The following is a 56,611-nucleotide window of genomic DNA, read 5'->3' as shown; positions in this document are numbered from 1 at the left end:
CGACTTGGAAGCGTTCGGCCAGGCCGCGGATATAGTTCTCGATAACGGCTAGGTCTATCGTGTCGCCGGGTGTGGCGGTCAGGTAACGCTGATCTCGCCAGAGCGCATAAGGCACGCCGTCTGTGCGCCTCCGGATGGCGCCATCAGGGCAGAACGTTTGCACATGCAGTGCTATCCGGTCATCGGCGATCGGAATTGCCATAGACACGGCGCAAAGATCGATTCTCTTGGCCAGATCTACCCCTATCCATGCGGGCCGCCCTTCAAGGGCCGCAAGATCGAGATCGCCAGCATTCTCGTCCCAAACGGCCAAATCCCATTCGGGGTTTGCTGTGCCGTCCAGCCAGATATTGAGGTGGAGCTGCCGAAACATCTCGCGGTCGGCCGGCCGGTGCTCCGCCTCGCGAACCATCTGGCGCATGCCATCGATATCTGGATACGGCGGATTGCAGGAAAGGCCGGGATTCACTCGAAGCCAAACGGCCTCGTCGCGCCAGTCTTCGTCTGGTTCGGCTTCGAAAAGAATTGGCAGAAAGGCATCGTCTTCGATCTGACGAGTCGCCACCGCCTTAGCGTATCGGTACATCTCGTAAGCGATGTTCTCATGGCCGATGCCTGCCGTAGTGGTGACGACGAGCAAGCTGCCTGGCGTCTTCACAAGGCCAGTTTTGATGGCGTCCCAGAGATCTCGCTTTTTCCACGCGTGGAGCTCGTCCACCAAAGCGAAGACAGGTGTGCGTCCGTGCGCCGTGGCGGCATCAGCGGACATCGCCCGATAATAGGCGCTGCTCCTTCGGTGAGTGATGCGGTTCTTTGTGTCCTGAACCTGAAACGCTTCATCGAGACGCGGATGGGCGCTGATAACGCCCTTCATCTCTTCGAGAGCAATACGGGCCTGGTCTCGATCCACCGCAGCGGACACGACCTGGCTGCCCGGTATGCGCTCCGGCCCGAGGTGAAGCATGGCCAAAGCCGCGCCGAGGGTGGTCTTTCTATTGCCGCGCGGGATAAGCGCGAAAACGGTCTTGATGCGGCGCGTTCCGTCCGGCTTCGTATCGCCGTAGACCTTGCGGATGATGCGTTCCTGCCAACGGTCTAACTGGAAAGCGCGGCCAGGTGCCGTCGATTTGGGATGCCTCAGGGCCTTGAGGAAGGCTACGGCGCGCTCACCTTTGCCGTGCGGATCCGGAATCGGGGAATTGTCGAATACCCATGCTGGGTAGCTAGATGTCACCGAGGGCGTCGTCATCGTCATTGCCGGCGGCGCCTCCTCTGTTCTTTGTTCTGCTGGCTGGTGTCAAACCAAGCTCCGCGGCGAGCCTGCGAGAGGCTTCGACGGCTTCCTTGACGAGAGTTGTGGCTGGGTGGCGCTTCAATTCACCGGTCGGCGAGACGTATGTCGGGCCATCCTTTGCGACGATAGCCTCGGCCGTCCGCATGTTCGCAACGGCCAGGCAATAGGCTTCAACCGTGCCGAGTTCGTGGGCTGCAATCTTCCGATCGACGACAAGTTGCGGTACGACGCGGCGCCATTCCGCCTTAGCATGGGCGGGTAGCCACTTCGGAGCCGGTGGGGCTGAGGAAAGCGCGCCGTCGAGGGCGGATACTTGGGCCTTACGACCGCGCATGAGACACCTCATTCAAAGGAATACGACCGCCGTTCGCGAACCACGTCCCAAACGGACATCGGCACTTCGAACAGATTGACGCCCGTGGCCTCCCGGTTCTCGTAGAAGTGGGCGACTAGGGCGAGCACGGCCTGCTTTAGGTCAGCCGGCACGGTTTCAAACTCTTCCTCGATCGCAAACCCTAGCAGGCTCTCAATGTGAGCCTGCGCGGCTTCGATCTTGCCCTCGATGAGGTTGTCGTCGTCATCAAAGAAGACGTTCATGTGCGCCTTTGCGGCGACAAGGTCGATGATTGGCATAGGATGAAATTTCCAATTCGAGGTTATACCGAAGAAGCTACCCACGCTGGTCCCGGCGGGTTTGGGGGAAATTGCGAGGGTGGGGGGCTTTGCGGTACGCTGGCGCGACCTTGGAGGTGGAGATGGACGCAAAGACCGCAGCAAACGAGATCCGCTATGTCATCGAGGGCGAACTGGCTGATGCTCGCAGTGCAGCTCGCAACGGGGAGGGTGAACGAGCGCGACGACGGGTAGACGATGCATGTGATCGTCTGAATTACATTGCCGGTCTGTTGGATGCTCTCGCTAACGCCCAAAGCCACCCTCGCTCTTGATGGCTTTCCGTCTGTTGCAGATGTCGTGGTAGGGCTGCCAATTTGACCGGCTCCAGAACAGGCGAGCGTCACCCTTCGGCGCAACGATATGGTCGACCATGTTGGCCTCGCGACCGCATCCGCAGGCGCATAGCGGGCTGCCTAATGCAGCGAGCCAGGCTTTGCTCTCCTTGGCCCACTTACCATCATAGCCACGGCTGGCCGCGCTGCCTCGGCGCTCGTCGTTCGCCTTTTGCGCGGCAACTGCACGGCGCTCTCGGCACTCACATCGCGTACCCTTGGGGACGCTGAAGCCGCATGGGCAAATGACGTTGACCATTATTGCTCCTGATAGGGGTGGGGCGGGTTCAGTAGGCCCGCCCCGTGCGCGGTTACCAGCCGCTAGGTATGCTCACGATGGATGAAGGATAGGTGGCGGGCCATCGCGAGCTTACGGCGCTGCCTGGCACCGTGGAGCACCCCGCCGGATGGTGTTATGCTACAGGCCGGCTTGAGGCGTGGCCCTTGGTGACTAGAACGCTGGCCGCAATGGATGTGCCGGAGTTCAGCGTCAGCACGCTACGGATGTAGCGCTTGTTGCCGATGTATGAGGCCTTGGCAGTGGTGCTTGCCAGCAAAACGGCGGGCAGGGCGCCAGTTAGATCGCCGGCCGCTACATCCGTGAACGTCACGTTGTCGTCGGACTCCTGCACCTTTGGCGTAAAGTTGCCGGAGCCGGCAATGGCGCCCGTGCTGATGACGACTGCAGCGCTGTCGAAGCCAAGCAGGTCAACGCCAGTGCCGGTTGCTGTTGCGGTGAGAACGGCAGGCACTACGGACTGAACGAAGCCGAGGTTATGTGCGAGATCACGCATGGAAAATCCTTATGGAAAGAGAAAGGGGCCGCCCGAAGGCAGCCCCGAATAGATGTTCCGGATGGGAACGGCTTAGGAAGCGGCGCATTTGATCTTGCGTAGCGCTTCGGCCTTGACGAGGCCGCCACCAACGCGACGACGCGCATGGAATCGCACTTTGCCCGTAGTTGCCAGGCTGTAAGGATCGCGGAGTATCGACATGGCAACGCGATCGTAGATGCGATACGCGGCATTGAAGTCGCCAAGGATGATCGGGAAAAGGCCAGCGCCTTCATCAGGCATGTCAGGCGCTTCGATGACAGGGCGGCCAAGGATCGTGCCCGGCTCGCCGGCCTGGATGCCTGGTTGCCACAGATAATTTTTATTTGCGTCCTTCAATTTCCGGACGCTGCCAAGCGTCGTGCCGTTCATCATGAACACTGCCTTGGAGCGGTAGGCAGCAGGCAGATCATAAAGCGCGGTGATCAGCGAATTCGCCTGACCGTCTGCGTCTGCGATCGAACTGGCCGAACCGGATACGACTTCAACAATACCCTGGCCAGCAGTCATGAAGCCTAGAGGCTTCTTGGTGCCATCGCCGGAGATAAAGCTGATGCCCTCAAGCCTGCCGAACTCTTCGCCAAGATCCATGGCGACTTCCGACTCAACGTTGACCGCAGCGTCTTCGAGAAGCTGGACCGATACGTCGACGAAGGCCGCCATTTCGTGGATGCTGATTTCAATCTGGCCGTAGGCAGACTCGGTTCCGGTGCGCGTTTCTGTTTCACCGACCCAATTGGCTGTAGGCGTTCCGGTGCGCTTCGGAAGGATGACAGAGGACGCTGCGGTGGAACCAACGCGAGCCGCCTGGCGAACCGGCGAGAACTCGACGATGTTCTTGATGATCTCGGTGGAGAATTCTGCCGGGGCCAAATATCCGCCGCGCGTGTCATCGGCAACGACGAGCGCCTTGGCTTCATCGGCCGGCATGCGCTGCTCGCCAAACTTCAGGAAGCTGGCGAATGCCTTACGTTCGGGCGTTGGCTCGTTGTCGTTGTCTGCTTTGCCGGTGATGATGTTCGGGCGGGCGAGCTTCGTTTCGAGTTCGGCAATGCGAGCGACAAGCTTATTGTCGTTATCTGCCTTGGCCTTAACCTCGGTCGTCAGCGCGTCTAGCGCGGTTTTGACTTCGACGATCGGATCTTCGGAGTCGGATTTGTATTCGAGTTTCAGAGCAGCGCTCATTTGGATTCCTTGATTTTGCGGGTAGTGTCGTTGATGGCGGCGACGAGCTCTGAAAAGCTGGTGGCCTGTTGCTTGACGGCTGAAATAGTCGCAGCCTCATTCATCGCGAACGTCACGATAGAAACCTCGCGAAGTTCAACTTCGTGCAGGAGGCGAGTACCCTGCTTGCGGTCCAGTTCGTCGCGCACCGTCCGGTAGCCGATTGAAAGCGAGTCATATGCGCCCGCCTTCATCAATTCGTAGGTTTCGCGACCTTTGACCGTCTCGAGGATGAGGCGCCCGGTGGCTTTGAGCCCCTTGGCGTCTTCCTCGAACTTTAGCCAGATGCCGACCGGCTCGCGCGTATCGTGCTGGAGAAGCATCTTGACCTTGCCGGCAGGGTAGGCCGCTAGCGACTTCTTGAAGGCGCCTGGCATGACGACGTCACGACCGCGGTCCTTGACGCCGAAGACGCTCGCGTAGCCGGTGAATGTGCCGTCCTCGGCAATTGCCTTCGTGTCGAATTCAACAAGGTTTCCGGGGCTATTTGCCATTGGCTGCCTCCTTGGATGGTGGGGTGTTGTCGTTGGCCGGTTTGGCTACGTCGATCGCCGGGTTAGCGTATTTGTCGCCGCCATCGTAGGGCGCGTAGCCATCCCATGCCCGCAGCTCGTTCGGGTTGTAGACCCGGCTCGAAATTAGGGATGAATATGCCGTGGCGCGGGATACGAGGTCGGCTTGGCTCGTATCGTCGAGGTCGAATGCGAACCGATGGTCGGCGCGCTCTGCGTCCGTGAGCAGGACACGGTTGAATGCGCCCTCAAGCACCTTCAGCCACGGCAACAAGGTATAAGTAACAAAGTCCTTCGACTGGCTCTCCGCATTATTCCAAGTCGCCCTGGTCAACTCGTACAGCATCGCTGGACTGACCCTGAATGCCCGGGCAATCTCTAGTATTTGGAAGGTCCGGCTCTCATTGAACTGCCCATCAACGGACGTCAAAGCCATTTGCTGGTACGTCGCACCTTCATAGAGGACAGCCGTTTTTCCGGCATTTGCCTTACCGCTGAAAGCCGCTTTCCAGCCGGCCAGCATTGCCTTGACGCCTTCCGTGCCTAGCTTGTTTGGTGTTTGGATCACGCCGCCAGGACGAGCGCCGTTGGTCCATAGGCCGTTGGCATATCCCTCCATTGCCGACGCCGTGGCGATTGCGCTGCGCGCCATACTGAGCGGGCATTTCGTGAACGGACCGCGGACACGCATGACGTTTTTCGAGGACGCGAACTGGCCGCCGACCCGATATTTCGGCTCGCCTGTTTTGTCGTCTTCGTCGACCGTGATAATCGAGTCGCGATAAATGATCAGTTCCCGCGGCTCGTCGTTGACCTTGGTGACGTAGCAGAGAGCACCAGCGTCCTTTGTGAGCGCACCGGCAACGAGATCGCGGATCAACTCGAAACCGCTGGTCCAGCCGTTTGCCTGGCCGGTGAGGAGACGAAGGCCAGAATGGTCCGTAACGTCTTCTTCAGCATCGCCAACACGGCGCTTTAGCTTCAGGTCCAGGCTTGCCGCAGCTTCGCTGATGATACGGACGGCTGCCGACACGGCAGGCACGGCAAGCGCCTCAGCGTTGCTGATCGACGTACCGGCCGGGATGGCACCAAAGAGCTCAAGCAGTTCAGACGTCGGATCTCCGAGGGATTTCTGTTCCACGACGACTGGCGCGGCCTTACTTTGAAAAGGCCACAAAGGCGGTCTCCTTTATTTGTTCGGATACTGAGACGACGTCGGCAGCGATATCGCCGATCGGCAGCACGATCATGGAGCCGCTGCCAGGCAAGGCAGGAAGGCCCGTCATCACGCGCCCCGATGTTGCTGACACCGACAGGACGGGAATGATAAGAAGCGCATCAGCGGGCGGTGGCGTGGCAAGGTGTTCGAACGCTTGCGCTATGGCGGTAGGCCAGCTCAAGCTCGTAGGCAACGCGAAGGACGGTGATGTCTTTGGCGGAGAACCAGCGACGGGAACCGCGGCGTTCTGAGTAGAGCGGCGCGAGCGGTTTGGTGCGGTGAAGCACGACGTCGAGAGTTACGGGATGCAGGCCGCTTAATGAGGCGGCTTCGGCGCGCGTTAAGACGCGATCCTGCCAGGTCATGGCGGACTCCTTCCAGATGAAAGTTTTTCGATTGGGCAAAACAAAAGCCGCTCGCCGTAGAGGACGCTCCGGCGAGCGGCTTGATCAACCAGCCGCAGAGTCACTCATGCAGCCGGGATGGTATCGCCGCCGGTTCATCCGCGGTCGGCAATTAAAAAAGCCGCCCGGTGAGGACGGCTGAAACTTGTGATGTATCTCAACCATTACCAACCTGGAGCGGTTTGGGAGACAGCAAAGGTGCGTTTTATAAACGCCAGTGTGGAAAATATAAGAAAATCAATGAAAGGGGGATTTATGGGCGCAACACACGGTTTCGCACCCTCTACTTATACTGTCCGCGAGATGGCAAAAAACCACACTTTTGGCAAAAAGCATTTATGCCGATCGGAATTGTTCAATGATTTTGATGTGCGTTCAAGTCGCGATCATTGTGACTTGTGTTCCCCTCATAAGAGTACGCAGCAACGACACACGAAAGTCAGATAATCATCGTTTTTTTCTTTCGATCACGCAGCATCCCAATCTACGGATTTCATTCTCGGCTTTCGAAACGGCACGACGATATCCTTGAACTTGGCCGCAGCCCGTGTCTCGGCTCTGGCGTATTCAAGTGCTTTTTCCAACTGCGCAATGCGTGCCGCAGCGGCTCGACGTTCCTCCGCAATCGCACCGGCCGCATGGATGGCGTGACATGCCGCAGCAAGCCTTCCTGCCGCCCACGCACGCTGCTGTGCCGCCGTTCCGTATGGTCCGGCCTCACCAGTCGCTTCAAGCGTCTCGCCATCCACGAGGCAACGTCGGGCGATTTCCAGTAGGTCGAGCGAGGCGAGGAGGGTGGCCAGAGTTTGGCCACCAAATTCCACCCAATCCGCAGCAGCCTGCGTGACCTCCCACTCTCGGCTACCGTGAGCGATGCCGGGGAAGGCTTGCCGGATATTCTTTCGGGCTTGGCTGTTCATGCTGTCCTCCTGTGTGGTCGATTGTCGTTGGAGGCAATAGTGGGCATATTTTTCCCACTATTCGCCAGCCGCTTGAGCTCACCAACAAGATCGCTCTTTTCTTCATGGAAACGATGCGGATCTCGATGCGACGGCGCCAACCGTGCGAGGCGGTCGGCTATCGCGTGCAGTTCGGCGCAGAGGGTCACAGCGGATTACCCGGCTGGCGCCTCTTGATGAATTCCTCGAACGCTAGGGCAGTGAAGCCGTCCTTGACGTACTCGACGACAAACCGAGGCGATAATTCAGAGGCGGTCGACGATATGCCGACGACACGGCAGGGAACCCATTTCCCGGCAACCTGTCTTTCGGCGAAGTATGGTTCAACTGCGAACATTTTTCTCTTTTCTATTCTTAGGGCGTGAAGGGTAACCTGCCCACCAGGGCGGGTGCGAACTCCTTCACACCCTACAGGGGGTTATAGGGGGTGTGTGGACACCGCCAGTATGAAGGGGTCTGAAGGTAGTCTGAACGTCAGGCTGAAGGCTGCTCTTCGACGGCGACGATGTGCCTCGTTCGCCTCGACGGCGGACCTTCCTCGACTATCCGAATGCGGCAAGCATCGAGCAAACGCTGCTGCGCGGCTGCAAGTTCTTTCCTCGAAAGACCGTTCGCGTCCAGATGGTTGGATATGATCTTCGGCGCGTACGTGGCACTTGGACTCGGGCTCAGCTTTTGGCCTTGCTGGAAGAGCTTGATGAGGGTCTCGATGAAAACGCGATCGGCCTTCGCGGCGACGAGCATGGAGCCGACAGCCGGCCTGCCGTCATCCAAGACGAACGCGCCGTCTTTCCAGCGCAATTTGATCTCGTTTCCAGTCGTGCCGTAGTTGGCCTTCATTGTCTTCAGGATGCGAAGATCTGGATCTGAATCCTTGCCATCGGGCCGTGTCAAATATAGGCGCGACCGAACCGAGTTGTTCCACGCCGTGGAGCCCGATGATCCGGTTCCGGTCTGCATGCCCTGAATCGATGGATGCGCCAGAAGTATCACTGCACAATCGAGGGATATCGCTAGCTTACGCAGCATTGCGATGAATTGGCGAACCTGTCCGCGTTTGATTTCGTCGCCACCAAACAGGTCGGCCGCGGTATCAAGCACGATAAGGCGCGGTTTGAATTCGCAGGCAAATTCGATGATCTTGGCGAATAGCGGGGTAGGATGCATGTTACCCGATCTATCAGGAACGGCTAGCAGTGCATCCTGATCGGCAAGGGAGAGAAGCCGGAACATAAATAGGAAGTCCAGATCCTGGCCGTGGGCTTTTGCGATATCAGCGAGGCGCCTGTGAAATTCCTCGGCCTCGTCCTCGGCGCCGATGTAGAGCGTACGGCCGGCCCAAGGTTCCATTTCAAGTGTGTCGAGGCTCATGGCACCAGCCGCCGCAATCTGCAGCGCTAGGAGCGATTTTCCTACGCCGCCGTCACCATTCAGAATCGTGACTTGCCGCAGCGGTATCAAGCCTTCGGAGTACCATTGTCGCGCAGGAATCGGCTCGCCGTGCCAATTGGCGGGGTTGATAAACGTTAAAGGCTCGGCGGGATTATTGTCGTTATCGTGCCGAAGCTTGACGATCGACAGGCCGCTATTTGTGACGATTTGCGTTGTTCCGTCACCCAATCGCATGAGGGACGCGAAAGAGCCAGCCCTGACAATATCGCCGGCTCCAAATGTCTCGTGCAAGACTCGGTCGCCATCTCGAAGCGGCGAATCTTTAGGCTGCGGTGCGGTCACGGGCTTCTCCGTCTAGTGCTACCGAAGCGGCGCGGGCAAGGGCTTCCGCGAAAGCGGGGGCGAAGGTGGCAAGGTTGTTGGTGTTCGAACTTGGCGGGTAGACGCGGGCGCCCCGCGGCGACTGGACGAGCTTCAGGCCGAACATGCGAATGTCGGGGGTTAGTTGGGCGTCAAAGCGCGCGACGACGTTTCCGTGCCCGCTGACGGGCCGGATTGCAATGATGTGCATCGATGTTCCTTGGGTTAGGGGTTAGAGTGACCGGCCAACCGGCCGGGCCGAACTCAACCTTCGGTCCTGTCTTCTTCTTGGGAGGTTCGGCCATCTCAGCCTCGACGGCGGCAATGGCGCCCTGTATCTCCGCAAGCTGACGAACTTGGGTGTCCGTCCAGCCCTGTCCGTTAATCATCAAATCTATCAGGCCGGAACGATTGGTCTTCAAATCTTCGAGTAGGCCGCTGAAATCGTTCATGCCGCAGTCCTCGCTTCTTCCTGCGAGGCAATCCACGCTAGCAGCGTAGACTTGCGGGCAAATAGATTGGAGCCGATGCGGTAGTGCGGCAGGTGGCCAGCAGCGACGGCGGTATAGACTTGCCGAGAGTTGAGTTTCAGGAAAGCTGCCATTTCCGCAGCTCCCTCAAGCACGTCGTCGGCAAGATTATTATCATTCGCAGATTTTTGCATTTTTTCTCCTTCGCAGGGGTTGACACGTTGTAAGTTTACAGTCTAAAAAGAGAATGGATTTTTCCGTCAATTTCATAAAAAGATATGCTGTAAACTTACATTTTTGTCAACGTGGCCCAGTCTATTTTGACGTGTTGCATATATTCCGTTTGTCGCTTAGATAGATGGTATGGCAACAGTTCGAAAACGACTTCTCCCATCTGGTAAAACTGTATGGCAGGCCGACTACCGAGATGGCGCCGGCAAGCGACGATCGAAGCAGTTCGTACTCAAGAAGGAGGCGGACGCATTCCTTGTTGGTGCTCGCGGCGAAGTCGCCAAGGGCGTCCATGTGGCCGAGTCGGCATCGATCACGATTGCCCAGGCTGCGAAGGCGTGGATAAAGCGAGCGGAAGCGGAAGGGCTAGAGCGATCTACCCGCGCCAGCTATGAGCAACATGTGGATATTCACATCGTGCCGCGAATTGGCGCAACAAAGCTTTCCAAGATCACGGTCCCGTTTGTCCAAGAATTCGCGGATGATCTCGGGAAGGACCTTTCCAGGGCGATGGTGAAGAAGGTGATCGGCTCGCTATCTGGCATCTTCACCGAAGCATTGCGTACGGGGAAGGCGGCGCAGAACCCTGTTGCAGCCGTCAAGATCAAAATATCAAAGCGCGATACGGCGAGGGCGGAAATGCCGACGAAGGCCGAACTCCGCGCCATCCTCAATGCCACCCCGGAGAAGAACAAGCCGTTCATATGGACGGCCGCATTCACCGGCTTGCGAGCGTCTGAACTTCGCGGCCTGATCTGGGATGATGTCGACCTTAACGGAAAGCTGCTGCATGTCAGGCGGCGCGCTGATCCATATAATGTCATCGGCAAGCCTAAGTCGGAGGCCGGGACGCGCGACGTGCCGCTTTCTCCATCGGTCGTGATTATCCTTACCGAATGGAAGAAGATGTGTCCGAAGGGCAAGCTTGATCTCGTCTTCCCGAACGGCGCAGGGAACGTCGAAAGTCATGCCAATCTTTTGAACAGGGTGTTCTGGCCGATACAGGTGGCGGCTGGCGTTTCGGTAAAAACAGACGAGCTCGACGACGATGGCAATCCGATCTTCGACGCGAAGTATTCGCTACATGCACTCAGACACGCCGCGGCCGCATTGTGGATCGAGCAGAATGCCACTCCGAAGCGCATTCAGATGCTGATGGGCCACTCATCCATTCAAATGACATATGACACATATGGCTATTTGTTCGACGCCCGTGAGGACGATCAGGCCGCAATTGCCGCCATAGAAGAGCGTCTTCTTGCATCTTAGTTCAACCTAAGTCAAACAAATCCATGCAACATAACTGCAACATAACGCCAAATTGACCAATAAAAACAATGATTGACAGAGGAATAATAATCCTTGTGTCGGTGGTTCAAATCCCTCCTCCGCTACCATTTAAACAGCCAAAAATTCTGGGACGGCTATTCCTGACAATAGCCCATGTAGCTGGACGCGACTTTCCGGAATTTTGACACGGGCTTCCGGAATTTTTGGATTGCGTTAAATGCGCTGTCGAAGGTTACTTACCCAATAGCTCCGCTTCCTTTCTCAAAATGATCTCAGCAGCAGGTTTAAGCCATGCCGCATCGGTGCTTGCTAGGAAAGTTGCGCTATAATGTAGGACCGCTAACGCGATAATGGGCGCGAGGGCTGTAGCAAGTATTATCGACGCTCCATCAAGCGCTCGGTCGAGGGTGGAGACCGCAAAGGAGGCGGCTCGTCTGAAAACAGAGAGAGCCAGGCTCTCTACGGTCCGCACTATGGCTAGCCCTGCCCGCCTCAGTTTCACTGGGCTATCGATGTGCAAATTGGCCAGGGACCGTAGCGTTCGCGGCACCTCTTCGTCTACCGACGCCTGCTTTTCTAGGGCTTCCGCGAGTGCAATCACTCCTGTCGTGAGGCGCACCAAGTCCTCGCGGGTAACCTCCAACTCTGCCGCACTGTCGCTGAATTGCACCCATTCAGGGAATTGAGCGAGATAGTGCCTGACGCCGACTGTATGGCTCCGTAGGATTTCGGCCAAAATCTCGGAAATCTCGGCTTCGGCCCCGCGTATCGCGCCCTCCAAAGTGATGTTCAAAAGACCGAGTTGAACAATATCTTGTCCATCAGACATCTTCTGATGGACCGCCTCAAACGCCTCGAACAGCCGACGATCGCTATTTGATTTCCTTAGATCTTCAATAAACCGCGCGCCTTGCTCCAGGAGGAGTGCTCGGGCGCTCGCGATCGTACCCTCTAGGGCGACACCAGCCGGCTGGTGATTGACGGTAAGGCGGTCGTCGTCAAAAGAATAGTGGAACGGTGCTACCTTTTCGCTAGGCAAGGTCATGGTCGATTCTTCGACCTGAAATTCCTCTTCAATATTCATTTTTACGAATAGCAACGCATCCCGCACTGTCTGCCGCTCCGGTGCGACGACTCCCGTTGGCAGAGAGGTCGTTGCGACCACCCCTCCGCCAAAACCAGGCAGCACAATTTCAATGTCTTTCGCGTAAAAAAAGTTCGGGGATTGCAAGATTTTGTCCAACGCGTGATTCAAGCTTGCCACGGTTAACAGGTCGCTGGATCCTCCTGCGTAATGTATAGCCTCCGCAAAATCCCGCTGAAGCGCAAATTTGACACTAGGCTCCACTTCGGGGGCATCCCCAATTGCGGTGACAGCAGCGTTCAAGACGAGCACTATCACTTCACGTTCTGGAGCGCTGAATACCATTTTTCCCTTCCCGGAGTGACGATTGGGTCGATCACATCTTAGCTCACCGTCTTGTGTCGCGCTCTACCTAAAATGGCAACTGAAATTGGCGTCTAACGGGCCACTCGAAACAGCCTCGGGACCGGCGCTTCTTTGATCAAAGCTTAGCGCGATGCGTCGCTCACACAGCAGTCGTCAGCGCCCGGTGCTGTTGACATGCTGCTAGTTCGCTTTCAGCGGGCCACCTTTACCGTCGGAATCGCGCTGATATATGTCTAACTCGACCTCAGGGTAGGCTTTGGTGAACGCTGCTTTGAGGGCCAAGATAGCTTCGCGGTCTCGATTTGGAAGGATTGAGGCAATTGATATCCCGACGTCCGTTAACGAGAAAATATCAATAGCGGGGAATTCCCCATGCATTTTTAACAATGTGTCACTCAACTGGTTCCCAATGGTAAGGCCGGGGCCGATGACCACGTAGATACCATAGACCGTCCCAAAATCACAAATCCATGACCCGCGACCATCCGCATCAGTCCCTCCCTTTCCGAAAGACCAATGATATCCGATCTCCGTTGTTCGTACGAGGCCAGCTTCTTGCAGTTCCCATATCTCATGGTTGCTTAAACTTGAAAGAATTGAGGGGACCGACGAGCCAAGTTTGGCTTCACAAAGCCGCTCAAAGAGCTGGGCTGTAGTAGGTTCGAGCTCGTCAATAATACGCAACGTTTTGAGAGAGAATGTACCCGGCTTTTTTATCTCCGAAGCGAGAACGCGTCCCCATTTTTCTCTCAAAACTTCGTCGCTCGCCTGTCCAGCGTATGTTCCATAGCGATCAAGAAACTTTTGATCGAGTGTATCCGGCCCTGTATCTGGCACATCCTCGTCAGTCATCGATCGTCTAATTTCTTCAAAGGCGAACGGCAAAGTGCCCTCGATATTTTCGATAGCCGCCGTATGTCGTTCAATCGCCTTCAAAACACGGAGGGCTAACGCAGGATTATCGGAAATCTCTGCGGACAGGGTCTTGGTTGCAGTTTCGAAGATCTTTACAAGACTTCTTGTTCCGGCTTGGTGAAGCTCGACGTGGCGCTCACTTTGGAGATTTTGCTCCTGCAGTTTCGTTGAGCCCCATTGGTCCGCAGAGGATAGCAGCCGACTTTTGATTTTTGCTTTGACACCATTCAAGCTCCAAGAGACGGCCACCCCGACGTCGTTACCGGAACTCTTCTTGTCTGCCATGTCTAATTCTCCCGGAAACACCGATTCAGCTCTGCAGAACGTTAACCGCTCTGGTTAAAGCTGAGAAGATCCTTTCAACTCAGATTAGTATCGGTCTCAAGCGTTGCTTGCTGGCATGGGCGGCGCGCGACCCGACTGGCCAATAGTGTAATTGGCCAGCGTCACCCTGCGACCGAACTCATATTCACAATGTCAAATAGCTCGCGACTCAGTATCGCAAAAGTAGGCCCGTCGTCGTGGTGATCGGTCACCACGACCGCCCGGTCGCGGGCGGCCGATAAACTAGCGGATCAGCTCCGACCGCGTGTTTGAGCCAGAGCGTAAAGGGCATTGTGCGCCTTGATAATCTCTGTCTGATCGAGTGCGCGGTTGTAGATGTCCACTTCTTCAAAAGTGATCCTACCGGCCTTAGTATTCTCGTGAATGCCACCAATCCGAACCGGGAGATTGGGCGAACCGCCGTTGGCGAGCACAGCCGGATTGGCGAGGGTCGGGCCGGCTTTGTCCAGCCTGCCGTCCTTACAGCGACCAATGGTGAACCTGCTCGCTCCGTCATGGCTGATGAACGCAGTGTGATACGCGCCGACCTTGGCGACCCATGGCTTCAGGATTTGATCGCCGGCATTGACCCCCGCGCCCATCTCGAAATGCGAGCCGTAAAACCACGCTGGATCTTCGGGAGGTCAAAGTGGCCCAAATCAACCCGGTCTTGGGCGGCAAGTATGTGCAGTTCCAGTATGGCGCCGACCGCAAGGGCAAGCCGCTGCTGGCGTTATCGCGCTTTGCCACGAAGGACGAGCCCTATTGGCTCGACGGGCAGCGCGGGATGGCGCTGGCGGCGCTGCCGGAAGGGGCGAGCGTGCCGGTACTGCTGGACGCGGAGCTCAAGCGGCTCGATGCCTCGCCGGCGGAGATTGCGACGATTACGGTACAGTTGAAGCGGCTGATGGCGGGGGCTTGAGGAAGACCTCTTCTCGGCTTGCGTCTTTCGGCGGGTGCGGCCGGTGCGCGCAGGCGTAGCAGACAAGCGTCAAGCCTGCGCTTACCAAACAGTCTCACTGCACATAGATGGGTATGACTGCGGAGGTTTCGTTGCGATAGGGCAGGCGGATCTGGAAGCGGTGTTCACCGCTCTGGATGGGCCAGAAGACGGGTTGGTCGGGATCGGTGACCGCGAAGGGCTGACCGTCGACATACCAGACGATTTGCGGAACATGCGGTTCGACATCGGCCTTCAGGGCCAGACGGTTGAATGCGGCCGGCTGTTCGGGATTGCGCCAAATCTGACTATTGCGCGCGGGCGTTGAAATGGCGAGATGGATCTGCGGGCTGGAACCGTCGGCGTTGGTAAGCGGGTAGTTCTCGTTCCTTGCTGCAATAGCATTGATTGGCACGGACCTGGCATTGGCGTTCGGCTGAGGGCCTGACAGAACCACATTCGGCATTTCCTCGGGCTTCACCCATTCCACCAATGTCTGGCTGCAGGTGTTGTCATTGGCCTGCCCGTTGACGACGCAGACCTCCACCGGCTTGCGGTCGGGCGGCGTTGGAAAATGTGCATCAGCGAGGTCTCCAGGCTTGTTGCCATGGACCCGGTCAATGATTGCGTGCACGAGGCGGGCGGCGCTGCCGGCGCCCGTCATCCGGTTCATGGTGCCATCATCGCCGCGCCCGACCCAGACGCCGACGATCACCTTTTCCGAATAGGCCATGGCCCAGGCATCCCGATAGCCCTGGGAGGTGCCGGTCTTGATGGCGACGGGGAAGGGGTATTCCAGCGAGCCATAGCGATGGAAGCTTGGAAGCCGGGCCTGCGGATCGGACAGGAAGGAGGTAATCAGGCGGGCGGTATCCAGCGAAATAACCCGTATGGATTGGTGCTGCGGCTGCTCGCGCGCCCAGCGCAGATCCCGCAACTGGCCGTCATTGGCCAGGGCGCCATAGGCTCGCACCAGACTGTCCAGACGCGTCGGCAATGAGCCGATCGCCATCGATAGGCCGAAATGATCGGCGGGTGTCTCCAGATCGTGCAGGCCGAGATCGCGCAGGAAACGGAACGTCGTCTCAAGGCCGACGCTGCGCAGCAAATTGGTGGCGGGCACATTGCGCGAATTGGCGAGCGCCTGACGCGGCAGCATGGGCCCGAGAAATTCGCGGTCGGCATTGCCGATGCCGGAGGCACCTTCCGGTAGATCCAGCAACATGTCGGTTGGCTTCAGCACGCCGCGCTCGAATGCCAGCGCATAGATGAAGGGTTTCAGGGTCGAGCCGGGCGAGCGCTGTGTCCGCGTGTAGTCATATGCGCCGGCATGGCTGCCGTAATAGCTGCTCGATCCCACCTGGGCGAGAACCTCGCCTGTCTGGCGCGACACGACAATGACGCCGACCTGTTGCGCGCCCGCGGAATGCCAGCCATCGAGATATTGCCGCGCGAGACCGGTGACATCAGCTTGCAAGGCGAGGTCGATGGTCGTGTGGATCAGCGGCGCACTCGCCGAGGTTGGCACTATCTGGCCGGCCCCCATAAGATCATGATAACGCAGTATCAGGTGCAGGGCGTCGGGGCGGCGGGGTAGGTCGGGCATCTGCACGTCATTGAGCTGCCGATGAGCGATCTCGGCTTCGTCAGCGCCGATGATCTTCTGTTTCAATAGAATGTCCAGCATTTGGTGGCCACGCTGAATAGCCCGGCGCAAGCCGTCTGGCCGCAATGGGTTCATTCGGGTTGGCGATTGCGGGATCGCCGACAAAAGGGCGATTTCGGCCCAGGACAGGTCTGCCACTGGCTTGTCGAAGTAAAGCCGCGCTGCGTGGGCGATGCCGTGGCTGCCATTGCCGTAGGGCGCCAGCCGCAAATATTGCGCCAGCACGGCGTCGCGGCCGTAGCGCAGGGTTAATAAGACGCCGGTGCCCGCTTCGAGGATCTTGTGCACGAAGGTGCGCGATTCCGGCTGCTGCATCCGCGCCACCTGCATCGCAATGGTCGAGGCGCCGGAGCGGCGTCTGACGGCGCCGAGATTCTGCCAGGCCGCCCGGCCGACAGCGTAGGGATCGACACCGAGATGTTCGAAGAACCGCCTGTCTTCGAGCGCCAGTGTTGCCTTGACGACGCGTTCAGGCAACTGCTCCAGCGGCCAGTAGCCATAATCGACACGCCCACTGGCGTCATCGCTATGGCCAATCTGGGAGAGAAAAGCACCGCTGCGGTCATAGAGTATCGGTGTCGGTGCAGGGGCGATCAGGAGCGCGCGCTGATTGATGAGGTACGCATAGGCCAGTATGCCGGCTACGAGAACCAGCGAGGAGAAGAGAACAAGCTTTGATCGGCGGTTTCCCAATAGTGTCATTATCCGGCTGGCTGGTTCCTTACGTGACGTCTTTCCTGATTGCGGTGGCTCATTTCGCCACCACGATCTGCACCGCAGCACTCGTTCCCTGCACGCCCTTTTGGTACATGGTCTCGGCGAAGGCCTGCGGCTGCGTATAGGAACCGGGGATCAGCGCGCGCGTCCGGTAGGCAAAGGTGTAGTTGCCCTTCGGCAGCCTGTCAGAGGCACAGAATACCTGATCGTCCCCGTAGGAAGTCCAATCCGCCGGCAACGTTGACGCTATCGCAGGCGTCGCTTCGGCCGGGGCCGTGGCGATATTGGGGTTGAGAGGATCCAGTCCTGCGGCCAACGGCAGGGTGAGGGCGACATGGGTTCGATCCTCGGACACGACCAACTCGACCCTCTCTTCCAGCACATCGCCTACTTTCAGCTGGATGGTACCGTTGCTATCGGGGGTCAGCTTTTCCAACGGCGCGTTGCCGGCGGGAACGCGGTAGAGCGTACGTGTCAGGGCGAAGCCCTGGCTCTGGGCTTGCGCCTTGTAGCCGGGTTCGGCGGACAGATAGCTGGTTTCCACCAGCGCGAGAGCGGAGGTGGTGCCGGTGTTGCGAATGGTAACGGCGCCCGGATCCAATGTGACCTGCCGCAACACGGGCGTATTGGCGTCCAGCGTGAGGTTCTGGACATTACCGTTCTGCGCCAGTGTCAACGGCAAGGGCGTCGTTGGTCTCTGCCACGCGGTTGCAAGCGCTTGGATTGCAGCGGACGTTGCGTTGGTCGAACCCCAGCCGTCGCCCTCACCCAATTGCAGCAAGGCGCTTTTCAGAGCGGGATAGCGCGGATCTGTTTCGGAGGTCAAAGCTGCCGCACGCACCATCTCGGCAAGGCTCCGGGTTTCCGAGGGCAGGATGATGGGGTTGTTGCCTTCATCCTGTGCCTGACCGTTATAGACCAGTTCGCCATTGCGGGAGAGGATGCGGACGCGCGACCACATCGTGTCGACCAAGCCGCCGACCAGGCGTTGGTCCGCATCGGGCGCGGCTGCCGCCGCTGCAGTCATCCGGGCAACGCTGACATTTGGCATCAAGGCCGCTGAACGCGCAAGTTCGGCTGTATAGGCCGGATCGAGCTTGCCGCCTTCGGCGAGGGCCGTCAGCGCCTCGACCCGCTCGCGGATCTCGTTGCCGGTGAGCAGGTGGGGGTAGTCCGAGCGCAGTGACAGTTTCAGCACGCTGGCAAGACGATCCGTCAAAGTCTTGTCGGTGGGCTCGCCTGCTTTGTCCGCAGCGACCAGGAAAGAATAGGCCCAGGCCGTTAGCGTGACATTGCCCTTGCTGTGCGGCCAAAAGCCGACAAGGCCATCGGAATCGACCGCCTGGCTGATTGCAAGCACGGTGTTGTGGACATCGCCGTCTACGCGGCTGTCAAGTTTCGCAGCCGCCAGGATGGGGGTGAAACTCTTGAAGGCGAGGCCGGAGGAGGCCAATGATATTCTTTGTTCAGTCGAACCGTATGGCGACTGGACCAAAGTGTTGAGCCCGGCGACCAGCTTCACCAGCGCCGGATCGGACGTTAGGGTCATCACACGCTGGAACGACCCAGGGCGCACATCTTCCTGCGGCGCGGGCAGTGTTTTCGAGCTGCCCGCAGGGATTTCGACAATCTCGTAATGCTTGATCGGGATGCGGTCTGGCTTCACCGGCAGCGTGATTTCCACGGTATCACGGGCATGGTCGGCCACGCGCTCAACGCCGAAACGCAGCCGCACATCCTCCTTGCCGGGCTTTGGCTCGGGCACCGTGGCGAGAACGCCAATGTGAGCCGGCTTGTTCTGTTCCCAGACAAAGGAGAGGTCTTTGCCGCCTTCCAGCATCAGGCCATCGGAAGCGATGCTGGCAACGCCGCCGCCACCGCCGCCCTCAACCACGCGGGCAATCACGCCAGCCTCAAACCGATCTCCCGAGCGCAGGAAGCGGGGAAGGGCGGGCTGAGCCACGATTTCCTGCCGGATCAGCATTTCGCCGGTGCCGTAGCCGAAGCGGTCGGGGCCACTGACGGCTTTGGCGCGCAGCTTGAATACGGTGAGCGAGTCCGGCAGCTTCACCTTGATCTTGGCGGTACCGTCAGGGCCGATTTTTACGTCGGGAAGGTATATTGGCACCGGCGTAAAATTCTTGCGGACGGAAATATTGTTGTCCGTGCCCCAATCCTCCCGTTCATCGCCGCCCGGCACCTCCTCCAGAGGGATGACGCCGAAGGCCATGTTGCGGGTGTCGCGCAGCGCCATGGTGGATTGACGCTTGACGATAAAGTTCGGCAACGGGTCCAACGGTTGCTCGGTTGCAAGCGATAGCACAGCCTGATCGATCATCCAGAAGGTGGCAGCGCCGGCCAGCGGCTGGCCTAGATCATCCGCCAAATGCAGCGTGACTTCTACCTCGTCACCGGGGCGGGCCTTCTTTGGATAGTCCATGGAGACGGTGACAGTATTCTTCACCGGTTTAACCGTCACGGTCTTGGTCGCGGCGATTGTTACGGGCTTGCCCTGGTCGAAGGGTGCATTCGGCGAGGGAATGCTCGCATCTAGCCGCCCGCGCATGATGAGGAAATGCACGGGAATTTCCGGTGTATACTCCTTGCGGACAGGCACGGCATAATGGCCGTACCCATCGGCGATATCGACCCAATCGTAGCGGAACTTGCCCTCTGGCTCTTCGATAACGGCCAGAGCGCGGGCTGCCTGGAAGGGCGATTGGATCAGAAGGTTGGCGGTTTCGCCGGGGATATAGCTGTCTTTGTCGGTCGTCACAGTCGCCGTGCGCGCGGGCGCCTGTGCCCAGGTAACCGGCGTTGAGCCGCCGACAAAGAAGTCGACGCTCACCTGCTGCCGGCGACCGATGCGATCACTGGCCTCAAGCTGGATGATATAGACACCGGCGTCCGTTGCTTCCAGGGCAAGGGTCTGGATGTCCTTGGTGCTGGTGATCTTGCGCTCCAGCACGGTGTCGTCCATCTCCTGCGTGACATATTTCGCCGAGCCCTGGCTGAAATCGCTGGCCTGCAGGGTCGAAGTCCAGTTGCGATGGATCAGGCGGGCGGTCATCTCCAGCCCCGCAACCGGCTCGCCATTGCCGTCGACAGCCAGGATTTGCGGCTCGATCGCACCGGGTTTTGGCACATAACGCGGCACTTTCAGGCCGAGCACGAAAGGCGGGACTGCATAGACATTGCTGATGCTGCGCACCTGCAGATCGTCGTCGCCCGTGACGGTCGCCTCGATCATGTATCGGCGAGGCTGTGCCGTGGGTTCGATCGTCGTGTCAAAGCTGATGCGCGAGGCGCCGCCGGCATCGGTGCTGCCATCCCTTTCGAGGGTGGGTGAGGATTTGAACTCGTCGCCGCCGGAGTAACGGGAATCCGTCGAGAAAAGGAAGCCGTCGTGGCCAGGCGGTGTCCAGTTGTAGGGATACTGCACGGCTCGCCAGCGGATCGGCCGGTCCGCCAGCAGGCCACCCGCGAAATAGCGTGCGATCAGATCGACGTTGAAGGAGGAATCGAGCGGTACGGTTTGCGGGTTGTTGAGCACGACCTCAAACGTCGGCAGGCGATAAGCTTCCTTCTTGAAGGAGACGCTGCCGCATTGGACGGTATTGTCGGCCGTGTCACTATCGCTGGCGTCAGCGGCTTGGGTGGTATCAGCTTGGGCGTCGTCTGCCTTGCCGTCATCAGTATTGTTGTCGCTCGCCTGGCCGTCGACATTCTCATCGTCGCTACCGGATTTTTGTTCCGGTTGAGTTTCGTCCGTCGCCTTCGCCGGGTCGCCGGGTTCGAAGTGAACCTCATAATCGCCGGTTGCTGGCGTCTCGGCGTCAAATTTGTGATAGAAGCCGCCGAACGCGTCCAGCTGCACCGGTACGCGCCATTCCTGTTTATCGGGGCCGGTAATCACGATCTGGCCGCCCTGCTGGGGAAGCGTCAAGTGACCGCCGAGATAGCTGCGGACATATCCCTTGATATGCACGGGCTCTTCCGGGCGATAGATCGGCCGCTCGGTGAAGACATGGCAAAGGGTGCGGGCAGGCTCTGTGCGATCTTCCTCAGGATTGGTGGTCCAGTTCAGCCAGGACGCCGAGGGTTTGGTCCAGTTGTCTTGGGCATATTGGGCCGGGGCGTGATCGGGGTCGATCACCAGTGTATCCAGCCCCTTCGTCACGATGACACGCCGTATCTTGGCGTCGGCACGTTGATCCAGGTTCCAGGCAAAGAAGCCCTGCGTATCTGTCGTCCCTGTCGCAAGCGTGATGAATTTGCCGTCCCGCAAACCATCCAGTCGAATTTGCGCCCCGTCGATCGGGTTGCCGGTGGCGAGCGAGGTGACGGCAAAGTGCACCCGGTCGCGTTCTTCCACTGCACTCAAGGTGAGGTCGGTGACCTGAACGCGCAGCCAATGGCGCGTTTGATCGTCCACCGCGCGCAAGCCGACGAGATAGGTGCCGGGTTGGCCCTCACCGACAATCTTGGCAAAAAGCGGCTTCAGGTCCAAACCGAACTTGGTGTCGACACCGCCTTTGTGAATCGGCAGATCCACGAACTGGGATATGGCGGGCGAACCGAGAGCCTTTATGCGTGCTTCCACGGCATCGGCCGAGACGTCATCCGCATCGGCCCATTTCTGCGGTTCCTTGCCGGGCAAAGGTGGTGCTTCGTCGTCTTTCGTATCGAGCCCGGCTTGCGGGAAAGGCCAGAAATCGCGTGAGAGCGGGTCAACCGCATGGATACGCAGGTCGGCCCGATCGTAGCCGCGCCCGCGCAACGGCACGAGTTGGGGGCCGAAGCGCTCGACAACGCCCTGCGACGCATCCCAGGCGAGAGAGGTCTGTTCGGGCGCAAAGGCAAATTTCTGGTTGAAACCGGTAGCCAGCGGTCGGCCGCGGTCGTCCTTCAAGGCGCCGGCGGCAACGTTAAGCGTATAGACCTTATCCGTGAGAAAGCGACCATGGACATAGAGCCGCCCGCTGCTGGCTTCCGCCGTCAGGTCGTCGACCGGCGGGGAAATGCGCAAGGCGTCACGCACAGAGAATTGCTCTCCGGCGACGGGATTGCTCGAAAACCGGAAGATCAGACCGCGGCCCTGGCCCGATGGATAGGCCTGGGACCTCGCATCGGCATCATCGACGGGATTGCCGTTGTCATCGACCGCCCCGCTGGAATCGCTGGTTGTCGAACCGGACGTGCAGCGCATGATGCCATCGCTTGTGGCGGCGTCGAAGCCCCGCCCACAATCGGAATTGACCATGGTGAAGGGCACGGCGGTGCGCACTCGCAGTTCGAAGGTCTGGTCGCTGAAGTCGGGCGTATCAGCAAGCTTCAGCCGCATAAGGACGACCCGGCCATCGGGCACGCTGGTGTGCAGCTTCACCACATAGGATTGCTGATCGCCACGGCTGTTGCGCTCGAGCGGCTGAATATCGAAATCCTGCGCACCCAACTTCAGGCCACCTTCGTCGCCAATACCGGGCGCCGGACGCAGCTCGATCGACAGAAGGCGGGTCAGCGCGGCGACATCGACGGGCTCGGCGAACGTCAACGTGATCTGGTCAAGTTCGTTGACGGGATCCCTGCCTGAAGCAGGCAGGGTGGACACCGGCACCGGCAACAACGGTATCAGTTCCGCCTCACTCCCAGCCGCTTCGTCACGACCCAGCATCTTTACCTTGATACGTGCAAGAGGTTGCCATTTGTCGGCGGGGCGGAATTGCAGGGCGCGTGGACCAAGCCATTGCCAGGCACCGGCCATAGCCGGCTCCATTGCAACATAACGCTCGGGCGAGTCTTCCGGACCGCCAGTTGCGGGGCCGGTGTCTGCGGGAAAGAAGATCGTCACCGGATCATAGGCGCGCAAAAATTTCTCGGGCACGATTTTGACGCCATCGGCGCGTTGCAACACATCGAGTGTCGGCGGCGCGGTGACCTGCTGAGCGTGACCACTCGAGATCAGGGTTGAGGAGGCCAGAGCCAGGGCAATGAGAAATACAATCTTTTTCATTGGTCTTTCACTTCGATCCCGCGGGCTTCAAATCGGCATGCTGCAGATAATCATTGATAATTTCGGGCGGTGGGCCTGCGGGTGGCGGGGACAACCCAACCACCGAGGGCCTGACGATGAGCGTCGGTGCGTCTGCCGGCGCACGCGCTTCCAGGAGGTAATAGCCTGGCTCAAGCTGTTTGAGCTGGTTGATACCCTCACCGAGCACCTGGCCCTTCGCATCGAGCAGGCGGGCAATGGCAAGGTCCGGATCGGAGCGCAGGCCGACACCGATATTGCCGATGGTCTTGACTTCGAAACCAAACAACGCCGTCGCACCCGGTGCGAGCACAACCGGGGAACCGATGCCCTCGCTCACCGGGAGGACCGGTGTCGCCATCATGTTCAGGGTGCCGGACAAAGGCCCCTCGTGGGTGGAATAGAGCGTCAGGACTGCCTCGCCCGCTGCGATATAGCGGTGGAATTCAGCTCCCGTCGGAAATAGCTGCAGGTCGCGGCGGCCATTCTGCTCCAGATTAACAATGACGGGCGCGTCAGTGCTGACATTGAGTAGCAGTGGCTGGGTCGGATCGAGACGAAAGGCCATGGCTTGACCTTCAAGCGACATGCTCTGCGGCAGGGTGATCGATTTTGGCTCTGCCTTGGGCCAGGGCGACTGACCGTCGCGTTCCAGCCACAGCGCCACCAACCCGGCACCATGGTCGAGGATCAGCTGGCCGGGGCCTGACACGGAAATAGGGTTGCCTCGCGAAATCCTGCCGTCGGCCCCAACAAAGGTTGCCGTGCCGCCGGAGACGTTCAAGACGTCCCCTCTTATCGCATCCACGGCGACCTCTTCCGATCCGACCGTGCCGAAGAACCGGCGTCGGATCTGATCGCTACCCAGCCCAATGGCCTGTCCCGGCGACATGCTGACGCGCGCAGAGCCGGTATTGTTCGTCAGGTTGACAAGCCAGATCTCGTTGGCCGAGGTGGCGACGTTGCGTGACAGGGGTGCCGCGCCGGACCAGACATTCAGGAGTTGAGGGTCTGAAGGGGCAGAGACGACAACGATCCCGGGTGCCAGGTCGAGCGTCAGGCGCTTCACGCCTGTTGGCAGCGTCAACGGCCGCGCGCTGAAGGCTGGGACCGTCGCGGTATAGGTGCCATCCAGCGCCACGGCCTCGAGTTCGGTGGCATCGACGGGCCTGAGCCGCATCTGCAAGCTTTCATCGCTCCCGGCGTTCCACACACGCAGATCCCGATTGTCGGCGAGGGCGACCGCGCTGTTGACGCTGACGCCCATGCCGCGCCCGGCATTGAGACCGGGTTGTCCGAAGGCCGATTCCGCTTGCCACAGCCTCACTTTACCTGGCAAGGGGGCGGTGGCCGGCACAACCGCCTGATCTCCCGGCGGAAGCGTCAGTGCGATCTCCGCGCTGGGCTGCGCGGGCGCTACCAACACATGACTGTCCTGGCTTGAGACCAGCCACAAACGATCCGACTGTGGTGCAAAAAGTCCAGACCCTGCCGCCGTCAGTGCGCGATCGGCACTTGTTCCCACGAGCAGATCCGTGGTGGTGCCCAGTTCCACGAGGCCTGCCGACGGGGCATGCACCAGCGCGACGTTCAGATTGAGATCAAGGCCATCAATGGCCACGGGTTCCAAGGTGATATCGCCGAGTTCGCGCATATCGCGGGCGATGCTGCGCGCGGCAATTTTTATGGGCGCTGTTCCACCATCAAGGGTCCAGACCGAAGCGCGCCATTGGGTCTTCTGCTCGTCCGAGGCAGGCCAGGCGATAAGGGGTGTGCGGCCATGGGCAAAAGCTTGTGGCTTCCAACTGCCATCGGCGTCTTGCTTTTCGACCGAGAGAACCAGTTCGCTGGTGGACTGCGCCGCCACGAGCGCGAGTTGATCCTTTACGTTGGCTGGCAGAGGGAACGTAAAGACGGAGGCACCGGTGATGTCGGCCGTGGCGTTGGCGGCAAGCGCCGGCTGCGGCAATTCCTGCGGCAAGGCAAACTGAACCTCGATATCCGAGGCATCGGCCTGATCATCGCCGGCAGTCTGCTGGTCGCCATCGCTAGTATCGGGCTCTTGATTGTCCGAACTGTCAGCTTGCTGGCTGCTGGTCGTGTCTGAGGCGGCTGCCGCATCAAGCGCCAGCGTATAGGACCCGGCCGGTAGACGGCTCGAGAGCGCGATGTTCCAATCATCGCTGCGGCCGGCGAGCCGTTCGATCACGGTGCCGTGCCCGTCCTTCAGCACGCCTTTGATTTCGCTGCGGCCGAAAGTGCTGAGGCTGACGACACGGTCATTCGCGACATTGAAGGAAAGCTCGGCCGGCAGGTTGACGAAGCGCGCCTCGCCGGGCTGCAGGGCCTTGGTGTTCAAGGTAATTTGATAGTCCAACCGGTCGTCATGGGCGAGGCTCATGAGATCGATCCGATAGTGCCCGGCCTTCAGCGTTCCTTTAAATTGAGGAGCGGCGACAAATCTGGCGATCTGATCCTTGTCGTCGTGGAACAGGCTGCCGATCATGCCCTCAGTCAGGTCGATGCTGGCATCGGCGTCAGCGGCAAGATCGAAAGTCCAGCTGTCGGGAACGCGTGCATCACCTTTGCTCTGCGGCTCGCGCCATTGAAATGCCTGGGCTTGATTGAAGGCCAGCGGATGCGGCCCGTGGCCCTGCAGTTGCGGCGGGTCGATAATCGGCCTTAGCCGCGCGACGAAGCGCGTGTCGACCTCGCGCGGCAGGATCACGAGGTGGTAGTGCCCCGGCGTAAAATCCTCGCTAAGCGTGGAGAGCGGGCCTGGCGCGGTGAGCGGCCATCCCTCGGAATCCTCCAGGCGGGCGGTGAGATCGCCGCCAAGGGAATAGAGATCAAGTTGATAGGCTCCCGCACTTGTTATCTCGATTGGCACGATGGCGCCGCGTCCGTCCGATAGAGCGCCACGGCTGATGCCATCGGGGACCAAGGTCGCCGCTGTCGCAAGTGACGATGGCACAACGCTGAGGCCGAGATGACCGGACGAATTCTGCGCGGAAACCTCAACCTGATAGGTTCCCGCACGCAGATAGGTCTGCAACAGCGCATTGTGGCCTTCGCCGTTGTCCGATGCTTGTCCCAGTCTCGGCAGGAACGATGTGCCAAGGCTTAGCGATGTCTGCAGGCGGCCAAGGGTCTCGATGCGATAAAGGCCACCTTCCGCTACATCGAGCCGGTAGGATTTCTGCGCATCTTCGGCGAGATCGAGAAATTGGCGTTGGCCGGCAATCAACGGGGATGCGGGGGCAGGCGGCGTGCTTCGCTGCACCGCAGCAGGATCGGGCAGCCAGCTCAGGGCTATAACGCGGGGAGCGGAAGGTGCGGGGAAACGCAGGCTCAGGGTTCGGCCTTTTGCGTCAGCACGCTCATTGCTGATGGCGAAAGCCACGGGCGCATTGTGCATATCAATGGCAGCGATAGTCCCGCCGGGTGGGACATGCACGTCGATATGCAAATCCGCTGATGATGCGGGACGTAAGAGGGCGTCCGCTCCATCGGTGGTCGTGCCCTGGGCTTGCGGCACGGGAGCGGGGGTATCGGACATCGGCTGGCCTTGTCCGGGCTGCGGCTGAGCCGAGGCGTCGGTGGGCTGCCAAAGCGCCAGTGGCCTGACCTTGAGATCGGCGGGCAATGCCACGGCGCGCGGCCCGGTGAGCAGGCCGGGCGCAGCATTGGTGATAATCTCGTAACTGGTGGCCTTTGCAGCTTGCTGGACACCAAACGAAATGGTGGTGCGAGCCGGGGCTGCGGGCTGGACCGGCGGTAGAAGACCCGGCGAGCCGAGGACGACATCGACGATGCCGGCTGCATTGTTGTCGGGCAGAAGGCGCAGCAAATAGTAGCCGGCGTCCAAATCAAAATGACCGGGGTTGCGACCGTCGGTGCGTGGCGCATTGCCAAGCAGAACGGGACTGATCTCGGTGTGCAGGGCAAGGCCCGAGACGCGGACGGCGATCTGTCCCGCTTGCGTCATCTCAAACAACAGCGACGTCGGCCCACGCAAATTGAAGCGCCGTCGCCAAGCTTGGCCAGGGCCCAAATGGGGCATGTCGGACGCGACGATACTGGCTTTGCCACCGCTATCATGGCGTACCAGCAGCGCCGTGGCTGGAGTTTCGTCACCGCCTTCGCCTGCAACGTCGAGGCTGATGAGATTGGGCACCGAACCGTCAAATTGGGTCTGGCTGCTGAAGCGCAGACCTCGGACCTGAAAGCGTTGGCCCTCGTAGCCCGACACTTCGACGATGCTGGACTGACTGCTTGTCGGCAGCGCAATTGTGGCTACCGGTTCACGGCTGGTCTTGCCGATCGCAGCGCTTTGAAAAACGGTTGCCGTGCTGGAAATGCGCCCGGCGCGGAGCATCGTCGGGGCCGATTGCGGTAACTCCAGACGGAATGTGTCGAAATCGGCGGGAGCCTCGAAACGTACGGAACCAAAAGGCCCGATCACGCCTTCAGCAATCCCTGTCGCGAGCGACATCTGCGTGCCGGCGCGGATGCGAAACGGCTCGGCAGCATCCGCATTGGTCCAGACAAGCTTCTCGCCGCCATAGGCTGTGACGAGATAGCGGCCAGGTTCAACCGTTCCCGTCAGCGCCGCCCGTGTCATGGGAAGCCCCGGCTTCAATTCGAAAATGGAGATTTTGGGGGAGAGATCGACAATATCGGTGCCGTCGCGCCACAAGCGTAAATCCTGAAGCGAGCGTCCGACCGCCTCGACCTCGACGTGGCCGGAATCGGGAATATTGATCCAGTAGGATCTTTGCTGGAGATCGCTCAGATCCGCATTGACCGGGGAGCCGGGGGCCAAAACGGCGTCGGGCTGTTCAAGCTCCCGAGAGGCCTGCGCTGTGAGCTTGACCTCGCCGGTTGCTCCCTCGGCTCCGAAAATGCGGATCTTGTAAATACCTTTGTCGAGCAGCGCATCGATCCGGCCGTCGCTTGTGCCAGGCGCGCCCATGCGGTCCCCCGGCCCTGCGATCATATCAACGAGCTGGAGTGCCACACCGGAGCTGCTTTGGGTGCGGATGGTGATATGACCGGGCGCGTCGACGGTCATCAACGTGCTGCCGTCCCGATCGGCAGGCAGTTGGTCCAATGCGAAATGCGGCTGTGGTTCGAGCCGGGGCAAGGGTTTGGCGGAAGCGGGCTCAGCGGTCTCGGCAGCCAATGGCGCTGCTGCATCCTGCGTCACGGTGGCCTGTGTGCCGGCTGCGGTTGCCGCCGCAGGCGCGGCGGCTTGGTCCGGTTCGGCAGCGTTCCGGTTTGTCGAGGAGCTTGCTGCCTCTAGTGTCGCAAGACGCGTCCGGTAGATCGCCGTCAGGCATTTCGACAGGCGGCCCTGGTCGGATTCTGTGCAGGATTTATTGCGGTCTGCCATCCAGCGGCGCTGTTGCTGGCGCAGATCGCTCAGCTTTGCCGGGTCACCACCGAGATCCGCCAGTGCCTGCCGATAGGACGCCGCCAGGGCGGTGTCTTGAGCAATCAAGGCGGGAGAAACACAAATCGCCTTTTCAATAGCGGTCTGCGCCTTGCTGCAATCAAAGGATTGCGCCTGGCAGACCGCTGAAAAAGACCGCAGCCGAGGGCAACAAGCGCAAGCACGCGGGAGGCGAAAGCCATGAGTAACTCGTTTCTTAAATAGCCGGCACGCTAGTCAGTATGAACTATCTTCAACCAAGGCAAGAGCAGCGTAGCGAACGCCGAAATTCGGGAGCCGCCCGCAACCTAAACTTTCTTTGTTCAGATTGCGGGCATAGGCACGCGCGAGGTTAACGAGCCCGGGAGAAAGCAGATTATTCGGCAATGATATCAGTTTAGCCATATGCAATGCCTAGCTTGAGGGCTGCTGCTCCGATACACGGATACCATTCATCCCCGGAAGCTCCGCAGAAAAAACATGTTGAACCGCAATTCGAAACGTCGCTTGATTCTTGGGCTGTTTGCCGTTGTGAACCTGAGTGAGGCCGCATCGGCGAATGAGTGCACACCCGCTGACGCGTCATTGGCAGGGCATTATTATCTCCAAGGTGTCACAGAGGTCGGTTCGGAGCTGTTGCTGCGATCCGACGGCAGTTTTGAGTACGTATTGGCTTATGGCAACACGGATCAAGCTGCGAATGGCTGTTGGAGCCGGAGCGAGGATGGCGTTGTCTTGATCTCATCAAGCTCGTTTTTCAAATCCCAGCCGTTCACGCGGCTGGATCTCAAATTGAACAAGGACCATGGCCTGATCTATAAGATGGGGGATAGCGTTGAAGGCACATACGTCATCCAGTGAGTATGAAGCGCCCACGCAATGCGTGTGTTCATTATGACGGTGCAAAAGCCGTTGGGCCTGGCGTTGCGGCTTTCGTATTTTTCCTGCAGCTTCGTTTTCGCAATCTTGATCACGATCGGGTTGTCGGTTGCATACCTCGGGACGGTGCCTAACCCCGCGCTCAGCAGGATGGATGCTGGCAGCGTTGTCGTTGGAATGTTGTTTTTGAGTGTATCGCTCATTGCAGCATGCTGGTTTGCATATCTTCCACTGCGTCGGCATCCCAGAATCATTCGGGCGGCCACAGCCGCTTTCACTCTTGCTGTCCTCGGAAGCCTCGTTCTTATCGCTTTGATTGACTGGGGTTAAAAATCGAGCTGCGGCGAGAGCAAAAGGGTGCGATATGGCAGGCCTTGAATATGGTGTTAAGTTTCACATCCTTTTGACGGTCTTGATGGTCAAAATCCCGAGCCTTAACTTCTTTTGGTCGATCGGTGCCGCAAAGCTTCTATAAGAACGGCAAATGCCGGTGAGAGCTGCCGGCGGCTTGGATAATAAAGATGATAGCCGGAAAACGGCGGGCACCAATCTGACAGGACGCGTATCAGGCTTCCTTCAGCGATGTCCTGCCGAACATGATCTTCAAAGAGGTAGGCTAATCCAGCGCCGCTGCGCACCGCCATCAACGCCAGTCTGGATCCGTTAAACGCAATAGGTCCATCCACGCGCACCCGTAGCTCGCGCCCGTCTTTTTCGAATTCCCAAGCATGAAAGCCGCCATAAGTCGGCAGGCGAATATTAATGCAGCGATGGGTGGTCAGATCCTGGGGAGTCAATGGTTTTGGGTGTTGGGTAAAGTAGGATGCTGTACCAACGACCGCCATCCGCATCTCGGGACCGATCGACACCGCGATCATGTCCTTGTCGACCTGTTCGCCGAGCCTCACGCCGGCATCGAAGCGTTCAGCCACGATGTCCGTGAAGCCGTGCTCGATGACAATCTCCACCTTGATGTCGGGATAGTCAGGCAGAAGCGCTTCGACGGCAGGCCAGATGACCGCGATAGCAGCGTGTTCACCAGCCGTGATGCGGACGCTGCCCGCTGGCTTATCCCTGAGTTCGGTCAGCGCCGACAGTGCGGCATCGATTCCTTCGAAATGCGGGCCAACTGCCTGAAGCAGGCGCTCGCCTGCGTCTGTCAGTGCGACACTCCTTGTCGTCCGCGTCAAGAGCCGAACGCCGAGTCGTTCTTCCATGTCCCGGATCGTATGGCTAAGGGACGACGGCGATAGGCGGAGTTGGGCCGCCGCTTTCGTGAAACTGCGCTCCCGGGCAACGGCGAGGAACGTCGTCAAGTCGCTAATATTGTCCCGCGCCATTCTTGAATCCCGTTCAGCACTGCGTCATCATTTTAGAACTTAATACGACCAATCCAGTTGCGCTAGATATGATATCGTCCTCCCGAAAGCATCGAGCCTCGGTCGATAAGCAGCTAGCGTCTGAAATCTGCGCGGCCCCGGGGCGAGCGCTAAAAACCTCGTCATGTCGCCGATGCCGACCCCGCAATTATTGAATAGGGTTCAATACTGCATGCCAATTTTGCAGTCTAATCCCGATCTCCACGTTGCACTAGATATTCCCTGAGACGTCGCTGCAGAGTGACGTTCCCTTGGAGGGCGTCCGAACGGCCAGAGGCTGGGAGCCGGCATATTTCGCGACAACGCTCGTCCAAAATCCAACTGAGGTTATCCGAATGCATTGAAGTGCACTTCGTCGACATGTCTTGGGTTGGTGAAGCATCGCTTTTCTAACCTTGTTAAACAAAGGAATGTGCAATGGCTGAAAAAATTATCGATGCGAAGAGGCGCCAGTTCCTCGGAACGTCTGCGTTTTTGCTTTCTGGTGCTGTCGTGGCCGCTTCACCACTGTTTGACGCCAGCTCGGCAACGGCGCAATCCACGGCAGTGAAGGGGCCAGCAGTGGTCAACTATCCCAATGAGAAAGGCGTGACGATCGAACGCGTCACTTACCCCGCGAGGAACATGGGGACGAACATCGTCGCCAACCTGTTCAAGCCCGCCAACTTCGACAGCAGCAAGAAGTATGCTGCAATCGTGGTGACCCATCCGTTCGGCGCCGTCAAAGAGCAATCTTCCGGCCTCTATGCCCAGCGTCTTGCTGAGGCGGGCTTTATCGGTCTGGCTTATGATGCGTCGTACCAGGGTGAGAGCGGTGGCGAACCGCGTCTGATGGAGGTGCCCGGGCAGCGCGTGGACGACATCAGCTGCGCCATCGACTTCCTCGTCCAGCATCCACAGGTCGATCCGGCGCGGATCGGTTCGCTGGGCATTTGCATCGGTGGCAGCTACGCGTTGAACCACGCCCAGCACGAGCTCCGTGTAAGGGCCGTCGCGGCGGTCAGCACATTTGATATCGGTCAGGGCCGACGGGAAGGTCTTTCGGGCTCGATCTCCTATGAAGAACGCATCAAGCGGCTGAAGGACGCAAGTGAGCAGCGCAGCCGGGAGGCGCGTGGCGAGCCCGTTCGCCTTGTACCGGTCGTGGCCAATTCCGCCGATGACTTCACGCCGGCGACCCCTGTCATGTACAGGGAAGGCTACGAATACTACCGCACGGCACGAGGTCAGCATCCAAACTCTGTGAACGCTTATATGTTTTCGAGTCTACCCCAGCAGATGGCTTTCTATCCATTTGAAATGATCGAGACGATTTCGCCCCGGCCTCTGCTCGTTATTGCAGGCTCCAAGGCCGAGACGAAATTCTGGAGTGATCAGGTCTACGAGAAGGCCAAGGAGCCGAAAGAGCAGTTTGTCGTCGACGGCGCGACGCACGTCGATCTCTACGACAAGCCACAATTCGTTGGACCGGCCGTCTCGAAGCTGGCCGAGTTTTTCGGTCAGCATCTAACCTCGGTCTGACAGGAGCGGCATCCAGGCAGGGAATGGGCGTCGCAAAAGCTCATTCCCGCGCTGAGTACGTTGTCAGCCGCAGGCACGACCGCCGTCTCTGACGCCCAGCGCATGACTACATGCAGAAATGAATGTCTAATCAAAGGAGGTTTGTCGATCCATATTGAAGGCAGGCGATCATCGAGATCACGAATGCCTGGAACGATGAGCGCCAAGGAGATTTCAATGAAGAAACGTCAACTGGGCGCCCTCGAGGTGTCCGCCCTCGGCTATGGATGCATGGGGCTGAACTCGACCTATGGCAGGCCGCTGGATCGAGCTGAAGCCATCAAAATGATTCATGCGGCGGTTGATCGCGGCGTGACCTTTTTTGACACGGCCGAGGTCTACGGGCCATTCACGAACGAAGAACTCGTGGGGGACGGCCTCGCCCCCTTTCGGGACAAGGTGGTCATCGCAACCAAATTCGGTTTCGGTATTGATCCGGACGGGACACGTTATGGCCTCACCAGCCGCCCGGAACATATCCGGGGCGTGGTCGAACAGTCGCTCAAACGGCTTAAGACCGACTTGATCGATCTGTACTATCAGCATCGTGTCGATCCCAGCGTGCCGATCGAGGATGTCGCGGGCGCTCTCGGTCAGCTTATTCAGCAGGGTAAGGTGAAACATTACGGGCTTTCCGAAGCGAGCGCGGGAACCATTCGCCGCGCCCACGCCGTTCAGCCGATCGCCGCCGTCCAAAGCGAGTATTCGTTATGGACGAGAGATGTTGAGCATAACGGTGTTCTTGCGGCCTGTGAGGAACTGGGAATCGGCTTCGTTCCCTGGAGTCCTCTGGGAGCGGGGTTTCTGGCGGGTGCGATCACCGCAGACACCAAGCTCGATTCTTCCGATTTCCGCAGCAATGTTCCACGCTTTGCACCTGAAGCGCGCGATGCGAACCTGGCACTGGTCGGCGCCTTGAAACAGGTTGCGGAAAGCAGGGGTGAGACGTTGGCGCAAGTCGCGCTCGCCTGGCTTCTGGCGCGGAAGCCCTGGATCGTTCCGATCCCCGGTACCACGAAATTGCACCGGCTGGACGAGAACCTCGGCGCCGTTGATGTCGTGCTGACCGTGTCCGACCTCAAGGCGATCGAAGGAGCCGTTTCAAGCATTCCCATCCAGGGTGAACGCCTCCATAAAGCGGCCTTGGGACTGGTCGATCATTGAAGGCTTCGACTGTGAGGACTGAAGTGAACTCCCCGAAGGCATAGGCTTGCGAGTTGAATGGTTCGGCAGGACAGCAGGTAACACTATTCCACAACGGCTTACTCTTGGCGCTAACGAACGAGCGCCACTGCGATCTTAGAAGGATCAGGTTAGTGAGTTTTCCTTCTCATTCTGAAGCTGCATTCATAAGCTTATGCAGGTTATCGCTGGTAATCGCCTCGTGTGCGATGTGCTATCTTCGCTTTAATGGCCCAATCCCGGACTCCGATCGATGAATGGCCGATTATCGATAAGACAGGACACTGTGCGATGGAACGCAAGCTCGCTGCGATCGTGGCCGGGGACATTGTCGGTTACAGCCGGCTGATGGCTGAAAACGAAGCCTCAACCTATTCGGAGTTGCGCTCGATTTTCGACGAGGTGATCGAGCCTGCGGTCAGGCATCACGGCGGTCGAACCTTCAAGAGCACGGGCGATGGATTTTTGGCCGCATTCCCCAGCGTTAACGACGCACTGGATGCATCGGTTTCCATCCAAAAGGGCTTCGACAAGCGCCCGTTCGAATTTCGTATTGGCATCAATCTCGGTGACGTTATTGAAGACAAGGGCGACATATACGGCGATGGCGTCAATGTCGCGTCCCGTCTCGAAGCCATGGCAGATCCGGGCAGCATCTTCGTGAGCGGTGCGGTTGTCCTCAGCGCCGATCGTAAGCGCGGTGACGAATTTTCCCGCCTTGGACGGCGATATGCCAAAAATATCCCGGAGGCCCTCGACGTTTACGCGGTCAAATGGGCAGGGAAACGCGGGTTCGGATGGACTCGGTTCACTGACTTTTTCCCGCGCGTGAGCAATCGTCTCGCTTATGCCCTCGGAGCGGTGTCCCTTGTCATGATCGGGTTGGCAATCCAGCCACTTCCCTTGGCCGCAATGATCGGGGGTATCCCGGTTAAGCTTGCCTCGGTTGCCGATTTTGAAAAAACAGATCGTCGGCCCTCAGTCGCGGTTATGCCTTTCGACAACATGGGTGGCGACACCACGCAGACATACTTTGCCGATGGTCTGACGGAAGACATCACGACGGGGTTAGCGCGCAGCCCGGACCTTCAGGTAATCGCCCGCAATTCCACCTACGCGGTGCGGGATCAGGCGTCTGATGTTCGCAAGCTTGGCGACAAACTGGGCGTTTCCTACGTGGTTGAAGGCAGCGCGCGGCGTGTGGGCGACCAACTTCGCGTCGCGGCGCAGCTTATTGATGTCAACAGTGGGACTCATCTCTGGTCTCGCAGTTATGACCGGCATATCGAGGACGTGTTCGCAGTCGAAAGCGAACTGACCTCCGAGATCGTAGCTCACCTTGTTTCTTACGTTCGCAAGACCGAACTGTCCGAGGCAGCAAAACGCCCTACGAAGAATCTGCAGGCCTATGATCTTGTTCTTCAAGCACGCAATCGCTTCAAGCATGACTCAAATGACCGCGATGGTCTCCTTGCGGCACGTGGCCTTTATCAGCAGGCATTGGAACTGGATCCGACCTATGCAGTCGCGCGTGCCAACCTGGGTATGACCTACATATTTGATGTGACGCAAAAGGTGACCGGCCATGCATCTGCGAAAGACCTTGATATCGGCCTGAGCGAGGCGCGCCAGTCCATCCGTCTCGATCCGAACCTGGCGGCGGGATATCAAGTAATCAGCTTTGGGCTTGCCGCTGGCGGCGACTATGCCGGCGCGTTGCAGGCCGCACAGCGGTCCGTCGAACTCAACCCGAACGATCCTGACAGCATGATGGCGCTGGCAAAGGCGCAGGTCCGGTTTGGTGACTACGAAGGTGCGTTATCAAATGCCGAGCGCGCGCGTCGTCTAAATCCCATGGCCCCGGTATATTATGCCTACGTCTATGGTCAGGCGCTCTATGCAGCGGGCCGTCGTGATGAGGCTGGAAACGTCATTCGGGAATGCCTGATCCGCGCGCCGGAAGATCCCAACTGCTTGTTGATCCAGGCTGCGCTACAAGCGGGCCGACAGCAGTTGGCGGAAGCACAGGCGACGATGGGCAGCCTGGTCAAAGCCAACCCGGAATTCTCGCTCGAGGCAGAGCGTCGCTATCGGCGTTTCGGTGACACCGCACTCATGGACCGATTTCTGTCGGAGCTGGCGCAAGCCAGAGCTCCGGAGACCGCATAGATCCAAATTGCCGTCTGACTTGCTGAGCTTGTCGTCGCAAATCGGCGCGTCATCACACCCATGCAAACGACAAAAGCTCGGCATTATAGAGCTGGCAGTGGCTCTATTTCAGCAACTCGATTATTGCAGGATCGTCGGTACTCTGTATCGGCGTTTTCCCCGCATTGTCGGTCTGGTTCCGATCGGCTCCATGTTCGAGCAAGGTCCTGATCACATCGGGATCCTTGTTGTACATGACTGCAAGGTGGAGTGGGGATTCGCCGGTTTTTGCACTGCGTTCATTCACTTTGGCGCCACTGGCGAGAAGAAGCTTAATCATATCCGGTGTGCTTCCAGTGGCTGCAAGGTGGATTGGATAGTAGCCATCGCCATCGACCACATCGATGGAAGCACCACAGGCCAGCATGGCTTTTGCCTTAGCCACATCTTGTTGCGAAACGGTGTTTGCGAAAATGGTAGATTTAAAACCTTTGACGTAATTGTCGTTCGGGCTCAGTTGAATGCAAGGATCAGAACTCAACTGGTTGAGCTGGTACTTCGCGCCGGCATGTCCAAGATTGGCCGCCGCACGATACCATCTCGCAGCTTCCTTCTTGTCCTGCTTGACGCCGTTCCCGTCCCGATAAATATCGCCGAGGACAAGCTGGGCCTCGATCTCGCCATTTTCCGCAGCCTTGCGATACCAGTAAATTGCCTTTGCATTATCTTGGGTGACCCCCTCGCCATTGCTGTACAAAACACCAATGCTGAACTGCGAATATGCGTCACCCCGTTCTGCCTGCGGCCTCCAATATTTCAGGGCTTTGGCATAATCCTTTTTCATATAAGCGTCATAGCCTTGATCGGCCCAGGCGTGACCAGAAAACCCTAGCACTGCAAGGGAACTCAACAAGATAAGGATTTTTCGCATGCTAATTCCAGAAAGAGACGTGTGAGGAGACGTACAAAATCACGAAATGAAATTCGTTCGAACAGGCTTACCAAGGAGCATTCAACCAGCCATCGCGTGCACGAGGAACAGAAAGGGTAACCACAATACAACGTTGACCCAAGCACAGTCTCTGTATTCTCGCCTGAGCACGGTCGGTCCTTTCGAAGCTGCCAATACCATAGACAGGATGCTTGAATGCAGCATGACGGCTCCCACCAACCAGGCAGAGACGATCAACATAAGACCAAGCGGATCCGGCCCCATCCCATCACCACCAAGCCGAGGCGAGTAACTCAAACAGAAGTAAAGCCAAGCCAGCAATACGAGGCCGCTAAGCATGAGGCTAATCCTGTTGTAGTATTTCATTTCAATCCTTCGTGGGGCCTTAGTGGTTATGTGAGGTGCTATGCAGATGACGTTCCAGATGGCTGCGCCGGTCACCTGGCTCTCTCTGTCTCCTTGCGCAAAAGATAAACAACCCAGTCCAGGGTCAGCGCCAGTGATATAAATACCAAAAGCACAAGTCCGGAAAAGATTGCACCCATCATTGACACAACCCAGAAGCCTAGGCCTGCCGATTGTCCAACGTCGAATATTGCTACCAAGAGAAGACACACGATAATCGGAACAATTTCGATGAACAGATAGACGGCCAAGGCACGCCGCACCGCTGTGTAAAATCGCTGTCGCCTGGCAGGACGCAACCACCGCGCTCCGAACAGCACGATGAGAAGAATGATCCATGGTCCAAACACGAGGAAGATGGGTAGATCGCTATCGCCGCTCGCCGCGAACTGTGCTTGAGCTTGCTCAGCATGTCCCATGAGACCTGCCCAGAGCCCCAAAATGGTAATAGTGCGGCGCTGGACATGAGCATTCAAATCGAAACCCTCTCGATCTCATCGAAGGCTGTGTTGTGTTTGTGTTGATCGGCGAGGAGGGCAGCAGGGTGGAGTAGCTTGCCCTCTTCATGGTGCTTGGACCGCTTATTTTCCAACGATACCTCGCACCTTTTCTCGGATTTCCCAGCAGTTTCTCTCAAACGCCTCAGAACCCGGCGCAACCTGGCTAGCAAATAGTCTTGTGCTGTCGATACCTTCAGCAGCGAATTCCCTGTACTCTGCTAGATTGATAGTCACGGAATTGCTCCTGGCTAATTCCAGCGAGGCGGCTTCCAGTTTTGTCGCAAGGCTTGAGACATCCGATTTGAGAACGTTGCAGGTCACGGCGAACCCGATAAGTGTTCCATCGGCTCTGGCCGCGGCAATGACCTTGGTTTCAGCTTCGAACGATGGATTTGCGAATGCCAAAGTTGGCATTGCGTACATCAGAAGACCAATGAAGATGTCCAGAAGGATGCGTCTCCTCACGAGAGTGTGGCGCCCTGTACTTAAACTGAGATCGATCTGCAAATTCATCGCTGAGATTGTTTTCCCACCATCGTTGATCGAATCTCATAATTGCGGGAATTATGAGATTTTTGGCCGTTGTATCTCGTGCCAACCGCCAACAACGACCAATGCCATATTCTGACATTTGATTACAACGCGACAATGCCAGTTCGGCTCCAGTCAAATGACCAGAAGGAGTTTTGGAAATGATAAGCGGCGGATGGATATGCTTGGCTGTGGCAACTATTATGGGGCTCTGGTGGTTGCTGGAGGTTGTGCTCATGGTGGCCGCCGTTTCAGGCGGACCTTATGGCTCCCATCCCGTCTCTGAATTCGTAATTGCGTACTTGGCATATGGTAGCGCACTTTTTGCTGTGCTGGGGCTGGGAGCGCTGATAGGCGGATATTCCATACGAAAGTGATCGTTTGGCCCATTTGCCGCCTATTATAAGCGCATCGCGGAATTCAATCTGATGGTGGCAACGGCTTCATCGTGATAGCAACAGTACTGGTTTTGACCGGCGAGGTTCGATAGCGCTCCGGGGTCCTTCGTTTGAATGGTGTCATGCTGAAATCATGCATTTGGATAGTCGCAGTTGCAGGTCTGGTTTTTGTCCTGGCCTCTTTGCTTGTTCCGGATGAAACGGCCTTTCCGGAAAGTCCTGAGCAGACAAGCGAACATCTTTCAACAATCAGGCTGCATGCACAGGGTGACCGATTGTTGTTTAGGACGACCCAACACGATTACGAATTTACGTTGCCCGCCAATCATCTTAACGACGCCTTCAGCCTGCAGGACGCCGCACATGATGCTGGCTCCGCGCTGGGCAACACAAGCCGATTTATTGTCAGCCCGGTCGATATCACGAAAGAAGGTGCGGCAACGGTTACCGTTGAGGTGATGTACGGAGGGTATGACGCGCGTCTATCCGAAACCAAAACCATTTTGAGTGAGCAGGCACGAGCGCAGCTCAGCATCTATGGTTTTTCCCCGTCCAATGGAAATATGGTCGGAGATATTGATCCGCCTCTTTACATGACATGGAGCGCAAAACTCTCCGGACAGCAGTACCAGGTAGAAAGTCGTGGGAACTATGAAGGGGCAGACTTATCGGCTTGGGCCTATCCCGAGCTCTTGGTGACACTTGATGACCCAGAGAAACTGAAGCAAAATCGCCAATACAATGCCTGGCTGGCTCCTCTAAGATCAACCAAACGTGCCATTCAATTGGCTCTCCTTATACCATTCCTGATGCTTATCGGTTACGCAGGATCAAGCGGGTAAGTATTTGACGCGCCTCCCGCAAACCCTACACTGCGAACGGCCCCTTTGAAGGATAATGCGCGGCTAGAGGAAACCAAGGTAAACGTAAGGCAATATGCGCAATCCACCCATACCCCGCACAAAGACATTTAGAGACGGAGTATTCCTAGCGCTGATCATATGGCTGCTGGTTATGCCGTTGACTTTAATGACGCAGGCTTTTCTCCCTTCCGTTTTTGTCCTTTTGGAGGGGATTGGAAATTTTCAATATAAGCCTTGGATTTTTCTCGCCCCAACAGCGTGCACGCTCATTATGGCGTTGGCTGTTATACCGGGCTATCGTAGCCCGAGCGTTATTGCGGGCGCTATTCTTTCTAGCGTTGCGGTGACAATCGCAGCGGCAATTGCGTTCCTATTGATCGTGATATCGATTCGCGGCTGCATTCTTGAGCCCAGCATTCTTATACGTCCATGACGGATCGGGTAGAATACTACGCATGTTGTTCGAGCATTTGGGGCAGCTACACCAGCGCACCAAGCTATGCAGACAAGGGGCAAGATGTTTTCATTGAGGTGGGGGCGACAGTTTTTCGAGTTGGACCTGATAGCGGAGCTGGAATGTCTGATATCAGATTAAATTTGGATGGTATTTACGCCGTACTTTTTGGGCTTCCAGCCTTGGCCCTTGCCTGTGGCATTGTCGGGCTCCTGCTTGTATTTCCGGCGTACCGGCTTCTGAAGATCATCGCGATTGTCCTCGCCATCCCTGCTTTGCTATTGGGCTTGGCATTTGTCACGGATGCGCTTGCTTTAGGCGAGCCTGCGGGTGACGATACTCTCGATTTGATGGTTCTGGTCGCCTATTTTGCCCTGCTTGGGCTTCTTCCTTGTCTGCTGTTCATTCAAGTGAGGAGAAAGCCACGCCATAATCCATCAAAGTGATCCGGAAAATCGCTTACGGCCTGCTTTTGCAATAGGCTGAACCGCGCCGACTGCCTCCGTCACCGTTGGCAAGCAGAGTAAGGTGGCCTCAAGGAATCGGCTCTGCCCTTCGAGGAAAGGCAGAGCCGGGAGGCCAAAGCACTGGCCTGGGTGAGAACGAGCTATTTAGGGGGCGGCGAGCTCGTCCGCACTACAATGGTCTACCACCATAAGCTGAAGTCTAGCTGAAGAACATCAGATCACAATTGAAGGGCATTGCGGATAGACATGTCGCAAAAGAAGCGAGTGGTTCAGTCGGCCAACACGGTCTCGATCGGAACGCCGGCTTCCATGGCAGCGGCGATGAAGCTGCTGCGGGCTTCCAGGGGCTGCCTCAGCCCGCTTTCGACGTCCGCGCAGACTTGCAGGGCTCCGAGGAAAACCTTGCCTTCGGCGACCGGCCACGCGTTCAGCAGCATGTCCAATGCTTCTTTCGTGGTACTGACGGTGTAGGTTGTCCCAGTGCGCGTGCAGATGACCAGCACCGGGTAATTCCAATGTCTATTGCTCATTTTTTGAAGCTCCGACCCACGCCGCGCACGTTAGCGCCTTGTCGGGCAAAGGCACAAGTAAATTTCGAAGCGGTGTCCGTTGCGCAGCGAAGGTACTAAAGCCATCGTTAAAATAGCTTTCGGAAGGGCATGAATGCGAGAGGTCAGGCAACGGCTTGCGCTGGAGCCCCATAGCCACGCAGGAACATGTCCACGCCCTGTTGGGCTGATATCTCGATGTCCGCTTCGGTCGGCGTTTCGCCGAAGAGAGTCGTCATCTGCAGGTCTGCGTTGATCAGCGCGGTGAATTGCCGGGCGGCGATGTCGCAGTCGGGGACTTGGAGGAGGCCCTGGTGGTGGAGGCGGGCGAAGATGGCGCCGAGCGCCGTGCCGATCTTGCAGGGGCCGTGCTCGCGCCAGGCTTCGAAGAGGTGAGGGTAGCGGGGGCCTTCGGACTGGACGAGCTTGCGCAGGAACTTTCCGTCCTGATTGTAGAGGCAGTTGCGGTTCAGATCGGTGGCGAAGGCGATCAGCTCTTCCCGCAGGTTCTCTGGCCTCTCTGGGAAGGCGGCAAGTGCTGCGAAGACGGCGGTGTTGGCCCGTGCGGTCACGTCGGCGACGACGGCGATGAACAGCGTCTCCTTCTCGCGGTAGTGATTGTATATGGTCTGGCGAGAGACGCAGGCCCGCGCCGCGATCTCGTCGATGCTCGCGCCCGAAAATCCCTCGCGGCAGAAGACTTCGGCTGCGGCATCAAGGATGGGGACGCGTTTCAGACATTGGGCGGGTTTTGCAGTCCGTGCCTGCAAGGCGGCGGCGTTTTGGCTGTTCATGGGGTGAAGATAATCTGTATTGACGATTTGGACAATAGTGTCTAATTTGACATTCATGTCCAAATTAATGGACGCTCATGTTAAGCGCAATTCGGATCCCGCGTTTTCCTCCCAAGACCGTGTGGCGTTCCGGTGACCACCTAGATTTAAACTCCCCTTGAGGGAGATGCGGCGCGATGGCAATCCGGCTTTCGCGCTCGAAACTTTCTGAAAGATCATCCTCATGACGACGTCTTTCCTTCGCTATGCGATCATTCTCGGCTTGCTTTCGGCCATCGGTCCCTTTGCGATCGACATGTATCTCCCCGCTCTGCCGTCGATCGGCAAGGATCTTGCGGCGGAGAACAATGTCGTTCAGCTGAGCCTGTTGTTCTTCTTCATTCCCTTCGCCATCTTTCAACTTCTCTATGGGCCGCTGTCCGATATGTGGGGCCGCAAGGCGCCGCTTTACATCGGCATCGGCCTGTTTGCGGTGGCAAGCGTCGGCGCCGCCACGGCCAGCAATATCGAGACGCTGATCGCCTTCCGCTTCCTGCAGGGCATCGGCGGTGCGGCGGGCATGGTGGTGCCGCGCGCCATCGTTCGCGACATGCATACCGGCGTTCAGGCAGCGCGGCTGATGTCGCTATTGATGCTGGTGTTCAGCATTTCGCCGATCCTTGCCCCGCTGACGGGCAGCGCCGTCATCGCCTTTTATGGCTGGCGCGGCGTGTTCTGGGCCGTGACGATCGCGGCGATCATCGGCCTCATCCTGCTGTCGACCCAGCTTGAGGAAACGCGGACGAAGGCGGAGCGTTCTGAGAGCGGCCTGCGCAGTGCCATGGCGGCCTACCGCCTGCTGCTCGGTGACCGCAATTTCCTGACGCTGAGCTTTATCGGTGGTCTCGGCATTTCCAGCTTCCTGGTCTATCTCGCCAATTCGCCGTTCATCCTGATCGACCATTACGGCCTGACGCCGACGGAATATAGCTTCGCCTTCTCGGTCAACGCCGTCTCCTTCTTCACCGTGTCGCAGCTCACCGGCTGGCTCGGCGAGCGTTTCGGCCTGCTGCGGGTGATGCGGATCGCCGTCACCGGCTTTGCTGCCGTCATGGCGGCAATGCTGGTGGTCATGAGCCTTGGCTTCAGCCAGCTGCCGATCCTGGTCGTGTTCCTCTTTGTCGGCTACGGCTTCCTTGGCCTGGTCATCCCGACGACGGCGGTACTGGCGCTGGAGGATCACGGCGCGATTGCCGGCACGGCCTCGGCGCTAATGGGCACGCTGCAATTCGTCACCGCTGCTATCGCCATGATCATTGCCAGCCTGTTCTTCGACGGCACGGCTCTGCCCATGGCCGGTGGTATAGCGCTTTGCGCCGTTGCCGCCTTCCTGCTGACACAGGCGACCATCGCTCGCCGGCCGGTCGCGGAAGCGCCAGCGGAATAGGACGCATTTTCAATGAGAAATGGAAAGGCCGGGGCATTGCTCCGGCCTTTTCGATTCCGGCTTTCGCATCTTGCGGAGTGGGCCAAGATCATGAAGACTTCGAACCCAAAATGGAGGGCGGCGAATGGGCAGCTTCGCGGAGATTCAGGAGCGGGCGGAGAAGCGCAAGGGCGGGGCCGAAGCGCTGAGGGCGCTTATGCCGAAGGTGCCGGATCACGGAGTTTTACGCCTCACGCCAGACGATCGACTGCTGTCGGAAATGACGCGCTATGTTTTCTATGCTGGCTTCGTGCGCAACATCATCGATTCCAAATGGCCGGGTTTCGAAGCGGCCTTCTCCGGTTTCGATCCCGCCTTCCTCAACTTCGTGCCCGATGACTATTGGCACGACCTGACCTCCGATACACGCGTGGTGCGTAACGGCGCCAAGATCATGTCGGTGCGGGCCAATGCCCACTTCATCCGTGAGCTTGCCGAGGAGCATGGCAGCGCCGGGCATTTCTTCGCCGACTGGCCGGTGGAGGATCATATCGGCCTGCTTGCCGTGCTCGACAAGCGCGCCGACCGGCTCGGCGGCATGAGCGGCCAATATTTCCTGCGCGCCATCGGTCGCGACAGTTTCGTCACGAGCCATGATGTGCTCGTCTGCCTGCGCCTTGCCGGCCTGCCGATTTCGGAAACGAAGCCGGGCAAGAAAGATTTCAGGCTAATTCAGGACCAGTTCAATGCCTGGGGCACCGAAACCGGCCTACCGCAAACCTATCTCTCGCGCATCTGCGCCTTCTCTGTCGGAATGCCGGGGGAAGAGGCCGAGGACTGATTGATTTGGTCCGTCGAATGATATTGGATCGCGCCTCGAAATAGGGAGGAAACGATCATGTCGACCGACAACAGGCCCCTGGCCATCAGCGCACCCGAACCGCGCTCGCTCGAGCTTATCTTCAGCAAGGATGCGCTGTTGCTCCTCCATTCGAAATATCGGATCGTCGAGGCGGATTCGGAGGATATTGCCGGGCTCGGCGATGATGTACTCGGCGAGGCCAGCTATATCATCGGCCAGCCGCCGCTCTCGAAGGAAGTGCTGGACCGCATGCCGCGCCTGCGCTGCATCCTGAATGTCGAGAGCAATCTCATCAACAACATGCCCTATGATGTGCTCTTCGAGCGCGGCATCCATGTCGTGACCACCGGGCAGGTCTTTGCCGAACCGGTGGCGGAGATCGGGCTTGGTTTCGCGCTCAGCCTTGCACGCGGCATCGTCGATGCCGATGTCGATTTTCGCGAGGGCAAGGAGCTCTGGGGCGGTGATGGCAATGCCAAGGCCCGGCAGATTTCGGGCAGCGAGATCGGCATTGTCGGGTTCGGGGATCTCGGCAAGGCGCTGAACCGGCTGCTGACCGGTTTCCGCGCGACGGTCAGGGTGTTCGATCCCTGGATGCCGCCGTCGATCCTCAGGGAACATGGCGTTCAGCCGGCCAGCCTCGACGAGGTGCTTTCGGACAGCGATTTCGTTTTTGTCGTCGCTTCCGTCACCAGCGAAAACAAGGGCTTTCTCGGCGGGACGGCCTTTGCGCGCATGCGCAAGGGAGCGGGTTTCATCCTGCTCAGCCGCGCCGATGTCGTGGATTTCGAAGCCCTGATGGCGGCGGTTGCATCCGGGCATATCGTTGCGGCGAGCGATGTCTATCCGGAGGAGCCGCTCAGCGGGGATCATCCGGTCCGCAGCCTCAAGGGCTTCATCCGATCGGCGCATCGTGCCGGCGCGCTCGACAGTGCCTTCAAGAAAATGGGCGATATGGTGCTGGAGGACATGGACCTGATGGATCGCGGCCTGCCGCCGATGCGCTGCAAGCGGGCGGAGCGGGAGACCGTGTCGCGAATGCGGTCGAAGCCGGTCATCCGGAACTGAAAAGTGATACGGATTTGCCGCCTAAACCTGGGCGGGTGCATTCTCACTCCGACTCATCTATGTCTCGGCCATTGAGGAAATGGTGGGGACAAAGATGGCGAACCGGGAAATCGACGTGGCGTATGCGGCAACCAAAGGGGGGCTGCCCGTCTTTGTAGGCGTTGCTGCCATTATTGCTATCATTATGCTCGTCTTCAGCTCTTGGTACACGATCGACCAGGGCGAGCGCGGCGTCATCCTGCGCACCGGCGCCATGGTTGGCACGGCTGAACCGGGCCTGCATTTCAAGCTGCCCTGGATCGAAACCGTCGTCAAAATCCCCGTGACACAGCAGGTGACCTACTGGACCTGCCAGACCGGCGCGGGCTGCGAGGCCGGCGAGCATCCGCAGATGCAGGCCTATTCGCAGGATCAGCAGCCGGCCGACATGCGCGTGACCATCTCCTGGCATGTGCCGCCGGATGCGGTCGAGAAGGTCTATTCTGAGTACGGCTCGCTCAGTAATCTGGAATCGCGGCTGGTGTCGCGGCGTGCGCCGCAGGACGTGAAGACGGTGTTCGGCAAGTTCACCGCCGCCTCCGTCATCCAGAACCGGGCGCAGTTCAACACCGACGTTCAGGCGGCGATCGAGGCCGGCATTCAGGGGCCGGTGCAGATCGACAGTGTTCAGGTCGAGAATATCGATTTCTCCGACGCCTATGAGAACAGCATCGAGCAACGCATGCTGGCCGAGGTCGAAGTCCAGAAGCTGCGGCAGAACGCCGAGCGCGAAAAGGTGCAGGCGCAAATCACGGTGACGCAGGCCGAAGCCGCCGCCGACGCCCGTCGCGCCGATGCGCAAGCGCAGGCCGACTCTGTACGGCTACAGGCGGAAGCCGATTCAGAGGCGATCCAGCTTCGTGGCGATGCCGAGGCGAAGGCCATCAAGGCGCGGGGCGATGCGCTTCGCGACAATCCCAACCTGATCTTCCTGACCCAGGCGGAAAAGTGGAACGGGCAACTGCCGACTACCATGCTGCCGAACGGTTCTGTGCCGATGCTCAATCTCGATGCGCGGCAGAATTCCGCCGCACGCTCGGAGCAGGAATAAAGGCCAGATCGGTCGGCTCAGCGATGGGCCGACCAGGGCACCAGGCGGCGTTCGATCAGCCGGACCGTGATCTCGAACAGGAAGGCGATCAGCGCGATGACGATGATGCCGCTGATGACGATATCAGTCACCAGGAACTGCGCGGCCGACTGGATCATGAAGCCTAGGCCCTGCGACGCCGCGACCAGCTCGGCGGCGACGAGCGTGGACCAGCCCGCGCCGAGCGCGATGCGGATGCCGGTGAGGATTGAGGGGATGGCGCCCGGCAGGATGACGTGGCGCAGCACCTGTAGCCGGTTGGCACCGAAGGAGCGTGCCGCGTTGACATAGTCGACGGGGGCCGCCTTCACGCCGGCGGCGGTCGACAGGATGATCGGCGGCAGCATGGCAAGCGCGATGACGGTGATCTTCGATGCCTCCCCGATGCCGACCCAGATGATGACCAACGGCAGATAGGCAAGCGGCGGCAACGGCCGCAGGAATTCGACGATCGGGTCGAGGATGCCCTTGCCGACACGGCTGGTGGCAATCGCCAACCCGGCGGGGATGCCGATGACCAGCGAGGCGGCGAGACCGCCGAAAATCCTGAGCAGGCTAGCGAAGGCGTGTTCGACAAGCGTCGAATCGACAAAGCCGGTGACGTTCAGAGCGTAGAGCGCCTTGGCGACGGTCCACGGCGAGGGCAGGAACACCGGCGAGACGACGCTATAGGCGGCTGCAACAGCCCAGATCACCAGCAGCGCCAGCACGGTTGCGAGCGAGATCCACAGTGTCGAGCCGGACGAGCTGTTCTTGGCTGCAGGCACGACGTCGGATTTGGCGGCGACGGTCGCGATCTTTTCGATATCGGCGGTCAAGCTGCCTCCTCCTCGTTCTCGTCGTGGATCAGGCTTGTCAGCTCATCGTGCAGCCGCTTGAATTCGGTGGAAGCCTTAATTTCGGCAAGCGGTTCGCCGGCAAGGTAGCGCTTGCCGAAGGACAGTGGGATGTCGGCGGTGATGCGGCCGGGATTGGGCGTCAGGGTGATGACGCGGGTGGCGAGCAACAGGGCCTCATCGATGCTGTGGGTGATGAGCAAGGCGCCGGTGCCGCTTTCCGCCCAGACCTTCAACAGGAACTGCTGCATGCGGGTGCGCGTGAGCGCATCCAGCGCGCCGAGTGGCTCGTCCATCAGCAGGAAACGCGGATCGGAGGCGAGCGCCCGAGCGATGCCGACCCGCTGGCGCATGCCGCCGGAGAGCTCCCAGATGTTGCGGTCGCCTGCACCTTCCAGGCCGACTTTTGCGAGCAGCCCATCGGCGCGGCGGCGGCGTTCTTCCTTCGCGATACCGTGCAGACGCAGCGGAAAGGCGATGTTGTCGCGGGCATTGAGCCAGGGGTAGAGCGCGTCGTCCTGGAAGACGACGGCGCGATCGGCCGCCGGTCCGTCGATCTCCTTGCCGTCGACAAGAATACGCCCTTCGGTGGGGGCGAGGAAGCCGGCAGCGAGATTGAGCAGGCTGGTCTTGCCCGAGCCGGAGCGGCCAATGACGGTGACGAATTCGTCGGAGGCGATATGCAGCGTCAGATTGTCGAGGACACGGCGGGCATCCTGCCGGCGGCGGTCGCCGGGAAAATTCAGCGAGACGGATTGCAGGGAGAGGATGCTCATATGTGGGGACTCCAATAGAATAGGCGCAGGCAGGGAATCCTGCCTGCGCCGAAAGCGTGGATCAAAGACCGGTCTTGGCCGCGTCGGTGACGAACTTGGCGTTGACGTAGGGAGCATAGTCTTTCAACACTGCCGGGACCTTGCCTTGCTCCAGTAGGAATGCGGAAGTCTGGGCGATGGCCTTCGTAGTGTCGCCGCCGAGGAATTCGGCGCTCGCCTGCTCTTTGAGCGTCGGGAAATAATAGCCCTTCAGCAGCTCCGGCACTTCTTCCGGCTTGGCGCCTGTGAGTTTGGCGATCTTGGCGGCTTGCGGCGACGAGGCGTTCCAGCTTGCCGGATCGGCATGGTAGGACGCATAGGCCTTACCTGTGACCTGAACGAAGCTGGTCACGATCTCCGGATGGGCGTCAGCGAATTTCTTGCTGACGATCCAGGCGTCGAAGGTCGGGCCGCCCCATTTGGCGACATCGCCCGATGTCGCGAGGATCTTGCCGTTCTTCTTGATCTGCGACAGAACCGGATCCCAGACATAGGCGCCATCGAGGTCACCGCGCTCCCAGGCGGCGGCGATTTCCGGCGGGCGCAGGTTGAGGATCTGCACCGTCTTAGGATCGATGTTCCAATGCTTCAGCGCTGTCAGCAGGCTGTAGTGCGAGGTGGAGACGAAGGGTGTTGCGATCTTCTTGCCCTTCAGATCCTCCGGCTTGTCGATGCCCTTGACGGCAAGTGCTTCCGCATCGCTGATATTGCCGACGACGTAGATGGCTTCGATCGGCAATTCGCGGCTGGCGGCGGCGGCAAGCGGGGAGGAGCCGACATAGCCGATATCGATCGAGCCAGAGGCGATGGCGGCAACAACATCGGCGCCGCCGTCAAATTTATGCCAGCTGATCTTCGCGCCGGTCGCCTTTTCATAGTCGCCATCGGCCTGCGGCACGCGCGAAGGCTCGACGATCGGCTGGTAGCCGATGTTGAGCGTTACGTCGGCGGCACTTGCATAGGAGCCGAACGTTGCGACAAAAACGGTGACGGCCGTGGTGGTCAGAAGATTGCGTCGATTGATGGTCATGTTTCCCCCGGGGCATGGTGTTTCGAAATGGTCTTTAGTCGCTGACATGACAGCTGATCCGCACTAATGATCGTGAAATTGATAGAAAATATAGAGATACAAAATTCCGGATTCGGGTCATCCGTCGCAACCTGCTTTCAAATATCGCGAAACTCCGGATCTTTTTGCGGTTGATGATGGAAAACAGGCGGGACGATGAATTCAAAGGTTGAGGACAGTGCAATGAAGCCGATGCAGATCTACGCCTTCGACATGAACTGCGTCGGGCATATCAATCACGGCCTTTGGACGCATCCGCGCGACCTATCGCTGAACTATACCGATCTCGACCACTGGGTGGATTTCGCGCGCACGGCCGAGCGCGGCAAGCTCGATGGCATTTTCCTCGCCGATATCGTTGGCGTCTATGATGTCTATAAGGGCAGCCCCGAGACATCGATCCGCACCGGCGCGCAGATCCCCGTCAACGATCCGATCATCCCGCTCTCAGCGATGGCCTATGTGACCAAGCATCTCGGTTTCGGCGTCACCGTCAATACGACTTATGAGCCGCCCTTTCTCTTCGCGCGGCGGATGTCGACGCTCGATCACCTGACCAAGGGTCGCATCGGCTGGAACATCGTCACCGGCTATCTCGACAGCGCCGCCCGCAGCATGGGGATGGAGCGCCAGCCGGATCACGATACCCGTTATGATGCTGCCGAAGAATATCTGGAGGTCGTCTACAAGCTCTGGGAGGGAAGCTGGGACGATGATGCGGTCATGCGCGACAAGACGGGCGGGCTGTTTGCCGATCCCTCCAAGGTGCGCGCCGTCCACCATCAAGGGCAGCACTATCGGATGGAGGGCATTCACCTGAGCGAGCCTTCACCGCAACGCACGCCGCTGCTGTTTCAGGCCGGTGCTTCGGCGCGAGGCCAGGATTTTGCCGCGCGACATGCCGAATGCGTCTTCATTGCCAGCCCCGCGCCGCAGGGTGCCAAGCCGATGACGGATGCGCTCAGGCAGCGGGCCGTGGATTTCGGTCGGCGTGCCGACGATCTCAGTATCCTCAATCTCATCACCGTCGTTGTCGGGCGAACCGAGAAGGAGGCCGAGGACAAGTTGGAGGATTATCGCCGCCACGCCAGCGTCGAGGCGTCGCTCGCCCATTACTCCAGCTCGATCGGCATCGATCTCTCCAAGTTCGGCCTCGACGAGCCGATCGAACAGAAGACGACGAATGCGCAGCAGGCGGCTCTTGCCGTTGTGACCGGCAAGGCGAGCGGCAAGCCGGCGATGACCCCACGAGAGATTATCGACCAGATGGTGCTCGGCAGCCGGCAGAAGCCGATGGTTGGCTCGCCCGAACAAATTGCCGATCGTCTTCAGCTATGGATGGAGGAGGGCGGCATCGACGGCTTCAATCTGGCGCGCACGGTTGCGCCGGAAAGCCTGCGGGATTTCGTCGATCTCGTCATTCCCGTGCTGCAGGAACGCGGCTTGTTCAAGGCGGATTATGCCGAGGGCACGTTGCGCCAGAAGCTCTTCGGCCGGGGCGATGGGCGGCTGCCGTCCAGTCATCCGGCAGCCGCATTCCGTCATCGTGGCTAAGCGTTCACCTAGGGTCAGGACTCATTGATTCTAAGGGAGAGGTGATTGCTGACGTGGACAATGACCTAGAGGCCGGTGAGCAATTTTCTTGCCGCGTCGGTCGTTGGGATTGGGGCGTCGTTCAACCAGCCCAGCGCATTCTAGTCGGTCCAAGCTGCTCGTCATACCGCTCGAGGAGATCATTGCCGATCCGTAGAGCTACGTAGGTGAACGCATATAGGGTCCACCGGCACGCCTGAGCGGCAGGAGCACATCAAACTCACCTACATTCAGGCCCACTTCTTTGAGTAACGGGTTCATATGACCGCAGATTACGCGTGCGGCGACATCAAGCAAACGACCTACCGTTTCAATGGGCAACATTGGAAGATCGGCGCGCTCGCGCCCATTGCGTAGCTGCGGCCTCGGCGCGATCCATGGCAAATATTCCCTTATACAATTTATCTTGACGTCAAGATATATTGTATCTACTTACATTGCAGCAAGACAATAGCGTAGCCCTGGAGAAGGAGACATTGATGTCCAAAATGATTTTCGTGAACCTGCCTGTCCGTGACCTGTCGGCGTCGACGGCGTTCTACGTGGCACTAGGCGGCACTGTGAACCCGCAGTTTTCGGGTGAGAACTCCACCTCGCTCATGTTCTCGGACACGATCGGGGTGATGCTGCTGACCCATGACCACTACCGCGAATTCACCACGCGTCCGATCGGTGACGCCCGGCGCGACAGCCAGGTATTGATCGTCCTCACCGTTGATAACCGCGACGCCGTCGATGCAACACTGACCAGCGCGGTTGCGGCGGGCGGTCGTGCAGATCCCAACCCAGCACAGGATCTTGGCTTCATGTATAACCGCCACGTTGAAGACCCAGATGGCTATGTTTGGGAAATCGTATGGATGAACCCGGCTGCGAACGCCTAAACGCAGATGGCGGACATGAAGGTCTGGGCGCGTCGGTCGTAACGGGTTTTGACGCGCCGCCGGTCCTTGCGCCTGCCGAACATGTTCTCGATCTTGTGGCGCTGGCGGTAGAGGACCTTGTCGTACTCGATCCGGATCTTGCGATTGGCCTTTGATGGGATGCAGGGCGTGATCCCGCGTTCGGTGAGGGCGACGCGGAACCAGCCCGCGTCTTAGCCCATGTCGCCGAGCAGCGCCTTCGCCTTCTGGAAGGCTCAATCATCAACGCCGCGCCCCTGTAATCACTCACTGGCAGCGGCTCCTCACACTGCAAATCTACCTAACCTAGGTTTCGGCTAGGCGATTTAGTAGGTCCTGAGCCTAGCGATGATCGAGCTTGGCGACCAGACGGTCGCCGAGCCATTGCATGCCGCAGACGAGGATGATCAGCACGACGACGACGGCGATCATCACGCCGGTCTCGAAGCGCTGGTAGCCATAGCGGATTGCAAGGTCACCGAGGCCGCCGCCGCCGATGGTGCCGGCCATGGCGGAAGCACCGATCAGGGTTACCAGTGTCACCGTAAAGCCGGCGACGATGCCGGGCAGGGCTTCCGGCACCAGCACTTCGCGGATGATCGTCCAGCGATTGCCGCCCATGGCGCGCACGGCGTCGATCAGGCCGCGATCGACTTCGCGCAGCGATACCTCGGCGATGCGCGCGTAATAGGGGATGGCGGCGATGGTGAGCGGCACGATGGCGCGGTGGTGCCGAGCGCCGTGCCGACGATCAGCCGGGTCAGCGGGATCAGTGCGATCAGCAGGATGACGAAAGGTACGGCGCGGAAGCCGTTGACCAGGGCCGCGAGGATGCGGTTGACGGTGAGCTGCTCGGCGATGCCGTCGCGGCTGGTCACGACCAAGGCAAGGCCGAGCGGCAGGCCGATGACGAGCGAGAGCAGGCCGGATGCGCCGGTCATCCAGATGGTTTCCCAGAAGGAGCGCCAGAGCAGGCCGAGGATGATGTCAGTTGTCATAGCCTAGAACCTCCACCCGGGCGGACCGGGCCGTCAGAAAATCCGTCACCTGCGCCGGCAGCGCTGGGTCGCGCGTCGGCACCGCAATGAAGAAGCGGGCGACGGGCTGATTCTGGATATGGTCGATGCCGCCATGAACGAGGCGGAAGGAATGCGGCAGCGCCGCCGAGAGTTCGGCGAACAGCGCGCCTTGCGCGGCCGGGCCGGCGAGGTCGATGCTGAGAATAGCCTCGGCACCCGGCGTCTGCGACAGCCGTTCGGCAATGTGCTCGGGGAGTTGCGGGCGGATGGTGCTGAGCAGGCTTGCTGTGATTTCGGCCTGCGGATTGGCAAACACCGACCAGACGGCTCCCTCCTCGACGATCCTGCCGGCATCGATGACGGCGACCCGATCGGCAACCGAGCGCACCACTTCCATCTCATGGGTGATGAGCAGGATGGTCAGTCCGAGCTTACGATTGATATCCTTCAGTAGTGCCAGGATCGACCGCGTTGTCTCGGGATCGAGGGCGGAGGTGGCTTCGTCGGAGAGGAGAAGTGCTGGGCGGGCGGCGAGTGCCCGGGCAATGCCGACACGCTGCTTCTGCCCACCCGAGAGAGCCGCGGGATAGGCCTTGGCCTTGTCGGCGAGACCGACGAGATCGAGTAGCTCGCGGGCACGTTTCAGGCGCTCGGCCTTGGCCACACCTTCGATCTTCAACGGCAGGGCAACATTCTCTTCCACCGTCTTTGCCGACAGCAGATTGAAATGCTGGAAGATCATGCCGATGCGGCGGCGCAACGGCTGGAGTTCCCTTTCCGACAGGTCGGCGATATCTCGTCCTTCGATATGGATCTCGCCGCTATCGGCCCGCTCCAGCCCGTTCAGGCAGCGGATCAGCGTCGACTTGCCGGCGCCGCTGCGACCGATAATGCCGACGATCTCGCCACGCCGGGCGCTCAGCGAAACACCGTCGAGCGCCGGAGTCGTACCGAACCGGCGGTGGACATCGACGAGGCGGATGATCTCGTCATTGTTCGGTGAGCCAGGCGGCGCATGCCCCTCGATGGCGGTGGCGGGAATGAAGGAATTCATGGTGGTTCTCTTTGTAAAAAATCAGCCTTTAAGTTTGCCGAGCCCGTTACACCCCCCTCTGTCACTTCGTGACATCTCCCCCACAAGGGGGGAGATTGTTGGGAGTATGTTGCGCGCTCTATAAATCAAATCAGCTGGGTGTCAGCAGATGCGATGCTTGTTGTTTGGCGATGGCTTGCCGCGCGTTAACAATCTCCACCCTTGTGGGGGAGATGTCACGCAGTGACAGAGGGGGGGTGCACACTCTCCGCGAACTCCTCAGCCAACTTTCACTACACTCCATCGCATCCCATCGGAAAACACCGAAGGCGGCCGGAGCAAAAGATGCCCATGCCGCCTTGGTTCCCAGCGCAGCCCCCGGCGCTGAATTGCTATTAGTAGGCGCTGAGACCAGTGCCCTTGTAGACCTTCTCGAATTCGGCCTTGACCGTGTCGTTCTGGTAGGCGGAAACCAGCGTCTTCACCCAGGCCTCATTCTCATTGCCCTGCTTGACGGCGATGAAGTTGCGGTAGGGATTGCCGTCGATCGGCTCCTGCGCGATGCGGTCTTTCGGCGAAAGTCCGCTCTTCAGCGCCCAGTCGGTGTTGACGACGGCAGCGTCGAGGTCGTCGATCGAGCGGCCGACGATGCCGGCGTCGAGTTCCTTGATTTCGACATTCTTCGGGTTCTCGACAATATCGGCGATGGTGGCGAGAATGCCGGTGCCGTCCTTGAGCTTGATGACGCCCTCGTTCTGCAGCACGCGGAGCGCGCGGCCCTCGTTGGATGGATCGTTCGGCACGCCGATGACAGCGCCCTTCGGCAGCTCGGCTACGGTCTTGTACTTCTTGGTGTAAAGGCCGATCGGCCAGACGCCCGTATAGCCGACGCGGACGATGTGATAGCTGTGCTGCTTGATTTGGTTGTCGAGATAGGGCTGGTGCTGGAAGGCATTGGCGTCGACTTCGCCGCGCTCCAGCGCTTCGTTTGGCTGGGTGTAGTCGTTGAAGACGACGGTTTCGATCTTCAGGCCCTTCTTGGCGGCTTCGGTGGTGACCACGCGCCAGACGTCTTCGTCTTCACCACTGATGATGCCGACCTTGATCGTCTTGTCGGCGGCAAAGGACGGGGTGGCGACCGTCAAGCCGACGACGGCGACAGCGGAGGCAATGAGGGCTGCAAGGCCGGTCCGGCGCGAGAAGCGCAGTGCATCGAGACCCTGAGAAGACTTTTTCGTCATGGGAAATCCTGTTCCATGTGATTGAGACGCCATTGTCTCGTTGACAGGCTCAATCATTTCAGACGCTCGCCATTGACGCGAAGCAGGATCATTTGTTGTGCGCCGCACTTTAGAAAAACTCTTTTTGAGCTGCGCCCGATGGAGAACTAATTTTCTATAGGAATGATATATTATTGTGCATTCGAGAATCTGATTGCATGCGAATTGTGCATATCAGCGATGGATTGGATCTATCCAGAACACTCTTCCGAGTTTTCTCCGGTTCATGGTGCCGTCATGATCATGTGGGTGCTCATTTGCTTATGGCTGCCTCCTCGCAACCAGGAGAGGATTCGCACGTATCATCAAATCAGAGTTCGATTTCGCTCTACGGCGAAGCCATTCAAAAATATAGGGAATTGCAGAAAATTTAGAAAGAGGCTTTTCAAGTCGAGATTAATCTATAGACTTGATCAAGTTAAGTGACCGGTGGGAACATTTTGTGTGTTCCCGCGTTGCGCCGGTTACAGAAGATGGTTTGCCGCGCCGCTTGCCCGATCGAATATTTCGGGGTGCGCCAGACCCAGAAGCAGCGCGTGGGCCTCGGCGAGAGGCCGATTAGTTTCTTTATTATGCGCCGGACTTCCACTTGAAAGGAGACAGACATGTCGAATGCCTTGCCGCCCCTTCATGAGGGTCATGCCCCCATTACCTTGCAGCAGCTCTTCCGCGAAGCGCTCTATGCATTCGAGGAATGGGATGCGGAGGTCACTGAACCGATCGTGACGTTCGACGGGAGAATTTTCCCCGTCAGCGTCGTTTTTGAAGCCATGCGCGAATGCACCGACATCGTGCCGAACAATATCGTTTCGGCGGTTACCGAGCGCCTGACCAAGCCCTGGGCAGGCGAAGGTCCGCTGGATACGATGACCTTTTCGACCGCTGCCCGGGTGATGGGCGTTCTCGTCCGCAAACGGCTCCTGGCCGTCAGCAATGGCGTCGATGTCGTCGCCGTTGCGGTGACGGGCCAAGCGACGGAAAAGTCGGATCGCTAAAAACATCCTGTGATCTATCGAGGAGCCCGCCGGCTGATGTCGGCGGGCTCTTTTTGCAATATCAGGGGCGGCCGACGTCGAATTCCGGATCGACGGGGATCTGCATCGCCGTCACCAGATGGTTGGTCTGTCCGGCAAGACCGATGACAGCCAGCAATTCGCCATGCTGCGTGTCCGTCATGCCTTTTGCCCTGGCGGCGGCCGTATGCGAGTGGACGCAGTAGCTGCAGCCATTGGCCGTGGATACGGCGATATAGATCATCTCGCGCACCAGCGGATCAAGCGCACCCTCAGTCATCATCACCGCCTTCAGCCCTTCCCAGGTCCGCTTCAAAAGTGCTGGATCATTGGCAAGGCCGCGCCAGAAATTATTGACGAAATCGGATTTTCTGACGGTGCGGATGTCGTCGAACACGGCCTTGACCGCAGGGATAGCCTCGGCTTCCGCATCATCCAGCAATTTGACTGTCGTCATCTCAATTCTCCTCTCAACAAACCGCGTTGGTGCGAAAGCTATAGCGTATTTTCGCGTGGTCTGTGGCGAAGGACGGGCCGACTACGCCGCCTCTTTTTATTTGCAAAATGTATCCATATGTGAAAATACTATTTACATAAGAAGATTGAAGGCGGTGGGTGCGGCGATTGATATCGAGGTGCGCCGCCTGCCGGGAGCGATGTGGGGGGAGCGGAAATAGCGATGGTGGTGGAAAAGGAATTGCCGCTGGCGGGCCTGTTGGTCGTGGATATGAGCCAGTTCCTGTCCGGACCCTATTGCACCCTCAGGCTGATGGATCTTGGCGCCAGGGTCATCAAGATCGAGCGGCCGCGAGGCGGCGATCTTTCCCGCCGGCTTTATCTCAGCGACGGCGAGAA

52 protein-coding genes and 1 pseudogene (2 of these 53 only partly in view) are annotated in these 56,611 nt (G+C 58.8%); 16 read left to right on the top strand and 37 right to left on the bottom strand.

Annotated features, from left to right (window positions below; all coding sequences use genetic code 11):
* The 16 genes from HB780_RS20885 to HB780_RS20815 all read right to left on the bottom strand — a co-directional run.
* Window positions 1-1,255: the 5' portion of a terminase large subunit gene (locus HB780_RS20885; RefSeq protein WP_286203154.1), read on the bottom strand. It extends 368 nt beyond the left edge of the window; the window shows 1,255 of its 1,623 coding nt (coding positions 1-1,255); it begins with the start codon at window positions 1,253-1,255; the stop codon falls past the left edge of the window.
* Window positions 1,224-1,628: a phage terminase small subunit P27 family gene (locus tag HB780_RS20880; RefSeq protein ID WP_183695968.1), complete on the bottom strand. Its 405-nt coding sequence runs from the start codon at window positions 1,626-1,628 to the stop codon at window positions 1,224-1,226. Before HB780_RS20880 ends, HB780_RS20885 begins: the two co-directional genes overlap by 32 nt.
* 8 nt (window positions 1,629-1,636) lie before the next feature.
* Window positions 1,637-1,927: a head-tail connector protein gene (locus tag HB780_RS20875; RefSeq protein WP_183695965.1), complete on the bottom strand. Its 291-nt coding sequence runs from the start codon at window positions 1,925-1,927 to the stop codon at window positions 1,637-1,639.
* Between the two features lie 285 nt (window positions 1,928-2,212).
* Window positions 2,213-2,560 (bottom strand): HNH endonuclease, encoded by a 348-nt coding sequence (locus HB780_RS20870; RefSeq protein ID WP_183695963.1) that lies wholly within the window; start codon window positions 2,558-2,560, stop codon window positions 2,213-2,215.
* Window positions 2,561-2,714: 154 nt separating this feature from the next.
* Entirely contained in the window at window positions 2,715-3,095 is a 381-nt protein-coding gene (locus tag HB780_RS20865) for a hypothetical protein (RefSeq protein ID WP_183695959.1), read from the bottom strand.
* Between the two features lie 72 nt (window positions 3,096-3,167).
* Window positions 3,168-4,319 carry a phage major capsid protein gene (locus HB780_RS20860; RefSeq protein ID WP_183695956.1) on the bottom strand — a complete coding sequence of 384 codons (1,152 nt, stop codon included), beginning with the start codon at window positions 4,317-4,319 and terminating at the stop codon, window positions 3,168-3,170.
* Window positions 4,316-4,852, bottom strand: coding sequence for an HK97 family phage prohead protease (locus HB780_RS20855; RefSeq protein WP_183695953.1), 537 nt, complete (start codon window positions 4,850-4,852; stop codon window positions 4,316-4,318). Before HB780_RS20855 ends, HB780_RS20860 begins: the two co-directional genes overlap by 4 nt.
* Window positions 4,842-6,047, bottom strand: a complete 1,206-nt coding sequence (locus tag HB780_RS20850; RefSeq protein WP_210334184.1) for a phage portal protein — start codon at window positions 6,045-6,047, stop codon at window positions 4,842-4,844. The genes HB780_RS20855 and HB780_RS20850 overlap by 11 nt, the downstream gene beginning before the upstream one ends.
* Window positions 6,028-6,156, bottom strand: coding sequence for a hypothetical protein (locus HB780_RS33135; protein WP_286203153.1), 129 nt, complete (start codon window positions 6,154-6,156; stop codon window positions 6,028-6,030). Before HB780_RS33135 ends, HB780_RS20850 begins: the two co-directional genes overlap by 20 nt.
* Window positions 6,157-6,208: 52 nt before the next feature.
* Complete coding sequence (locus tag HB780_RS20845; RefSeq protein WP_183695950.1) at window positions 6,209-6,454, bottom strand: hypothetical protein; 246 nt, start codon at window positions 6,452-6,454, stop codon at window positions 6,209-6,211.
* Between the two features lie 506 nt (window positions 6,455-6,960).
* On the bottom strand, window positions 6,961-7,413 hold the full coding sequence (locus HB780_RS20840) for a hypothetical protein (RefSeq protein ID WP_183695948.1): 453 nt from the start codon (window positions 7,411-7,413) through the stop codon (window positions 6,961-6,963).
* A 184-nt stretch (window positions 7,414-7,597) separates the two neighbouring features.
* Window positions 7,598-7,789 carry a hypothetical protein gene (locus HB780_RS20835; RefSeq protein ID WP_183695946.1) on the bottom strand — a complete coding sequence of 64 codons (192 nt, stop codon included), beginning with the start codon at window positions 7,787-7,789 and terminating at the stop codon, window positions 7,598-7,600.
* A gap of 137 nt (window positions 7,790-7,926) precedes the next feature.
* Window positions 7,927-9,186, bottom strand: a complete 1,260-nt coding sequence (locus HB780_RS20830; protein ID WP_183695943.1) for an AAA family ATPase — start codon at window positions 9,184-9,186, stop codon at window positions 7,927-7,929.
* On the bottom strand, window positions 9,167-9,331 hold the full coding sequence (locus tag HB780_RS20825; RefSeq protein ID WP_183695940.1) for a hypothetical protein: 165 nt from the start codon (window positions 9,329-9,331) through the stop codon (window positions 9,167-9,169). The genes HB780_RS20830 and HB780_RS20825 overlap by 20 nt, the downstream gene beginning before the upstream one ends.
* Window positions 9,332-9,356: 25 nt before the next feature.
* Window positions 9,357-9,656, bottom strand: a complete 300-nt coding sequence (locus HB780_RS20820) for a hypothetical protein (RefSeq protein WP_183695938.1) — start codon at window positions 9,654-9,656, stop codon at window positions 9,357-9,359.
* A complete protein-coding gene (locus HB780_RS20815) occupies window positions 9,653-9,868 on the bottom strand; it encodes a helix-turn-helix domain-containing protein (RefSeq protein WP_183695935.1) in 216 nt (71 codons plus the stop codon). The genes HB780_RS20820 and HB780_RS20815 overlap by 4 nt, the downstream gene beginning before the upstream one ends.
* A 169-nt stretch (window positions 9,869-10,037) precedes the next feature.
* On the opposite strand from HB780_RS20815, the gene HB780_RS20810 reads away from it, so the two are divergent.
* Complete coding sequence (locus HB780_RS20810) at window positions 10,038-11,174, top strand: tyrosine-type recombinase/integrase (protein ID WP_183695932.1); 1,137 nt, start codon at window positions 10,038-10,040, stop codon at window positions 11,172-11,174.
* A 253-nt stretch (window positions 11,175-11,427) separates the two neighbouring features.
* Here HB780_RS20810 and HB780_RS20805 read toward each other — a convergent pair whose 3' ends face one another.
* The 3 genes from HB780_RS20805 to HB780_RS20795 form a co-directional block, all read right to left on the bottom strand.
* Window positions 11,428-12,624 carry a hypothetical protein gene (locus HB780_RS20805; RefSeq protein ID WP_183695928.1) on the bottom strand — a complete coding sequence of 399 codons (1,197 nt, stop codon included), beginning with the start codon at window positions 12,622-12,624 and terminating at the stop codon, window positions 11,428-11,430.
* Window positions 12,625-12,825: 201 nt separating this feature from the next.
* Window positions 12,826-13,845, bottom strand: coding sequence for a DUF2806 domain-containing protein (locus HB780_RS20800; RefSeq protein WP_183695925.1), 1,020 nt, complete (start codon window positions 13,843-13,845; stop codon window positions 12,826-12,828).
* A gap of 290 nt (window positions 13,846-14,135) precedes the next feature.
* Window positions 14,136-14,486: a hypothetical protein gene (locus tag HB780_RS20795; protein WP_183695922.1), complete on the bottom strand. Its 351-nt coding sequence runs from the start codon at window positions 14,484-14,486 to the stop codon at window positions 14,136-14,138.
* Window positions 14,487-14,533: 47 nt separating this feature from the next.
* Between HB780_RS20795 and HB780_RS20790 the strand changes: the two genes are divergently transcribed.
* Window positions 14,534-14,806: a hypothetical protein gene (locus HB780_RS20790; RefSeq protein WP_183695919.1), complete on the top strand. Its 273-nt coding sequence runs from the start codon at window positions 14,534-14,536 to the stop codon at window positions 14,804-14,806.
* A gap of 94 nt (window positions 14,807-14,900) precedes the next feature.
* Here the strand turns inward: HB780_RS20790 and HB780_RS20785 are convergent, their stop codons facing one another.
* The 3 genes from HB780_RS20785 to HB780_RS20775 are packed head-to-tail and all read right to left on the bottom strand — an operon-like array spanning window position 14,901 to window position 28,741.
* A complete protein-coding gene (locus tag HB780_RS20785) occupies window positions 14,901-17,192 on the bottom strand; it encodes a transglycosylase domain-containing protein (protein ID WP_286203152.1) in 2,292 nt (763 codons plus the stop codon).
* A 49-nt stretch (window positions 17,193-17,241) separates the two neighbouring features.
* On the bottom strand, window positions 17,242-23,220 hold the full coding sequence (locus HB780_RS20780; RefSeq protein WP_183695916.1) for an alpha-2-macroglobulin: 5,979 nt from the start codon (window positions 23,218-23,220) through the stop codon (window positions 17,242-17,244).
* A 7-nt stretch (window positions 23,221-23,227) separates the two neighbouring features.
* The gene (locus tag HB780_RS20775) at window positions 23,228-28,741 is read right to left on the bottom strand and encodes a lysozyme inhibitor LprI family protein (RefSeq protein ID WP_286203151.1); all 5,514 of its coding nucleotides are present in this window, start codon (window positions 28,739-28,741) and stop codon (window positions 23,228-23,230) included.
* Between the two features lie 411 nt (window positions 28,742-29,152).
* On the opposite strand from HB780_RS20775, the gene HB780_RS20765 reads away from it, so the two are divergent.
* On the top strand, window positions 29,153-29,533 hold the full coding sequence (locus HB780_RS20765) for a hypothetical protein (RefSeq protein ID WP_183695913.1): 381 nt from the start codon (window positions 29,153-29,155) through the stop codon (window positions 29,531-29,533).
* Window positions 29,534-29,985: 452 nt separating this feature from the next.
* Here the strand turns inward: HB780_RS20765 and HB780_RS20760 are convergent, their stop codons facing one another.
* Window positions 29,986-30,891: a LysR family transcriptional regulator gene (locus HB780_RS20760; RefSeq protein WP_183695910.1), complete on the bottom strand. Its 906-nt coding sequence runs from the start codon at window positions 30,889-30,891 to the stop codon at window positions 29,986-29,988.
* Between the two features lie 456 nt (window positions 30,892-31,347).
* Here HB780_RS20760 and HB780_RS20755 point away from each other — a divergent pair, with 456 nt between their 5' ends.
* From HB780_RS20755 to HB780_RS20745, 3 genes are all read left to right on the top strand, one after another.
* Window positions 31,348-32,451 carry an alpha/beta hydrolase gene (locus HB780_RS20755; RefSeq protein WP_183695906.1) on the top strand — a complete coding sequence of 368 codons (1,104 nt, stop codon included), beginning with the start codon at window positions 31,348-31,350 and terminating at the stop codon, window positions 32,449-32,451.
* A gap of 216 nt (window positions 32,452-32,667) precedes the next feature.
* The gene (locus HB780_RS20750) at window positions 32,668-33,654 is read left to right on the top strand and encodes an aldo/keto reductase (protein ID WP_183695903.1); all 987 of its coding nucleotides are present in this window, start codon (window positions 32,668-32,670) and stop codon (window positions 33,652-33,654) included.
* Window positions 33,655-33,963: 309 nt separating this feature from the next.
* A complete protein-coding gene (locus HB780_RS20745; protein ID WP_183695900.1) occupies window positions 33,964-35,841 on the top strand; it encodes an adenylate/guanylate cyclase domain-containing protein in 1,878 nt (625 codons plus the stop codon).
* A 103-nt stretch (window positions 35,842-35,944) separates the two neighbouring features.
* Here HB780_RS20745 and HB780_RS20740 read toward each other — a convergent pair whose 3' ends face one another.
* From HB780_RS20740 to HB780_RS20730, 3 genes are all read right to left on the bottom strand, one after another.
* Entirely contained in the window at window positions 35,945-36,751 is an 807-nt protein-coding gene (locus HB780_RS20740) for an ankyrin repeat domain-containing protein (RefSeq protein WP_183695897.1), read from the bottom strand.
* 458 nt (window positions 36,752-37,209) lie between these two features.
* Window positions 37,210-37,653 (bottom strand): hypothetical protein, encoded by a 444-nt coding sequence (locus HB780_RS20735; RefSeq protein ID WP_183695894.1) that lies wholly within the window; start codon window positions 37,651-37,653, stop codon window positions 37,210-37,212.
* A gap of 105 nt (window positions 37,654-37,758) precedes the next feature.
* Complete coding sequence (locus HB780_RS20730; protein WP_183695891.1) at window positions 37,759-38,190, bottom strand: hypothetical protein; 432 nt, start codon at window positions 38,188-38,190, stop codon at window positions 37,759-37,761.
* A gap of 538 nt (window positions 38,191-38,728) precedes the next feature.
* On the opposite strand from HB780_RS20730, the gene HB780_RS20725 reads away from it, so the two are divergent.
* Together HB780_RS20725 and HB780_RS20720 are read left to right on the top strand one after the other, a co-directional pair.
* Window positions 38,729-39,448: a hypothetical protein gene (locus HB780_RS20725; protein WP_183695888.1), complete on the top strand. Its 720-nt coding sequence runs from the start codon at window positions 38,729-38,731 to the stop codon at window positions 39,446-39,448.
* A gap of 597 nt (window positions 39,449-40,045) precedes the next feature.
* Window positions 40,046-40,369 carry a hypothetical protein gene (locus HB780_RS20720; protein WP_183695885.1) on the top strand — a complete coding sequence of 108 codons (324 nt, stop codon included), beginning with the start codon at window positions 40,046-40,048 and terminating at the stop codon, window positions 40,367-40,369.
* A gap of 290 nt (window positions 40,370-40,659) precedes the next feature.
* Here HB780_RS20720 and HB780_RS20715 read toward each other — a convergent pair whose 3' ends face one another.
* Together HB780_RS20715 and HB780_RS20710 are read right to left on the bottom strand one after the other, a co-directional pair.
* Window positions 40,660-40,920, bottom strand: a complete 261-nt coding sequence (locus tag HB780_RS20715; RefSeq protein ID WP_183695883.1) for a DUF982 domain-containing protein — start codon at window positions 40,918-40,920, stop codon at window positions 40,660-40,662.
* 143 nt (window positions 40,921-41,063) lie between these two features.
* The gene (locus tag HB780_RS20710) at window positions 41,064-41,732 is read right to left on the bottom strand and encodes a TetR/AcrR family transcriptional regulator (protein ID WP_183695880.1); all 669 of its coding nucleotides are present in this window, start codon (window positions 41,730-41,732) and stop codon (window positions 41,064-41,066) included.
* 223 nt (window positions 41,733-41,955) lie between these two features.
* On the opposite strand from HB780_RS20710, the gene HB780_RS20705 reads away from it, so the two are divergent.
* The 4 genes from HB780_RS20705 (at window position 41,956) to HB780_RS20690 (ending at window position 46,157) form a co-directional block, all read left to right on the top strand.
* Entirely contained in the window at window positions 41,956-43,158 is a 1,203-nt protein-coding gene (locus HB780_RS20705; RefSeq protein WP_183695877.1) for a multidrug effflux MFS transporter, read from the top strand.
* A 124-nt stretch (window positions 43,159-43,282) separates the two neighbouring features.
* On the top strand, window positions 43,283-43,978 hold the full coding sequence (locus HB780_RS20700) for a DNA-3-methyladenine glycosylase I (protein ID WP_183695874.1): 696 nt from the start codon (window positions 43,283-43,285) through the stop codon (window positions 43,976-43,978).
* A 57-nt stretch (window positions 43,979-44,035) separates the two neighbouring features.
* Complete coding sequence (locus HB780_RS20695; protein ID WP_183695871.1) at window positions 44,036-45,067, top strand: hydroxyacid dehydrogenase; 1,032 nt, start codon at window positions 44,036-44,038, stop codon at window positions 45,065-45,067.
* Window positions 45,068-45,161: 94 nt separating this feature from the next.
* Window positions 45,162-46,157, top strand: a complete 996-nt coding sequence (locus HB780_RS20690; protein WP_183695868.1) for a prohibitin family protein — start codon at window positions 45,162-45,164, stop codon at window positions 46,155-46,157.
* 17 nt (window positions 46,158-46,174) lie between these two features.
* Here the strand turns inward: HB780_RS20690 and HB780_RS20685 are convergent, their stop codons facing one another.
* The 3 genes from HB780_RS20685 to tauA form a co-directional block, all read right to left on the bottom strand.
* Complete coding sequence (locus HB780_RS20685; protein ID WP_183695865.1) at window positions 46,175-47,014, bottom strand: ABC transporter permease subunit; 840 nt, start codon at window positions 47,012-47,014, stop codon at window positions 46,175-46,177.
* Window positions 47,011-47,808 carry a taurine ABC transporter ATP-binding protein gene (locus tag HB780_RS20680; RefSeq protein ID WP_183695860.1) on the bottom strand — a complete coding sequence of 266 codons (798 nt, stop codon included), beginning with the start codon at window positions 47,806-47,808 and terminating at the stop codon, window positions 47,011-47,013. The genes HB780_RS20685 and HB780_RS20680 overlap by 4 nt, the downstream gene beginning before the upstream one ends.
* 61 nt (window positions 47,809-47,869) lie before the next feature.
* On the bottom strand, window positions 47,870-48,877 hold the full coding sequence (gene tauA, locus HB780_RS20675; RefSeq protein WP_183695857.1) for a taurine ABC transporter substrate-binding protein: 1,008 nt from the start codon (window positions 48,875-48,877) through the stop codon (window positions 47,870-47,872).
* Window positions 48,878-49,099: 222 nt separating this feature from the next.
* Here tauA and HB780_RS20670 point away from each other — a divergent pair, with 222 nt between their 5' ends.
* The gene (locus HB780_RS20670; RefSeq protein ID WP_183695854.1) at window positions 49,100-50,470 is read left to right on the top strand and encodes an LLM class flavin-dependent oxidoreductase; all 1,371 of its coding nucleotides are present in this window, start codon (window positions 49,100-49,102) and stop codon (window positions 50,468-50,470) included.
* A gap of 30 nt (window positions 50,471-50,500) precedes the next feature.
* Here the strand turns inward: HB780_RS20670 and HB780_RS33375 are convergent, their stop codons facing one another.
* Window positions 50,501-50,635, bottom strand: coding sequence for a MarR family transcriptional regulator (locus tag HB780_RS33375; protein ID WP_353622967.1), 135 nt, complete (start codon window positions 50,633-50,635; stop codon window positions 50,501-50,503).
* A gap of 353 nt (window positions 50,636-50,988) precedes the next feature.
* Between HB780_RS33375 and HB780_RS20660 the strand changes: the two genes are divergently transcribed.
* Window positions 50,989-51,393 (top strand): VOC family protein, encoded by a 405-nt coding sequence (locus HB780_RS20660; protein WP_183695851.1) that lies wholly within the window; start codon window positions 50,989-50,991, stop codon window positions 51,391-51,393.
* Here HB780_RS20660 and HB780_RS33370 read toward each other — a convergent pair.
* The 4 genes and pseudogenes from HB780_RS33370 to HB780_RS20640 all read right to left on the bottom strand — a co-directional run bounded on the left by HB780_RS33370 (window position 51,390) and on the right by HB780_RS20640 (window position 54,704).
* The gene (locus HB780_RS33370; protein WP_353622966.1) at window positions 51,390-51,554 is read right to left on the bottom strand and encodes a transposase; all 165 of its coding nucleotides are present in this window, start codon (window positions 51,552-51,554) and stop codon (window positions 51,390-51,392) included. The two genes, HB780_RS20660 and HB780_RS33370, sit on opposite strands and share 4 nt — an antisense overlap.
* Window positions 51,555-51,753: 199 nt before the next feature.
* Window positions 51,754-52,409, bottom strand: a pseudogene (locus tag HB780_RS20650) (methionine ABC transporter permease).
* Window positions 52,399-53,484 carry a methionine ABC transporter ATP-binding protein gene (locus tag HB780_RS20645; RefSeq protein WP_183695848.1) on the bottom strand — a complete coding sequence of 362 codons (1,086 nt, stop codon included), beginning with the start codon at window positions 53,482-53,484 and terminating at the stop codon, window positions 52,399-52,401. Before HB780_RS20645 ends, HB780_RS20650 begins: the two are co-directional and overlap by 11 nt.
* A gap of 374 nt (window positions 53,485-53,858) precedes the next feature.
* A complete protein-coding gene (locus HB780_RS20640) occupies window positions 53,859-54,704 on the bottom strand; it encodes a MetQ/NlpA family lipoprotein (protein WP_183695845.1) in 846 nt (281 codons plus the stop codon).
* 644 nt (window positions 54,705-55,348) lie between these two features.
* Here HB780_RS20640 and HB780_RS20635 point away from each other — a divergent pair.
* Complete coding sequence (locus HB780_RS20635; protein WP_183695842.1) at window positions 55,349-55,738, top strand: BRA0787 family protein; 390 nt, start codon at window positions 55,349-55,351, stop codon at window positions 55,736-55,738.
* Between the two features lie 61 nt (window positions 55,739-55,799).
* Here the strand turns inward: HB780_RS20635 and HB780_RS20630 are convergent, their stop codons facing one another.
* Window positions 55,800-56,213, bottom strand: coding sequence for a carboxymuconolactone decarboxylase family protein (locus HB780_RS20630; RefSeq protein WP_183695839.1), 414 nt, complete (start codon window positions 56,211-56,213; stop codon window positions 55,800-55,802).
* A 222-nt stretch (window positions 56,214-56,435) separates the two neighbouring features.
* Here HB780_RS20630 and HB780_RS20625 point away from each other — a divergent pair, with 222 nt between their 5' ends.
* Window positions 56,436-56,611: the beginning of a CaiB/BaiF CoA transferase family protein gene (locus HB780_RS20625; RefSeq protein WP_183695836.1), read on the top strand. The gene runs 985 nt beyond the window's last position; the window shows 176 of its 1,161 coding nt (coding positions 1-176); its start codon is at window positions 56,436-56,438; the stop codon falls past the right edge of the window.

The organism is Rhizobium lusitanum (genome assembly GCF_014189535.1).
GTDB lineage: Bacteria > Pseudomonadota > Alphaproteobacteria > Rhizobiales > Rhizobiaceae > Rhizobium > Rhizobium lusitanum_C.
The sequence above is the reverse complement of the archived record's forward strand: the minus strand, read 5'-3'. Positions and strand labels throughout refer to the sequence as shown.

What these genes read in the sequence shown, in the direction of transcription:
- HB780_RS20745 (WP_183695900.1), top strand. Translation starts at nt 33,964, where the DNA reads ATGGAACGCAAGCTCGCTGCGATCGTGGCCGGGGACATTGTCGGTTAC.
- HB780_RS20715 (WP_183695883.1), bottom strand. Translation starts at nt 40,920, where the DNA reads ATGAGCAATAGACATTGGAATTACCCGGTGCTGGTCATCTGCACGCGC.
- HB780_RS20645 (WP_183695848.1), bottom strand. Translation starts at nt 53,484, where the DNA reads ATGAATTCCTTCATTCCCGCCACCGCCATCGAGGGGCATGCGCCGCCT.
- HB780_RS20695 (WP_183695871.1), top strand. Translation starts at nt 44,036, where the DNA reads ATGTCGACCGACAACAGGCCCCTGGCCATCAGCGCACCCGAACCGCGC.
- HB780_RS20660 (WP_183695851.1), top strand. Translation starts at nt 50,989, where the DNA reads ATGTCCAAAATGATTTTCGTGAACCTGCCTGTCCGTGACCTGTCGGCG.
- tauA (WP_183695857.1), bottom strand. Translation starts at nt 48,877, where the DNA reads ATGACCATCAATCGACGCAATCTTCTGACCACCACGGCCGTCACCGTT.
- HB780_RS20725 (WP_183695888.1), top strand. Translation starts at nt 38,729, where the DNA reads ATGCTGAAATCATGCATTTGGATAGTCGCAGTTGCAGGTCTGGTTTTT.
- HB780_RS20780 (WP_183695916.1), bottom strand. Translation starts at nt 23,220, where the DNA reads ATGAAAAAGATTGTATTTCTCATTGCCCTGGCTCTGGCCTCCTCAACC.
- HB780_RS20795 (WP_183695922.1), bottom strand. Translation starts at nt 14,486, where the DNA reads ATGGGCGCGGGGGTCAATGCCGGCGATCAAATCCTGAAGCCATGGGTC.
- HB780_RS20635 (WP_183695842.1), top strand. Translation starts at nt 55,349, where the DNA reads ATGTCGAATGCCTTGCCGCCCCTTCATGAGGGTCATGCCCCCATTACC.
- HB780_RS20800 (WP_183695925.1), bottom strand. Translation starts at nt 13,845, where the DNA reads ATGGCAGACAAGAAGAGTTCCGGTAACGACGTCGGGGTGGCCGTCTCT.
- HB780_RS20855 (WP_183695953.1), bottom strand. Translation starts at nt 4,852, where the DNA reads ATGGCAAATAGCCCCGGAAACCTTGTTGAATTCGACACGAAGGCAATT.
- HB780_RS20680 (WP_183695860.1), bottom strand. Translation starts at nt 47,808, where the DNA reads ATGAGCATCCTCTCCCTGCAATCCGTCTCGCTGAATTTTCCCGGCGAC.
- HB780_RS20815 (WP_183695935.1), bottom strand. Translation starts at nt 9,868, where the DNA reads ATGCAAAAATCTGCGAATGATAATAATCTTGCCGACGACGTGCTTGAG.
- HB780_RS20870 (WP_183695963.1), bottom strand. Translation starts at nt 2,560, where the DNA reads ATGGTCAACGTCATTTGCCCATGCGGCTTCAGCGTCCCCAAGGGTACG.
- HB780_RS20860 (WP_183695956.1), bottom strand. Translation starts at nt 4,319, where the DNA reads ATGAGCGCTGCTCTGAAACTCGAATACAAATCCGACTCCGAAGATCCG.
- HB780_RS20825 (WP_183695940.1), bottom strand. Translation starts at nt 9,331, where the DNA reads ATGTTCGGCCTGAAGCTCGTCCAGTCGCCGCGGGGCGCCCGCGTCTAC.
- HB780_RS20875 (WP_183695965.1), bottom strand. Translation starts at nt 1,927, where the DNA reads ATGCCAATCATCGACCTTGTCGCCGCAAAGGCGCACATGAACGTCTTC.
- HB780_RS20810 (WP_183695932.1), top strand. Translation starts at nt 10,038, where the DNA reads ATGGCAACAGTTCGAAAACGACTTCTCCCATCTGGTAAAACTGTATGG.
- HB780_RS20705 (WP_183695877.1), top strand. Translation starts at nt 41,956, where the DNA reads ATGACGACGTCTTTCCTTCGCTATGCGATCATTCTCGGCTTGCTTTCG.
- HB780_RS33375 (WP_353622967.1), bottom strand. Translation starts at nt 50,635, where the DNA reads ATGACGAGCAGCTTGGACCGACTAGAATGCGCTGGGCTGGTTGAACGA.
- HB780_RS33135 (WP_286203153.1), bottom strand. Translation starts at nt 6,156, where the DNA reads ATGACGGGCCTTCCTGCCTTGCCTGGCAGCGGCTCCATGATCGTGCTG.
- HB780_RS20630 (WP_183695839.1), bottom strand. Translation starts at nt 56,213, where the DNA reads ATGACGACAGTCAAATTGCTGGATGATGCGGAAGCCGAGGCTATCCCT.
- HB780_RS20880 (WP_183695968.1), bottom strand. Translation starts at nt 1,628, where the DNA reads ATGCGCGGTCGTAAGGCCCAAGTATCCGCCCTCGACGGCGCGCTTTCC.
- HB780_RS20690 (WP_183695868.1), top strand. Translation starts at nt 45,162, where the DNA reads ATGGCGAACCGGGAAATCGACGTGGCGTATGCGGCAACCAAAGGGGGG.
- HB780_RS20865 (WP_183695959.1), bottom strand. Translation starts at nt 3,095, where the DNA reads ATGCGTGATCTCGCACATAACCTCGGCTTCGTTCAGTCCGTAGTGCCT.
- HB780_RS20765 (WP_183695913.1), top strand. Translation starts at nt 29,153, where the DNA reads ATGTTGAACCGCAATTCGAAACGTCGCTTGATTCTTGGGCTGTTTGCC.
- HB780_RS20710 (WP_183695880.1), bottom strand. Translation starts at nt 41,732, where the DNA reads ATGAACAGCCAAAACGCCGCCGCCTTGCAGGCACGGACTGCAAAACCC.
- HB780_RS20750 (WP_183695903.1), top strand. Translation starts at nt 32,668, where the DNA reads ATGAAGAAACGTCAACTGGGCGCCCTCGAGGTGTCCGCCCTCGGCTAT.
- HB780_RS20840 (WP_183695948.1), bottom strand. Translation starts at nt 7,413, where the DNA reads ATGAACAGCCAAGCCCGAAAGAATATCCGGCAAGCCTTCCCCGGCATC.
- HB780_RS20805 (WP_183695928.1), bottom strand. Translation starts at nt 12,624, where the DNA reads ATGGTATTCAGCGCTCCAGAACGTGAAGTGATAGTGCTCGTCTTGAAC.
- HB780_RS20760 (WP_183695910.1), bottom strand. Translation starts at nt 30,891, where the DNA reads ATGGCGCGGGACAATATTAGCGACTTGACGACGTTCCTCGCCGTTGCC.
- HB780_RS20820 (WP_183695938.1), bottom strand. Translation starts at nt 9,656, where the DNA reads ATGAACGATTTCAGCGGCCTACTCGAAGATTTGAAGACCAATCGTTCC.
- HB780_RS20700 (WP_183695874.1), top strand. Translation starts at nt 43,283, where the DNA reads ATGGGCAGCTTCGCGGAGATTCAGGAGCGGGCGGAGAAGCGCAAGGGC.
- HB780_RS20845 (WP_183695950.1), bottom strand. Translation starts at nt 6,454, where the DNA reads ATGACCTGGCAGGATCGCGTCTTAACGCGCGCCGAAGCCGCCTCATTA.
- HB780_RS20640 (WP_183695845.1), bottom strand. Translation starts at nt 54,704, where the DNA reads ATGACGAAAAAGTCTTCTCAGGGTCTCGATGCACTGCGCTTCTCGCGC.
- HB780_RS20785 (WP_286203152.1), bottom strand. Translation starts at nt 17,192, where the DNA reads ATGACACTATTGGGAAACCGCCGATCAAAGCTTGTTCTCTTCTCCTCG.
- HB780_RS20670 (WP_183695854.1), top strand. Translation starts at nt 49,100, where the DNA reads ATGAAGCCGATGCAGATCTACGCCTTCGACATGAACTGCGTCGGGCAT.
- HB780_RS20755 (WP_183695906.1), top strand. Translation starts at nt 31,348, where the DNA reads ATGGCTGAAAAAATTATCGATGCGAAGAGGCGCCAGTTCCTCGGAACG.
- HB780_RS20730 (WP_183695891.1), bottom strand. Translation starts at nt 38,190, where the DNA reads ATGAATTTGCAGATCGATCTCAGTTTAAGTACAGGGCGCCACACTCTC.
- HB780_RS20835 (WP_183695946.1), bottom strand. Translation starts at nt 7,789, where the DNA reads ATGTTCGCAGTTGAACCATACTTCGCCGAAAGACAGGTTGCCGGGAAA.
- HB780_RS20740 (WP_183695897.1), bottom strand. Translation starts at nt 36,751, where the DNA reads ATGCGAAAAATCCTTATCTTGTTGAGTTCCCTTGCAGTGCTAGGGTTT.
- HB780_RS20720 (WP_183695885.1), top strand. Translation starts at nt 40,046, where the DNA reads ATGTCTGATATCAGATTAAATTTGGATGGTATTTACGCCGTACTTTTT.